At 63.2% G+C, this 57,499-nt stretch carries 48 protein-coding genes and 1 tRNA gene (2 of these 49 only partly in view); 24 read left to right on the top strand and 25 right to left on the bottom strand.

Going from position 1 to position 57,499, the window contains the following annotated elements:
* Positions 1-513: the 5' portion of a hypothetical protein gene (locus FJ977_RS01750; protein ID WP_140767999.1), read on the bottom strand. Its footprint begins 111 nt before the window's first position; only the first 513 of its 624 coding nucleotides appear in the window; its start codon is at positions 511-513; the stop codon falls past the left edge of the window.
* Positions 464-1,966, bottom strand: coding sequence for an IMP dehydrogenase (guaB, locus tag FJ977_RS01755; protein WP_056562604.1), 1,503 nt, complete (start codon positions 1,964-1,966; stop codon positions 464-466). Before guaB ends, FJ977_RS01750 begins: the two co-directional genes overlap by 50 nt.
* 304 nt (positions 1,967-2,270) lie before the next feature.
* Between guaB and FJ977_RS01760 the strand changes: the two genes are divergently transcribed.
* Positions 2,271-3,692, top strand: coding sequence for an MFS transporter (locus FJ977_RS01760; RefSeq protein ID WP_140768001.1), 1,422 nt, complete (start codon positions 2,271-2,273; stop codon positions 3,690-3,692).
* Between the two features lie 66 nt (positions 3,693-3,758).
* Here the strand turns inward: FJ977_RS01760 and FJ977_RS01765 are convergent, their stop codons facing one another.
* Complete coding sequence (locus FJ977_RS01765) at positions 3,759-4,481, bottom strand: RlmE family RNA methyltransferase (RefSeq protein WP_140768003.1); 723 nt, start codon at positions 4,479-4,481, stop codon at positions 3,759-3,761.
* The gene (locus tag FJ977_RS01770) at positions 4,478-5,842 is read right to left on the bottom strand and encodes a Ppx/GppA phosphatase family protein (protein WP_140769659.1); all 1,365 of its coding nucleotides are present in this window, start codon (positions 5,840-5,842) and stop codon (positions 4,478-4,480) included. The genes FJ977_RS01765 and FJ977_RS01770 overlap by 4 nt, the downstream gene beginning before the upstream one ends.
* 418 nt (positions 5,843-6,260) lie before the next feature.
* On the opposite strand from FJ977_RS01770, the gene FJ977_RS01775 reads away from it, so the two are divergent.
* Positions 6,261-7,193, top strand: coding sequence for a lysylphosphatidylglycerol synthase domain-containing protein (locus FJ977_RS01775; RefSeq protein WP_140768005.1), 933 nt, complete (start codon positions 6,261-6,263; stop codon positions 7,191-7,193).
* 242 nt (positions 7,194-7,435) lie between these two features.
* Positions 7,436-7,509: transfer RNA gene (locus FJ977_RS01780), tRNA-Gln, on the top strand.
* Between the two features lie 891 nt (positions 7,510-8,400).
* Here the strand turns inward: FJ977_RS01780 and FJ977_RS01790 are convergent.
* Entirely contained in the window at positions 8,401-8,823 is a 423-nt protein-coding gene (locus tag FJ977_RS01790) for a hypothetical protein (protein ID WP_246682797.1), read from the bottom strand.
* A 246-nt stretch (positions 8,824-9,069) separates the two neighbouring features.
* Between FJ977_RS01790 and FJ977_RS01795 the strand changes: the two genes are divergently transcribed.
* Complete coding sequence (locus tag FJ977_RS01795; RefSeq protein WP_140768008.1) at positions 9,070-9,690, top strand: hypothetical protein; 621 nt, start codon at positions 9,070-9,072, stop codon at positions 9,688-9,690.
* Positions 9,691-9,820: 130 nt separating this feature from the next.
* A complete protein-coding gene (locus FJ977_RS01800) occupies positions 9,821-11,506 on the top strand; it encodes a hypothetical protein (protein ID WP_140769663.1) in 1,686 nt (561 codons plus the stop codon).
* 665 nt (positions 11,507-12,171) lie between these two features.
* Here the strand turns inward: FJ977_RS01800 and FJ977_RS01810 are convergent.
* Positions 12,172-12,858, bottom strand: a complete 687-nt coding sequence (locus tag FJ977_RS01810) for a D-lyxose/D-mannose family sugar isomerase (protein WP_140768012.1) — start codon at positions 12,856-12,858, stop codon at positions 12,172-12,174.
* 244 nt (positions 12,859-13,102) lie between these two features.
* Between FJ977_RS01810 and FJ977_RS01815 the strand changes: the two genes are divergently transcribed.
* Positions 13,103-14,161 carry a D-TA family PLP-dependent enzyme gene (locus FJ977_RS01815; RefSeq protein ID WP_140768014.1) on the top strand — a complete coding sequence of 353 codons (1,059 nt, stop codon included), beginning with the start codon at positions 13,103-13,105 and terminating at the stop codon, positions 14,159-14,161.
* Positions 14,162-14,186: 25 nt separating this feature from the next.
* Here the strand turns inward: FJ977_RS01815 and FJ977_RS01820 are convergent, their stop codons facing one another.
* The 8 genes from FJ977_RS01820 to hutI all read right to left on the bottom strand — a co-directional run bounded on the left by FJ977_RS01820 (position 14,187) and on the right by hutI (position 32,076).
* Positions 14,187-14,951, bottom strand: a complete 765-nt coding sequence (locus tag FJ977_RS01820; RefSeq protein ID WP_140768016.1) for a heme ABC transporter permease — start codon at positions 14,949-14,951, stop codon at positions 14,187-14,189.
* A 235-nt stretch (positions 14,952-15,186) separates the two neighbouring features.
* Entirely contained in the window at positions 15,187-16,959 is a 1,773-nt protein-coding gene (locus FJ977_RS01825) for a glucan ABC transporter ATP-binding protein/ permease (RefSeq protein ID WP_140768018.1), read from the bottom strand.
* Between the two features lie 372 nt (positions 16,960-17,331).
* The gene (locus FJ977_RS01830) at positions 17,332-25,914 is read right to left on the bottom strand and encodes a glucoamylase family protein (protein ID WP_140768020.1); all 8,583 of its coding nucleotides are present in this window, start codon (positions 25,912-25,914) and stop codon (positions 17,332-17,334) included.
* Positions 25,915-26,201: 287 nt separating this feature from the next.
* Positions 26,202-26,780 (bottom strand): HutD family protein, encoded by a 579-nt coding sequence (locus FJ977_RS01835; RefSeq protein WP_140768022.1) that lies wholly within the window; start codon positions 26,778-26,780, stop codon positions 26,202-26,204.
* Positions 26,781-26,784: 4 nt separating this feature from the next.
* On the bottom strand, positions 26,785-28,455 hold the full coding sequence (hutU, locus tag FJ977_RS01840; protein ID WP_140769665.1) for a urocanate hydratase: 1,671 nt from the start codon (positions 28,453-28,455) through the stop codon (positions 26,785-26,787).
* A 32-nt stretch (positions 28,456-28,487) separates the two neighbouring features.
* Positions 28,488-29,306: an N-formylglutamate deformylase gene (gene hutG, locus FJ977_RS01845; protein WP_140768024.1), complete on the bottom strand. Its 819-nt coding sequence runs from the start codon at positions 29,304-29,306 to the stop codon at positions 28,488-28,490.
* On the bottom strand, positions 29,306-30,847 hold the full coding sequence (gene hutH, locus FJ977_RS01850) for a histidine ammonia-lyase (protein ID WP_140768026.1): 1,542 nt from the start codon (positions 30,845-30,847) through the stop codon (positions 29,306-29,308). Before hutH ends, hutG begins: the two co-directional genes overlap by 1 nt.
* Complete coding sequence (gene hutI, locus FJ977_RS01855) at positions 30,844-32,076, bottom strand: imidazolonepropionase (RefSeq protein WP_140768028.1); 1,233 nt, start codon at positions 32,074-32,076, stop codon at positions 30,844-30,846. Before hutI ends, hutH begins: the two co-directional genes overlap by 4 nt.
* A gap of 98 nt (positions 32,077-32,174) precedes the next feature.
* Between hutI and FJ977_RS01860 the strand changes: the two genes are divergently transcribed.
* Entirely contained in the window at positions 32,175-33,530 is a 1,356-nt protein-coding gene (locus FJ977_RS01860; protein ID WP_140768030.1) for a formimidoylglutamate deiminase, read from the top strand.
* A 6-nt stretch (positions 33,531-33,536) separates the two neighbouring features.
* A complete protein-coding gene (gene hutC / locus FJ977_RS01865) occupies positions 33,537-34,283 on the top strand; it encodes a histidine utilization repressor (protein ID WP_181179494.1) in 747 nt (248 codons plus the stop codon).
* A 127-nt stretch (positions 34,284-34,410) separates the two neighbouring features.
* Here the strand turns inward: hutC and FJ977_RS01870 are convergent, their stop codons facing one another.
* Positions 34,411-34,755: a RidA family protein gene (locus FJ977_RS01870; RefSeq protein WP_140768032.1), complete on the bottom strand. Its 345-nt coding sequence runs from the start codon at positions 34,753-34,755 to the stop codon at positions 34,411-34,413.
* 217 nt (positions 34,756-34,972) lie between these two features.
* Here FJ977_RS01870 and aztA point away from each other — a divergent pair, with 217 nt between their 5' ends.
* The 6 genes from aztA (at position 34,973) to FJ977_RS01900 (ending at position 39,721) form a co-directional block, all read left to right on the top strand.
* Positions 34,973-35,794, top strand: a complete 822-nt coding sequence (gene aztA / locus FJ977_RS01875; RefSeq protein WP_140768034.1) for a zinc ABC transporter ATP-binding protein AztA — start codon at positions 34,973-34,975, stop codon at positions 35,792-35,794.
* Positions 35,794-36,669 carry a zinc ABC transporter permease AztB gene (aztB, locus tag FJ977_RS01880; RefSeq protein ID WP_140768036.1) on the top strand — a complete coding sequence of 292 codons (876 nt, stop codon included), beginning with the start codon at positions 35,794-35,796 and terminating at the stop codon, positions 36,667-36,669. The genes aztA and aztB overlap by 1 nt, the downstream gene beginning before the upstream one ends.
* Before the next feature lie 28 nt (positions 36,670-36,697).
* Positions 36,698-37,639, top strand: a complete 942-nt coding sequence (gene aztC / locus FJ977_RS01885) for a zinc ABC transporter substrate-binding protein AztC (RefSeq protein WP_140768038.1) — start codon at positions 36,698-36,700, stop codon at positions 37,637-37,639.
* A gap of 102 nt (positions 37,640-37,741) precedes the next feature.
* Positions 37,742-38,950, top strand: a complete 1,209-nt coding sequence (gene zigA / locus FJ977_RS01890; RefSeq protein ID WP_246682798.1) for a zinc metallochaperone GTPase ZigA — start codon at positions 37,742-37,744, stop codon at positions 38,948-38,950.
* A gap of 117 nt (positions 38,951-39,067) precedes the next feature.
* The gene (locus FJ977_RS01895; RefSeq protein WP_056562770.1) at positions 39,068-39,406 is read left to right on the top strand and encodes a TIGR01244 family sulfur transferase; all 339 of its coding nucleotides are present in this window, start codon (positions 39,068-39,070) and stop codon (positions 39,404-39,406) included.
* Between the two features lie 21 nt (positions 39,407-39,427).
* Positions 39,428-39,721 carry a hypothetical protein gene (locus FJ977_RS01900; protein ID WP_140768040.1) on the top strand — a complete coding sequence of 98 codons (294 nt, stop codon included), beginning with the start codon at positions 39,428-39,430 and terminating at the stop codon, positions 39,719-39,721.
* A 34-nt stretch (positions 39,722-39,755) separates the two neighbouring features.
* On the opposite strand, the gene FJ977_RS01905 is transcribed toward FJ977_RS01900, so the two are convergent.
* Entirely contained in the window at positions 39,756-40,223 is a 468-nt protein-coding gene (locus FJ977_RS01905) for an Lrp/AsnC family transcriptional regulator (protein WP_140769670.1), read from the bottom strand.
* Positions 40,224-40,361: 138 nt separating this feature from the next.
* Here FJ977_RS01905 and hppD point away from each other — a divergent pair, with 138 nt between their 5' ends.
* Together hppD and FJ977_RS01915 are read left to right on the top strand one after the other, a co-directional pair.
* A complete protein-coding gene (gene hppD, locus FJ977_RS01910) occupies positions 40,362-41,477 on the top strand; it encodes a 4-hydroxyphenylpyruvate dioxygenase (protein ID WP_140768042.1) in 1,116 nt (371 codons plus the stop codon).
* A gap of 63 nt (positions 41,478-41,540) precedes the next feature.
* The gene (locus FJ977_RS01915; RefSeq protein WP_140768044.1) at positions 41,541-41,726 is read left to right on the top strand and encodes a type II toxin-antitoxin system prevent-host-death family antitoxin; all 186 of its coding nucleotides are present in this window, start codon (positions 41,541-41,543) and stop codon (positions 41,724-41,726) included.
* Positions 41,727-41,741: 15 nt separating this feature from the next.
* Here the strand turns inward: FJ977_RS01915 and FJ977_RS01920 are convergent, their stop codons facing one another.
* Genes FJ977_RS01920 through hmgA form a run of 5 tightly spaced genes read right to left on the bottom strand, consistent with a single transcriptional unit; the run spans position 41,742 to position 45,809 of the window.
* Positions 41,742-42,278 (bottom strand): DinB family protein, encoded by a 537-nt coding sequence (locus FJ977_RS01920; RefSeq protein ID WP_140768048.1) that lies wholly within the window; start codon positions 42,276-42,278, stop codon positions 41,742-41,744.
* A 4-nt stretch (positions 42,279-42,282) separates the two neighbouring features.
* Positions 42,283-42,576: a hypothetical protein gene (locus tag FJ977_RS01925; RefSeq protein ID WP_140768050.1), complete on the bottom strand. Its 294-nt coding sequence runs from the start codon at positions 42,574-42,576 to the stop codon at positions 42,283-42,285.
* Between the two features lie 10 nt (positions 42,577-42,586).
* Positions 42,587-43,600 (bottom strand): fumarylacetoacetate hydrolase family protein, encoded by a 1,014-nt coding sequence (locus tag FJ977_RS01930; protein ID WP_140768052.1) that lies wholly within the window; start codon positions 43,598-43,600, stop codon positions 42,587-42,589.
* Positions 43,597-44,484, bottom strand: coding sequence for an MBL fold metallo-hydrolase (locus FJ977_RS01935; protein ID WP_181179643.1), 888 nt, complete (start codon positions 44,482-44,484; stop codon positions 43,597-43,599). The genes FJ977_RS01930 and FJ977_RS01935 overlap by 4 nt, the downstream gene beginning before the upstream one ends.
* A gap of 11 nt (positions 44,485-44,495) precedes the next feature.
* A complete protein-coding gene (gene hmgA / locus FJ977_RS01940; protein WP_140768056.1) occupies positions 44,496-45,809 on the bottom strand; it encodes a homogentisate 1,2-dioxygenase in 1,314 nt (437 codons plus the stop codon).
* A gap of 115 nt (positions 45,810-45,924) precedes the next feature.
* Between hmgA and FJ977_RS01945 the strand changes: the two genes are divergently transcribed.
* The 4 genes from FJ977_RS01945 (at position 45,925) to FJ977_RS01960 (ending at position 48,772) form a co-directional block, all read left to right on the top strand.
* Complete coding sequence (locus FJ977_RS01945) at positions 45,925-46,368, top strand: MarR family transcriptional regulator (RefSeq protein WP_140768058.1); 444 nt, start codon at positions 45,925-45,927, stop codon at positions 46,366-46,368.
* A 151-nt stretch (positions 46,369-46,519) separates the two neighbouring features.
* A complete protein-coding gene (locus FJ977_RS01950) occupies positions 46,520-47,173 on the top strand; it encodes a lysophospholipid acyltransferase family protein (protein ID WP_140768060.1) in 654 nt (217 codons plus the stop codon).
* Complete coding sequence (locus FJ977_RS01955; protein WP_140768062.1) at positions 47,170-48,120, top strand: phosphatidate cytidylyltransferase; 951 nt, start codon at positions 47,170-47,172, stop codon at positions 48,118-48,120. Before FJ977_RS01950 ends, FJ977_RS01955 begins: the two co-directional genes overlap by 4 nt.
* Before the next feature lie 7 nt (positions 48,121-48,127).
* Positions 48,128-48,772, top strand: a complete 645-nt coding sequence (locus tag FJ977_RS01960) for a CDP-alcohol phosphatidyltransferase family protein (protein WP_140768064.1) — start codon at positions 48,128-48,130, stop codon at positions 48,770-48,772.
* A 32-nt stretch (positions 48,773-48,804) separates the two neighbouring features.
* Here the strand turns inward: FJ977_RS01960 and tdh are convergent, their stop codons facing one another.
* Positions 48,805-49,839, bottom strand: a complete 1,035-nt coding sequence (tdh, locus tag FJ977_RS01965) for an L-threonine 3-dehydrogenase (protein ID WP_140768066.1) — start codon at positions 49,837-49,839, stop codon at positions 48,805-48,807.
* A 52-nt stretch (positions 49,840-49,891) separates the two neighbouring features.
* A complete protein-coding gene (locus FJ977_RS01970; protein WP_140768068.1) occupies positions 49,892-51,079 on the bottom strand; it encodes a glycine C-acetyltransferase in 1,188 nt (395 codons plus the stop codon).
* Between the two features lie 308 nt (positions 51,080-51,387).
* Between FJ977_RS01970 and FJ977_RS01975 the strand changes: the two genes are divergently transcribed.
* Both FJ977_RS01975 and FJ977_RS01980 read left to right on the top strand, forming a co-directional pair.
* Positions 51,388-53,457 (top strand): EAL domain-containing protein, encoded by a 2,070-nt coding sequence (locus FJ977_RS01975; protein ID WP_140768070.1) that lies wholly within the window; start codon positions 51,388-51,390, stop codon positions 53,455-53,457.
* Between the two features lie 75 nt (positions 53,458-53,532).
* Positions 53,533-54,270, top strand: a complete 738-nt coding sequence (locus FJ977_RS01980; protein ID WP_140768072.1) for a polysaccharide deacetylase family protein — start codon at positions 53,533-53,535, stop codon at positions 54,268-54,270.
* 8 nt (positions 54,271-54,278) lie between these two features.
* On the opposite strand, the gene FJ977_RS01985 is transcribed toward FJ977_RS01980, so the two are convergent.
* Complete coding sequence (locus FJ977_RS01985) at positions 54,279-54,797, bottom strand: MarR family winged helix-turn-helix transcriptional regulator (protein ID WP_140768074.1); 519 nt, start codon at positions 54,795-54,797, stop codon at positions 54,279-54,281.
* A 172-nt stretch (positions 54,798-54,969) separates the two neighbouring features.
* Between FJ977_RS01985 and FJ977_RS01990 the strand changes: the two genes are divergently transcribed.
* On the top strand, positions 54,970-55,377 hold the full coding sequence (locus tag FJ977_RS01990) for a hypothetical protein (RefSeq protein WP_140768076.1): 408 nt from the start codon (positions 54,970-54,972) through the stop codon (positions 55,375-55,377).
* Between the two features lie 148 nt (positions 55,378-55,525).
* On the opposite strand, the gene FJ977_RS01995 is transcribed toward FJ977_RS01990, so the two are convergent.
* A complete protein-coding gene (locus FJ977_RS01995) occupies positions 55,526-56,719 on the bottom strand; it encodes a phytanoyl-CoA dioxygenase family protein (RefSeq protein ID WP_140769672.1) in 1,194 nt (397 codons plus the stop codon).
* A 113-nt stretch (positions 56,720-56,832) separates the two neighbouring features.
* Here FJ977_RS01995 and FJ977_RS02000 point away from each other — a divergent pair, with 113 nt between their 5' ends.
* Positions 56,833-57,499, top strand: partial view of a LacI family DNA-binding transcriptional regulator gene (locus tag FJ977_RS02000; protein ID WP_140768078.1) — the 5' portion only. Its footprint extends 353 nt past the window's final position; the window shows 667 of its 1,020 coding nt (coding positions 1-667); it begins with the start codon at positions 56,833-56,835; the stop codon falls past the right edge of the window.

The raw sequence follows: 57,499 nt of genomic DNA on the forward strand, positions 1-57,499 counted from the left end.
CGGGTTGGCCGACAGGAAATCGGACAGAAGGCGGGCCACGGCGATATTCTGGGCATAGTCGGCAAGCGTATAGGGCAGCACCAGCACCAGCGCGAAGATCGACTGCACCTGCGGCGGTAGCACGCGGAAATTCTTCAGGCGCCGGCCGGAGGCCAGGATCAGACTCACCAAGGTCAGCGACAGCAGCGCCGGGAACAGGAGATCGAAGGTGAGGTAGTGCCAGACGAGAATGATCTCGCCGCCGCGCCGGCCGAGCGCCGTCAGCCAGGCCATGCCTTCGTCGGGCGTGAAGCCGAAATAACGCATGTCTAGCGACGGCAGCCCGCCGCTCAACTGACGGAAATAGAAGAATTCCATCAGCGTCATGGCGATGAAAACCGACGCCGACAGGAAACAAAGCGCTGCCGCGTGACGAGACAGCCGCAGGATCGTCGCTGTCAGGCTTCGCCCGAGCCCGTATTGCTCAGGCTCCGCCGGGATAGTTCGGGCTTTCGCGGGTAATCGTGACGTCATGGGCGTGGCTTTCACGAAGTCCGGCGTTGGATATGCGCACAAAGGTGGCGCGCTCGCGGAAATCGGCAAGGTCGCGGCCACCAACATAACCCATAGCGGCTTTTAGCCCGCCTGCAAGCTGATGCAGCACGCCAGACACAGGTCCTTTGTAAGGGACCTGGCCTTCAATGCCTTCCGGCACCAGTTTCAGCGTGTCGCGGACCTCGGCCTGGAAGTAGCGATCGGCCGAGCCGCGCGCCATGGCGCCGACCGAACCCATGCCGCGATAGGCCTTGAAGGAGCGGCCCTGGTGCAGATAGACCTCGCCCGGGCTTTCGTCGGTACCGGCCAGCAGCGAACCGATCATGGCGGCGCTGGCGCCCGCGGCGAGCGCCTTGGCAAGGTCGCCGGAATATTTGATGCCGCCATCGGCAATCACCGACACACCTGATTTGTGCGCCGTCTCGACGGCCGACATGATGGCTGAAAGTTGCGGCACGCCGACGCCGGCAACAATGCGGGTGGTGCAGATGGAGCCCGGGCCGATGCCAACCTTGACGGCGTCGGCGCCGGCGTCGATCAGCGCCTGCGTGCCTTCGGCGGTGGCGACGTTGCCGGCCAGGATGCGAACCGAATTGGAGAGCTTCTTGGCACGCGTCACCGCGTCCAGCACGCGCTGCGAGTGGCCGTGCGCGGTATCGATGACCAAAAGGTCGACGCCGGCCTCGATCAGGCGCTCGGCACGCTCGAAGCCGTCGTCGCCAACGCTGGTGGCGGCAGCCGCGCGCAGGCGTCCCTGCGCATCCTTGGTGGCGTGCGGGTTGAGCTGCGACTTCTCGATGTCCTTGACGGTGATCAGGCCAACGCAGTTGCCCTTCTTGTCGACGACGACGAGCTTTTCGATGCGGTGCTGATGCAGGAGCCGCTTGGCCTCGTCCTGGTCGACATTCTCCTTGACCGTGATCAGGTTCTCACGGGTCATCAATTCGTAGACCTTCTGCGCCGGATCGGAGGCGAAGCGCACGTCGCGATTGGTCAGGATGCCGACCAGCCGGCCGGTCTTGTGGCCGCCGGTGCCGCCGTTCTCGACCACCGGAATGCCCGAGATCGAATAGGTGCGCATCAGGGACAGCGCGTCGGCCAGCGTGGCGTCGGGGCCAATGGTGACCGGGTTGACCACCATGCCCGATTCGAATTTCTTCACCTGCCGCACCTGTTCGGCCTGTTCGGCCGGCGAGAAATTGCGGTGGATGACGCCGATGCCGCCGGCCTGGGCCATGGCGATGGCAAGACGCGCCTCGGTGACGGTATCCATCGCGGCGGAGAGGATCGGCACGTTGAGGTCGATGTCGCCGGCAATGCGGGTGCGGACATCGGTTTCGCCGGGCATGACCTCGGAATGACCCGGCTGCAAAAGCACGTCGTCAAAGGTCAGCGCCAGTGCGCCGGTGGACGTTTCGATGATTTTTGCCATGGCCAGCCCTTTAGAATGCGGAAAAAGCGCTGGACCGGGATGGACAGCGCCGACTCGTTCTTCCCTTTCAGGATTGGCGCTGGCTGGTAACACGTCGCGGCGCGGATGAAAAGCCGATCGTTGCATCGCACAACAGCGTTATCGCGTGACCTGGGGCCACCACTGGTTGCGGTCGCACAAAAGTGACAGCAAATTAACACGACATTGGTGTCCAGCCGTGATAACCGCGCCCCTGTGTCGGCTCCCTCCCTTTTCTTTCTTAACGAGAATTGGGCCGAAAAGAAAATTTGAAACGGTCACGCTCGTGAATCGCACCATTCCGCTCATCCTGGCGGTCGCACTTTTCATGGAGAACATGGATTCGACCGTCATCGCGACATCGTTGCCGGCGATCGCCATCGACATCCATACCAGCCCTATTGCCCTTAAGCTGGCGCTGACGGCCTATCTGGTGTCGCTGGCCATCTTCATTCCGATCAGCGGCTGGATGGCCGACCGTTTCGGCGCCAAGAATATTTTTCGCGCCGCGATCGCGGTGTTTATCGTCGGTTCGGTCGCCTGCGCCTTGTCAGGTTCGCTGCCGGCCTTCGTGGTGTCGCGCTTCCTGCAAGGCATCGGCGGCGCCATGATGACGCCGGTCGGGCGCCTGGTGCTGGTGCGGGCCACGCCCAAGAGCGACCTGGTCGCCGCCATGTCCTGGCTGACAGTTCCGGCATTGGTCGGACCGCTGGTCGGTCCACCGATCGGTGGCTTCATCACCACCTACTTCACCTGGCACTGGATTTTTCTGATCAATGTGCCGATCGGCCTGATCGGCATCTGGCTGGCCACACGCTTCCTGCCGGAGACCGAATCGATGGAGACGCCGCCGCTCGATTTCGTCGGCTTCGTGCTGAGCGGGGTGGCTGCCTCCGGTGTGGTGTTCGGCCTGTCGGTGGTCAGCCTGCCCTATCTGCCGCCGGCGACCGGCTTCATCACCGTGACCGTCGGGCTGCTGTCTGGCGCGCTTTACCTGATGCACGCGCGCCACGCCAGGAATCCACTGCTGGCACTCGAACTGTTCCGCAACCAGGTGTTCCGCTCGTCGGTGCTTGGCGGCTCGCTGTTCCGCATCGGCATCGGGGCGGTGCCGTTCCTGCTGCCGCTGATGTTCCAGATCGGCTTCGGGCTGACGCCGTTCCAATCCGGCATGATCACCTTCGTCTCGGCGATTGGTGCCATCGGCATGAAATTCGTCACCGCGCTGATTTTTCGCGTTGCGGGCTTCCGCCGCGTGCTCATCGTCGGCTCACTGGTCGCCGCCGCATCGATCGCCATCTACGGCCTCTTCACCCCCGAAACGCCTTACGTGCTGATGCTGGCCATATTGCTGGTTGGCGGCTTCATCCGCTCGATGTTCTTCACCGGCGTCAACGCGCTCTCCTATGCCGAGGTGTCGGCCGAGGACACCAGCAAGGCAACTCCGATCACGGCGGTGTTCCAGCAGCTGTCGATCGCGCTCGGCGTGGCGCTCGCCGGCGGCATTCTGGAGGTCTCGACCTCGATCCATGGCGGCCCGCTGACGCTGGGCGATTTCCATATCGCCTTCTTCATCGTGGCGGCGGTGTCCGCGACGGCATCGCTGTCGTTCATGCGGCTGGCGCCCGATGCGGGCAACGCCGTCTCCGGCCATGGCCGGCTGACAACGCCCAAGACGCTGGAACCGGTGAGATCGCCTGGGGAATGAGCGGCGCCGAGCGCCCCGCCTCACTTCATCATCCTAGGGCGAAGCGACGCAAAGCGTCGCGAAGACCTAGGATGACGAAGTCACTGGTGGCTCTCGCCCCTTGAAGTCTTTCGCCAGCAGATAAAGTTCGACCGATTCATCACGCGAGGCCGGCGGCTTCACGTGATGCACGGAGCGGAAATTCTTCTTGAGCATCGAAAGCAGCTCGTTTTCAGCGCCGCCCTGGAAGGTCTTGGCCAGGAAATGCCCGCCCGGCTTCAGCACGGACAGCGCAAAATCGGCCGCCACCTCGCAAAGATGCATGGTGCGGATGTGGTCGGTCCGCTTGTGGCCGGTGGTGGGCGCGGCCATATCGGACAGCACGACATCGGGATCGCCGCCCAGCGCCTCGGACAGCTTGCGCGGCGCATCCGGATCGAGAAAATCCATCAACAGCACCGGCGCGCCGGGCACGGCATCCATCTCCAGGTAGTCGATGCCGACGACATGCGGATTTTCCGCCGTCGACTTCGTGCGCGCGGCCGCGACCTGGCACCAGCCGCCGGGGGCAGCGCCGAGATCGATCACCTTCATGCCGGGCTTCAGGAGATGGTGCTTGTCGTCGATTTCGATCAGCTTGTAGGCGGCGCGCGAGCGGTAGCCGTCGGCCTTCGACCGCTGGACATAGGGATCGTTGATGTGGCGCTGCAGCCAGCGGCGCGACGATTCCTTCAGGCCGCTCTTTTTCTTGATCCGCGTCCTCAGCACACGAATGCCGGCGGACCCTGGGTTTTCCGGTTTCTTGGTCATTGCCGGCCACCACGCCCATCGTTGCGCCAGACGCCGTCATCGGCCATCAGCTCGCTCAATATACCTTCGCGCAGGCCACGGTCGGCGACGCGCAGCCGTTCCGACGGCCAGACGGCGCGTATCGCCTCCAGGATAGCACAGCCGGCCAGCACCAGATCGGCGCGGTCCGCACCGATACAAGGGTTGGCGCAGCGTTGCTGGAAATCCCAGCCCACCAGTCTCTCCACCATGCGGTCGACGCTGTCTCGGTCCATCCACAACCCGTCGACCCGACGCCGGTCGTAACGCTCGAGATCGAGGTGAACACCGGCCAGCGTCGTGACCGTGCCAGAGGTGCCGAGCAGGTGGAAGTTGGGGCTGGCCTTGAGATGGCTCAGCCGGTCGCGGCCATCGAAAGTGGCCAGCCGGCCGGCGACGTCGTCGACCATGGCGGTGAAGATTTCGCGCGTCACGGTGCGGCCGCCAAAGCGCTCCGCCAGGGAGACGACGCCGACCGGCAGCGACGTCCACGAGACGATGTGGTTGGCCAGACGTGGGGAACGGCGGCCGGTGAGATCGATCAGCGCGATTTCGGAAGAGCCGCCGCCGATGTCGAACAGGACGACGCCCTGCGTGTCACGCTCGACCAGCGAGCCGCAGCCGGAAACCGCCAACCGCGCTTCGGTCTGGCGGTCGATGATCTCGAGCTTCAACCCGGCCTCGCGCTCGACGCGTTCAAGAAACTCGACGCCGTTCTCGGCCGAGCGGCAGGCTTCCGTGGCGATCAGCCTGGCCTTCCTGATCTTGCGGCTGCGCAATTTGTCGCCGCAGACCTTCAGCGCCTCGACGGCGCGGTCCATCGCCGGCTTGCCGAGCCGGCCATTGGCGGTGAGCCCCTCGCCCAGCCTGACAATGCGCGAGAAGGCATCGATGACGCGGAACTGGCCATGCCGCGTGGGAACAGCGACCAGCAGCCGGCAATTGTTGGTGCCGAGGTCGAGGGCGGCGAATACGGGAAGCTCGTGCAGCGGCGGCCGGCGAGTGCCCTGCTCGTGGCGCGGTGCTTGGAGAACGGGCGAGATCGCTGGGCCGGCCGGCTGCTGCCTCGACTCCACGGCCGAAGCGGCAGCCTTGCCTGGCACCGGCGATCGATTGTCCTGCGCTTCGTCGCGCGCGAAAACCTTGCGCCCGCGCCTTCGCTTGCGCCGCTTCTTGGGTTTGCCCTTCTGGTGATGGGTCGCATCGCCCGTCTGCCCGTCGGCGGAGCGCGGCTCCGTCGGGCGGCGTTGCTGCCAACCGGCTGTCCCCGAGCCCGATGGCCCTGGGGAAGCGCTGGACGCGCCCACCTCCGACGCACCTGCGCCGGTGTCGCGGTCTTCCACTGTCGTTCCTTCCGGCGCCGCGCGAACCGGTGACGGACGCAGCAGGCGCTTTGGCATGTTTCAAGTTGCCGCCAGACTAACAGTGCCGTGCCCGATCACCAAGAGCCGCACGCCGAATTTTGCCGGCTGGACGCGAACCGCCTTTCGCTCCGCCGCCAAATGTGCCCGCGAGGCCGCGGTTGGCACGCGATGCCGGCGAAGACAATCTCCTGTCAAAGCCGATGTTGTCACCGCATGCCGGCGCCTTCGCGCCATCTTCGCCGCGGGCGAATCTTTGCCGGCTGCGGCGCGACAAGTGTTCGCGGTTGAATAGCCGGCTTCAATGAGGCATTTCTGAAATGTACGGAAGTCGCCGGGCAACCGGCCTTCCACCACCAAGCGAAAAGGAAGCGGACACGCAGCGCATGGCAGTCAGGCAATGAACTGGAGACGTTATTTCTGGCCGGTCGTCGGCATCGCCGCGGTGATCTTCTCGCTGCTACTGCTCTGGCACGAACTGCGCGGCATTTCGCTCGACGATGTCTGGGACGGGCTCGCCGCCATTCCAACCCGCGGCTGGATCCTGGCAGCGCTGAGTTCGGTCATCGCCTATGCCGCGCTCGCCGGCTACGACCACATCGCGCTGCTGCATATCGGCAAACGGGTGTCGTGGCTGTTCGTGACGCTATGCTCCTTCACCACCTACGCGCTGTCGCACAATATCGGCGGCTCGGTGTTCTCCGGCGCCGTCATCCGCTACCGCGCCTATGGCACAAGGGGCCTGACCGGCCAGGATGTCGGCGTGCTGGTGGCGATCTGCTGGATCACCTTCGTGCTGTCGACGATTCTGGCCTCCGGCCTCGTGCTGGTGTTCGAACCTCAGATCATCGACCGCTTTTCGGGCATCGCCCATCACGGCCTGTCGGAAGCGGCTGGCATCGCCATGCTGCTTCTGGTCGCCGCCTACATATTCGGCAGTTGGCTGCACCTGCGCCCGCTGAAGATCGCCAGCTTCCAGTTGCACTACCCAGCGCTGCCGATCGTCGCCAGGCAATTGCTGATCGGCCCGATTGAATTGCTTGCCGCGGCCGCCATCATCTTCTTCGCCCTGCCCGAGGCCCACAATCCCGGCTATTTCGTCGTGCTCGGCGTCTTCCTCGTCTCCTTCTCGGTCGCCCAGATCTCGCACGCGCCGGGCGGGCTGGGCGTGTTCGAGGTGGTGTTCCTGGCCGGGCTTTCGGACATGGACCCGGTCGGCGTGCTGGCGGCGCTGCTGGTATTCCGGCTGTTTTATCTCATCATCCCGCTGTTTCTGGGCCTGGGCATTGTGCTGTTCTTCGAGCGCTCGCAGTTCAGCCGGACGGAGAGTTGACGCACGGCCAGAAGACGTAGCCCCGTTCACGGGGAGTTGAGACGTGGTCGGCACAGCGGACGGAAAGCCAACTGCTAGGCTTTCGAACGACGAACGCCGGCAGGCTGATGAGGGGCAGCGCAAACTTGTGCCAATGCCGAAATTGAAGCGCAAAGCAGGCTTGACTATTTTCCGCTGGCGGCTACAAGGCAGCGCTCAAGCGGCTAAGCCGTTCGGCCCGCGCGGTTCATGACCACGCCTGCTGGGGAATAGGTTAACGGTAGACCCACGGACTCTGACTCCGTTAGTCCTGGTTCGAATCCAGGTTCCCCAGCCAAACAATTTCAAGTACTTAGCGTAAACCGAATAGACCTACCGACCCTCCATGTCGCGTTCAGCTTCCGAGCAGCGGACTGGCTTGACCACTATCGAGCAGCCAAGGGGCTCTGAATACCGTTCCTAACCAAGGTTTGGCCCGCTGCTTCGGTGGGGGACCTTTCTTATTTGGCAGTCGACTGAACGAGCACTGTGACTTGCTTTCGTGCATCAACCCTCACGAGACAATGCTCGGGGATGTCCGGCCAAGTCGCCTTGGAGCATTCCTCATCAGTGGCGACTGGGGCAACGGGTGTCACTACCAGTTGTTGCGGGCTTGCTGCCTGGGTGGGCGAGGAAGCAAAAAGCAGCGTCTGAGTAATGAGACCCGACACTACGGCGATTTGGACGAGGAAGGCAGCAAAGGCTATGTTCTTGACCATGTCCGACAACGCAGCGATCTGCAGCGGGTTCCTGGTGCCCTAAAATTTCGCGGTGGCAGCCCGCTGCCTCACGGTGGCGGGCCTTTTGCATTACTCGTCGACCTCTGGCGCATAGTCGTCAGGCCATCAACTTCGGCGAGGAAAACCACAGATCCTTGAAAGCGAGCATCGGCGGCGTCCAGTGGTTATCCCACTTATTAGTCCTGGTTCGAATCCAGGTTCCCCAGCCACTCTTTGTTTTTCGTGTGAAATCAGCCATTTACGCAAGATTCAATGTCCTGATTCAGACCATCCCGGGCCACCCGTTTGGAACGCCGAGCAATACGCCAAGCCGGTGTAGGCAGGCTGCAGACCTGCCGGCTAGAAGCTTCGCTTCGGGCGGCGAGGCTGCTGCCGCGACATGAATATACAGTCCACAACCGCCGCGCACATCAGCGCGATGACATTGTTGCGGTTGCGTGCCGGTCGCCTCATCCCTTCCACATCGTCGATCGAAGAACGGCCTGCATATGCTCCGGGAGGTCGAGTTCGCCGCGCGCCTCGATATCCAAAAGATACCGGGCCTTGGCCAGGCGATCGCCTTCCTCGACCGCAGCATAGCCACAGATGGCGAGCAGCGCCCTCTCCTCTTCCCGGCTGGCTCTGTCGGAGTCGCCGCCTATGCCGTGCAGCGCCTTGCCGAACGCCGCATATGCCGTCCTGTGCGCCTCAATCAGCTCTCGCAGTCTATCGGACGGTTCCTGGTCTCGGCCCGGCGCCTCTGTGCCCCGTGCTGTTGCCGCAACCGTCGAGGCGACGGCTGCGCTGCCGGAATGGAAAAGCAAGGCGCGGCGGTTGATCCCGGACGTGGCGAACTCTCCCATTTGATTCGATGGCCATCCGATCGATGACATGACACCATCGGACGGTAACACGACGGTTTGCACATTCGTGTCAGGATGGAAGGCCTGAGGCAGCCGACAGCAAGCGCGGCTGGGCGATGCGCTGAACCTGAATCAAGCTTCCCGCCCCCCGAGAACAGGCACGGTGTGTCACTTTGAGCGGCTTGAGGCAGTGCGATTTGCAAGGCAAAAAAGATCGATGGCCGCTGGCGCTCCAATGGCTAAGTTGCGTAGAAACTTTGTGCAAGAGGCGGCGTGGTGTCCACCGATAGCCAGTTCATTCTTGAAAGCATCAGCCAAGGCTGCGTGATGCTTGCCGATGGCGAATTCGTCATCGACAGGCTGGTGAAGTATGTCGGCAACGGAAGGATTCGGTGGCATGTCGAGTTTCGTGGGCACCGTGTCGAGTTCACGACCGGCCAGTTGAAGAAGCAGCCTACCTTCCGAAGGAAGATGCTCGAACAGGCCGGTGTGCTGCCGCCGCAGCGTGCCGGTGCCGACTACAGGCGATGGGCTCTTGATCTGAGAAAGAACGCCATCGAGCTTCCCTGGCGGGATAGACCGGTCGATGCCGGTTTTACCATCGACAGCCTGGTCAGTCTTGGAGGCGACCGTTGGACGGTTGACTATCAAGGCAAGGTCATCAAGTTCACGACGACCAAACTCCGCCGGCAGACCAGCTTCCGCAAGCGGATGCTGCTGAAGGCCAAGGTGCTGCCGCCCCAACTGGATGCGGTTGCCTATCGGAAGTGGATGGACTGGCTCATTCAAAACGCCACGGAGGCTGCACCACAGGCCAGCGATGCCTTGATGAGTGAGAAAAGTTGGCTTGACGACCTGCCCGAGCTGGCCGGCTGGCAAAACGAAGGAACCAATTAAGGCGGCTGGTGTGCCGGCGGTGCGGCTCATGGCGTTTGCCATGGCTGGAGATTTCGGCACACATTGATGGCCAAGGAATCTGGCCCGACCCTAGCTTGGCTCGCGGCCGACAAGACTTTGAATGGAACGCATGGACCGCTTCGACCTCGGCACCTATCGCCGCCCCATCTCCACCCGCTCCACCGAGACCCAGCGCTGGTTCGATATCGGCCTCAACTGGTGCTACGGCTTCAACCATGAGGAAGGCGTCAAGTGCTTCGAGAAGGCGCTGGAGACTGACCCTGATTGTCCCATGGTTCATTGGGGCATCGCCTATGCGGCTGGGCCTTTCTACAACCTGACCTGGAAGGAGCATGGCGAGGCCGAGGCCAACAGCGCGACGAAGCGGTGCTTCGAGCATGTCCAGCTGGCGCGCGCCAATGCGGCTGGCGCCAGCGAGGTCGAACGGCGGTTGATCGAGGCGCTTGCCAGCCGCTTTCAGAAGCCGCACCGGGTGAGTTCTCAGGAATTCGAACAATGGGATGACGCCTACGCCGCCGCGATGCGGCGGGTCTATGAAAAGTTTCCCGACGACCATGATGTGATGGCGCTGCTGGTCGAGGCGCTGATGATGCGAACGGTGCGGCGGCTATGGAACCTCAAGACCGGTGAACCGGCGCCGAATTCCGATGTCGTCGAGGCGCTTGAGGTTTGCGAGCGGTCAATCCGGCTCGCCGACGAGGCCGGCGCGGCACAGCACCCGGCGATCCTGCACCTGCATATCCATCTCCTGGAAATGTCGACCATGCCGGAACGCGGCATGCGCTCGGCCGACCGGCTCGGCGAGATGTGCCCCGATGCCGGGCACATGAACCACATGCCGGGACATATCTATGTGCTGTGCGGCGACTATGAGAAGGCTAGGATCGCCAGCGAAAAGGCGGTCCGCGCCAACGACCTCTATCTCGCCTATGCCGAAGAGCCGACCTACTATCTGCTCGGCTGCTGCCACGACCTGCATCTGATGATGTTCACCTGCATGTTCCTGGGCCAGTACCGGCCGGCCCTGTGGGCCGCCGACAAGGTGCGCAGCCTGGTGACACGAGACGTGGTCGCCATCCAGGACCGGCCCAAGCTCACGCAGACAGTGGAAGGCTATCATGCGATGAAATCGCATGTGCAGGTGCGCTTCGGTCGCTGGCAGGAGATCATCGACGAACCGGTGGTTGAAGAGCCTGGCCTCTACGTACTGACGGCGGCCATGCAGCACTACGCCAAGGGTGTCGCGCATGCGACGCTCAGGCAATTCACGGAGGCCGAGCGCGAGCGGGAACGGTTCCACCGGCATGTGGAGAACATACCGGCCGAGCGGCGTTTCCTCAGCAACCCGACCCGCGCCTCGCTGGCCGTCGGTGCCGCCTTGCTGGATGGCGAGCTCGCCTACCATCAAGGCCGGCACGAGGAAGCCTACGCCCAGTTGCGGCAGGCGGTCGAGCTGGACGACAACCTTTCCTACACCGAGCCATGGGCGTGGATGCACCCGCCGCGTCATGCGCTGGCGGCGCTGCTGCTCGACCAGGGCCATGCGCAAGAGGCCGAGCAGGTCTATCGCGACGATCTCGGCCTGAGCGCCAAGGTGCAGCGGTGCGCCCAGCATCCGGACAATGTCTGGGCGCTGCACGGGCTGGTCGAATGCTTGAGGCGCCGCGGCGAAAGCGAAGAACTGCCGGCCCTGCAGGCAAGGCTCGCCGTGGCGATGGCCAAGGCGGATGTGGCGATCAGCTCGTCATGCCTGTGCCGGACGGGCGTGCAATCGGCGGCAAGCTGCTGCCATTGAGGCTACGGCAGGCGTGCCCCCCCCTCGCCTCGCCACGTCTCATGGCCGACCACCGGTAGGTGTACCGAAGCGACGTCGTCGTCGACATTGGAAAAACGGCCCATCGGCTCGCGAAACGCGCTGTTGTTGATCAGGCCAGACCTGACCGGTTTTCCTCAATTAGCACGGAGCAGTCTATCTCATCATGAAGTTGAGCGTGTGGGTCAGGCGCCAGCCAGGAAGCGTAAGAGCGAAGCCGCTTGAGCCTGGCTGTTTTCTCGAGCCGCGCCTGACGCTCATCTTCTGGCTGAGCACGAGGCAGCCTTTTGTTCCACTCGCCAGGATACTGCATTCTCTGCTCTCCTCGGTCGGAGCGCGCAAAGAGGCCCACTCAATGAGGGAGTTGGCCCCTTACCGGAGGACCACCTGTCGCTCCGGGTCTCCGCTCTCCACCTGGGCTGGATGCCACCACAGGCGTCGACGAGAGTCGCCATCCATTTTGATGAGGCTGCCGCAATTACCCTCGGGCCTCGGCAAAGTTATCCTTCACACCTCAAGCCTCGGCTTCATCGAGCGCCGTGGCTCAAACTGACGACCAGCCTTGGTCATACCCGTGCCGGACGAGCGCGCTGCTGGCGCCAGGCTGCCATTAAAGCTGCCGATAGGCGACCGCCGCCGCCCTACCCTCAGCCCAGCCATTTCTCATAGTCGGCCACCAGCAGATGCACTGGAGCAACATCCTCGTCGATGTTGGAGAAGCGGCCGATCGGCTCGCGGAACACGTTGTCGGTCAGATCGTCGTTGACGGTCGACACCTCACCGATCAGCACGTCCTTGCCCTCGGCCCAGAAGGCGTGCCAGACGCCGGGCAGCAAAGTGACGCTCTGACCCGGGTCGAGCTTCAGGAGGCCGCCCGCTGGCAGCCTGTGGATGGTTCCGTCGACCGGCACCGACACCTCCGCCTTGGGGTCGATACCGCCGTCGCGATCGTGCATGAACAGTTCCAGCACCAGCTTGCCGCCGCCGCGGTTGATGATGTCCTCGGCCTTGATGTTGTGGCGGTGCATGGGCGACAGCTGGTCCTTGCGCGAGATCATGATCTTCTCGGCATAGAGCATGCCCATGCCCTTCTTCATGTCCTCGTAGCGGCCATTGCGCACGGTGAACAGGAACAGGCCGAGTTCCTTGAATTTCTCCTGGCCGTAATCGGTGATGTCCCAGCCGAGCCGCGAGGTGAATATGGCGGAGGAGTCGACCTGGCGCGTCTTCATCTCCTCGGGCGACCAATAAGCGAAGGGCGGCATGATGTAGCCGAACGAGCGGATGAAAGCGTCGGCTTCGCGGATGATGTCATTGATGGCGGAGCGTTTCATGATCGTAACCCTTCGTGTCGACACGCTTTAGGTTGTTGCATGTCGTCATCCCAAAACCGCTGGGCACTTTTGGGCGACATGCATTGCAAATCGCATAGCCGAACGCCGATGCGGTGTCGATCCATCTCGCGCGTGCCCGGCGCTGCGCCAGGCGCGGATGGCCCACCGATCCGGTTCGCTGGCAGCGTGACATCGCCCGCTTTCAGGCTCATAACCCCTGCGAATTCTCACAGAGTGATAGACTATGCCGACCGTTCACGACCTCGATACGCCGTCGATCCTGATCGACGCGGCGCGCGCCGAAGCCAACATTGCCCGCGCACAGGCCCATGCCGACAGAAACGGGCTGAAGCTCAGGCCGCATATCAAGACGCATAAGCTTCCTTACTGGGCGAAAAAGCAGGTAGCGGCGGGTGCTGTCGGCATCACCTGCCAGAAGATCGGCGAGGCCGAGGTCATGGCCGATGCCGGGCTGTCCGACATTTTTCTTCCCTACAACATCCTCGGCCGCGCCAAGCTGGAGCGACTGAAGGCGCTGCACGGTCGCGTCACCCTGTCGGTCACGGCGGACAGCATGGAAACGCTGGAAGGACTGGCCGCCACTTTCACCGATGCCGGCCATCGTCTCGCGGTGCTGGTCGAATGCGACACCGGCATGGGCCGCTGCGGCGTGCAGACGGCCGATGAGGCGGTTGCGCTGGCAAGGCTGATCGACAAGGCCGGCGGCCTCACCTTTGGCGGGCTGATGACCTATCCGGCGGCTGGCCGCGCGGCGGAGGCCGAAGCGTGGCTCGCCGACGCCAGGCAGGCGCTGACCGCTTCGGGTCTCGCCTGCGAACGCATCTCCAGCGGCGGCACGCCGGACATGTGGCGCTCCAGCGATACATCTGTCGTCACCGAATATCGGCCCGGCACTTACATCTATCTCGACCGCTATCAGGTCGCCAAAGGTGTCGGTACCTTGGACGATTGCGCGCTGACGGTGCTGTCGACGGTGGTCAGCCACCCGACGCCGACGCGTGCCATACTCGATGCGGGCAGCAAGGCGCTGTCCAGCGACACGCTCGGGTTAAAGGATTTTGGCGAGTTGCTTGGTGCCGCCGACGCAAGGGTGACCGGGCTTAGCGAAGAGCATGGCACGGTCACGCTTTCCGGTGACGTGAAACTGCGCATCGGCGATCGCGTGCGCGTGGTGCCCGATCATTGCTGTGTCGTCACCAATCTGTTCAACCAGGTCAACCTGATCGACGGCGAGAATGTGCTGGAAACGCTGCCGGTGGCGGCACGCGGGCTGATGGGGTGAGCTCTTTCGGCGGGCAACGGGTAAACTAGGCCGGTTGCCGTTCCGCCTGCCGTGCGGCGACCCTGCGCATGGCGATGACCCTGCGGCGGCGTATTTCCGTACGCATTGCCATCAAGTGCAGCGCGAAGAACAGCACCGTGAAGCCGATAGCCATGACCAGCAGCGGCCAGAGCAGGCTGGGATCGATGGTCGGGCCGTCCATCCGGAACACCGAGGCCGGCTGGTGCAGCGTATTCCACCAATCGACCGAGAATTTGATGATCGGGATGTTGATAAAGCCGACCAGCGTGATGATGGCGGCGGCCCAGGCTGCGCGGCTGGCATCGTCGAGCGCGCGGGTCAGCGCGATGATGCCGAGATACATCAGGAACAGCACGAAGACCGAGGTCAGGCGGGCATCCCACACCCACCAGGTGCCCCACATCGGCTTGCCCCAGATCGAACCGGTGATCAGCGCAAGTGCCGTGAAGACCGCGCCGATGGGTGCCGCCGATTTAAGCGCGACATCGGCCAGCGGATGGCGCCAGACCAGCGTGCCGAGGGCGGAAACCGCCATCAGCGTGTAGCACATCATGGCGAGCCAGGCGAAAGGCACGTGGATGTACATGATGCGGACGGTGATGCCTTGCTGGAAATCCTCGGGCGCGGTGAAGCTCATGTAGACGCCGGCAGCAAGGATGAGTGTGGCGATCGCCGCCAGCCACGGCACGACCCTGTCCACCAGCGCGACGAAGCGCGTCGGGTTGGCAAGGTCCATCCAGCCGCTCAGGCGTGAAGTCGTGTCGCTCATGTGACTTTACATAGACCGCCGCCGCGATTGGGGCAATCGAGCGGTGGTGTCGCAGGCGTGGAAGCGCCTTCCTTCTCCCCTTGCGGGAGAAGGTGGATCGGCGCGTCAGCGCCGAGACGGTTGAGGGGTGTTCCAGCGGAGTCAGAGGTTGGCGTTCCCTGGAACACCCCTCATCCGACCTCGCTTCGCGAGGCCACCTTCTCCCACAAGGGGAGAAGGAGGAAGCGTCATCCGCTCAGGCGGCCTCGCCCTGCACGGAGCGGCTGAGGCGGCGGACTTCTTCGTCGTTGAGCAGGCCGCCGGCGCGCAGCAGGCTGGCGAAGCGGCCGTTGCGCAGCGACAGTTCGGCGAAGCCGCCCATTTCGACCACCCTGCCCTTGTCCATGAACACGACCAGATCGGCGTCGCGAACGGTGGTCAGGCGGTGCGCGATGATGAAGGTGGTGCGGTCGCGCCGCAGTTCGTCGATCGCTTCCTTGACCCGGTCCTCGGTCTCCACGTCAAGCGCACTGGTCGCCTCGTCGAGCACCAGGATCGGAGCATCCTTCAGCACGGCACGGGCAATGGCGATGCGCTGGCGCTCGCCACCGGAGAGCTGGCCGCCACGCTCGCCGACCACCGTGTCGTAGCCATTGCTCTTGGCCAGGATGAAGTCCTGCGCGGCAGCCGCGACGGCGGCGGCATGGATCTCGTCATTGCTCGCATCGGCGCGGCCGACACGGATATTGTCCTCGATCGAGCGGTTGAGAAGCCCGGCGTCCTGGAACACGGTGGCGATCGAATGACGCAGCGACTTGCGGGTCACGGTGCGGGTATCGATGCCATCGATCAGGATACGGCCGCTGGACGGCGAGAAGACGCGCTGCAGCAGATTGATCAGCGTGGTCTTGCCGGCACCCGTCGGTCCGACGATGGCGACCGTCTGGCCGGCCTGGACCTCGAAGGACACGTCGCTGACGCCTTGCCCCGAATTGGCGAATTCGAAGCTGACATCCTCGAAACGGACATGGCCGGTGACGTTGGTGAGATCGCGCAGGCCATCGGGCTCCGCGGCATCGGCGGCCGAATCCTCGAGCTTGTAGAAGTCCTCAAGCTTGGCGCGGGCCTCGGAGATCTGGTTGGCGAAAGCCGACATCTGGTCGAGCCGCGAGATCAGCAGCGTGGCGAAGCCGGTGAAGGCGATCACGTCGCCGACGCGCAACTGGCCATGCGTGACCAGATATGCGCCAATCAGAAGCACCACCATCATCGAGATCGTCGACGACAGGCGATTGAGCGCATTGGCGATGGCCCACCAGTCGAGCACTGGGTTTTGCGCGTCGAGCAGGTTCTTGACGTAGCGGCGCAGCGTCTCGGCCTCATGGCCCAGACGGTTGTAGCTCTGCAGAACGGCGACATTGCTCACCGAGTCCGTCACATGCGCGAACACCTTGTGGTAGTGACGCTCGACGGCGGCCTGGCCTGCCTTGGTGCGCTTCATGACCAGCCGGCCGATGCAGACATAGAGCACGCCGAGCCCGAGCAGCACCATCGACATGCGCACATCCATGCTGAGCGCCGTGGGCACCAGCAGCACGAGTGCAACGGCGGTGGACAGATGCTGGCGCATGAATTCGAGCCACAGGCTGAACAGCGTCTCGACGGCGCGCAATAACGTGTGCAGCGCGTTGGAAGTGCCACGCTGATGATGCCAGGCGAGCGGCATGGTGATAACGCGTTCGAAGGACTGGCACAGCACTTCGCTACGCCGGGCGTGGGCAAAGCGGTCGGCGCCGCGCGCCACTAGGACGAAAGCGATGACATTGAAGGCGCCCAGGCCGGCCCATACTGCAAGCGTGGAGAATACCGAGCCGTGCTCGGAAATCGCATCGATGACCCGGCCAAACATGATCGGCTCGAGAATGGCGATGGCGGCAAGGGCGACGTTGGCCGAACAGATCAGCGCCACACGCTTCTTGTCGGCGGCCAGATAGCCCAGCGCTCTCCAATAGATCTGCAGAAGTGACACTTCAGCTACTCCGCCAACTCTCTATTGTGCCCAATACCAGTATTGTGCACTGCACCATTCCCTGACACGTAACGGTTGATGCGTCGCAAAACAATGCCCGTCTATCGCTTCCGTTCCCATTTAGCGAACAAAAGATGACGACGATACGAAATCTGACGTGATCACCTAACGGTTTGAGATAAAAGGTGAAATGCCAGCCTTGCGGCAAAATCATGGCAGCGGCGGAGCACTGCCACATTTTTAATCACAACAGGCTCGCATGGCTTGGTTCGGGAGCGTCTGGCGGACGCCTTCACGGGTCGTGTGCAAGTAACGAGGGACCGCGTCGCGCGTCCCGAAGGACGCGCGATCTGTCGATTTAAGCTACTGATTTTACGCCGGTATCTTGACCACGACCTCGGTCCGAGTGCCGGCTTTGGGCTCGAACGAAGCGGACTTTGTTTTCGAACCATCGACTTCAAGCGAGATCGTCTTGGTCTTTTTGTCGCGAATGACATCAACCTTGATCTCGGCGCCAAGCATCTTGAGCGTGGCCTGATAGCCATCCCAATGGCTGGGCAGTTTCGGCCGGAACGTGATCTGCTTCCCGCGCCGTTCGATGCCGAGGATGCCCTCAACCGCCGCCCGGTAGAGCCAGCCCGCCGAGCCGGTGTACCAGGTCCAGCCGCCGCGGCCGCCCTTGTCCTCTCCGGCATAGATATCGGCCGCGACCACATAGGGTTCGACGCGATAGTGTTCGGTCGAGGCCTCGTCGATTGCGTGGTTGACAGGGTTCAGCATCGAGAAGCAGCGATAGGCTTCGTCGGTCTGTCCCATCTCGGCGAGCGCGATGACGAACCACGTCGCAGCGTGGGTGTACTGGCCGCCATTCTCGCGGACCCCCGGCGGATAGCTCTTGATGTAGCCGGGGTCTTTCTGTGTCTTCGAGAAGGGCGGCGTGAACAGTTTGACGATCTTGAGCTTGTCGTCCACGAGCAGGCTGGTTGCCTGCCGCATTGCCGTCGTCGACCGCGCCGGGTCGCCCTCACCCGAAAGCACACTCCAGGATTGGGCGATAGAGTCGATCCGGCACTCTTCGGATGTGCGTGAGCCCAAGGGCGTGCCGTCATCGAAGCTGCCGCGCCGGTACCATTCGCCATCCCATGCCGTGCTTTCAAGCGCCCGCTTCAGCGCATCGGCATGCTTTGCCCAGGCCTGCGCGCGCTTGCTGTCGCCCTCGACCTTGGCGACGGTGGCGAAGTCGCCCAGCGTCTTCAGCAGGAACCAGCCCAGCCACACGCTCTCGCCCTTGCCGTGTTCACCGACACGGTTCATGCCGTCGTTCCAGTCGCCGCCAAGGATCAGCGGCAGGCCGGCAGGACTGCTGCGCTTGATGGCGAGGTCGAGCGCCCGCGCGCAATGGTCGTAGAGCGATACCGTCTTCTTCGAGATTTCCGGGGTGAAGAAGGCATCGTGCTCGCCCTCGCCCAGCGCCTGCCCATCGATGAATGGCAGCTGCTCCTTCAGGATCGCGGCGTCGCCGGTCACCGTCAGGTAGCGCGCCGTCGCATGGGCCAGCCACACCACATCGTCGGAGATCATCGTGCGCACACCGGCTCCGGTGCGCGGCAGCCACCAATGCTGCACATCGCCCTCCGGGAACTGACGCCGCGCGGCGTTGAGGATCTGGTCGCGCGCCAGCGTCGGATCATGCGCCAGCAGCGCCAGCGTGTCCTGCAACTGGTCGCGGAAGCCGAAGGCGCCGCTCGCCTGATAAAAGGCCGAGCGGGCGCGGATGCGGCAGGCAAGGCTCTGATAGGGCAGCCAGTGATTGACCATGGCGTCGAGCCCCTTGTCCGGCGTCTCGACCTGGATGGTGTCGAGGAAGCCGCGCCACTCGCGCTCGTTGTCGGCCAAGCGCTGGTCGAAATCCTTGTCCCGATGCCTTTGCACCAGCGCGCTCGCCTGCGCCGCAGAATCGGCATCGCCGAGCAGCCAGAGCAGCGTGACGTCGCCGCCGGCCGGGATCTCGATGTCGCGGGCGAGCGCCGCGCAGGGATCGTCTCCGGCCTCGACGCGACCCGACAGCGCCGCGCCGCTCAGCACCGCCTGCGGCAGCTCGCTGGACCCGTGCCGGCCGAGGAACTCGGAACGATCCGCCGTCACCGAATGAACAGCGGCATCAGCGGCGAGGAAGGCCACGCGCTCGCTGAAATCGAGCCCGTAGGGGTTTTGCGCCAGCAACGCGCCGGTCGCGCTGTCGCGGGAGGGAACGATGGTCGCCGCGGTGCGTGACCGGTGCCCGCCAAGCACCCATTCGGCATAGGCATAGACGCGCAGCCGCGCCGGTACCGAGCCGGAATTCTGGATGCGCAGCCGCGTGATCTTCACCGGATCAATGGGGTCCACGACATGGGTCAGGTCCATCGACAACGGCCCGCGCTTCGAGCGGAACGTCGAGAAGCCCTGCCCGTGCCAGGCCTCGTAGGTCATCGAGGGATCGCGCACCATGGCGGCGAGTGGCGAGAACGCCCTGCCGCTGGCCTGATCGTAGATATAAATGCCCTCGCCCGGTCGGTTCGAGACAGGATCATTCGACCACGGCGTCAACTGGTAGTCGCGGCTGTTGCGGCTCCAGGTGAAGGCGGCACCCTCGGCTGAGGTGTGGAAGCCGAACGAGGCGTTGGAGACGACGTTGATCCAGGGCTGCGGCGTGCTGCGCCGGCCAGCCAGGCGCACCACATAGTGCCGTCCGTCGCCGTCGAAGCCGCCAAAGCCGTTCCATTGATTGAGGCCAGTGCCATCGGCGCTGACATCCGCCACGGCCTGCGAGGCGAATGCATGCGCCGCTGGCGCCGGAATCTCGCGCAGCGTCGGCAACCCGGCCGGCACAAGCGCGTCGCGCGCCTGCAAGGCGGCCGCCTCGGCCCGCTCTATCTGATCGAAGATGGTGCCGTTGCGCGTATGCAGCACCACCCGGGCGACGGCGAGCAGCGTCTTGTAGGTGGTCTCTTCCATCAGGTCGCGGCGCACCGCGAAAATGTGCTGGCGGGGGCCTAGTTCCTTGCCGCGCAGACGGCTGTTTTCGCACAGCGTCTCGACTGCCCGCTGCAGGTCCTGGACATAGGACGAGGCCTGCTCGTTGACGACGACGAAGTCGATCATCATGCCGCGGGTGCGCATATATTCCTGGAAGCGCAGCGCCTGGGCTACGATTTCCAGGTCGGCTACGTCGCCGATCCTGACCAGGAAGATCGGAAAATCGCCCGAAATGCTGGTCGGCCACAGGCTCGACTGCTTGCCCAGGCCCGAAGCGATGGATTCGGCCGGCAGTCGCAGGAACGCATCGGGATAGATCAGATAGCGTGCCAGTTTCTGCACATTGGCGGCATCGGTCAGGCTGAGGCCCATATGGCGGGTCTGCACCTGGCTCCGCGTCCAGGCAAGCATCGCCTGGCGGGCAAAGCTCTCCTGATGGTCGAGCCGATTGATGGCCTCGTCCAGCTCGGCGCGATTGGCCCCGACCACGGTCCAGAAGGTCAGCGATATCTTCTTGTTGGCGGGCACGCGCACCTGGCGGCGGAGCGAGGCGATGGGATCGAGCGTGAAGCCGGAATGGCCGCCGAGTCTCGCGCCTGGATCGAAAGCGGCGGCATCGACGATGGAGCGGCCACGGCCGATGAAGGCACGCCTGTCGGTCTCGGCCTCCGCATCGCGCGCCGGTCCGGACGGATCGGTGACGAAATGCGCCAGGGTGATATCAGGCTCGCTGGTTTCGCGCTTGCGGCGCGTGGCGAAGATCGCGCCGTTGTTGGCCGCGATTTCGGTCTCCACGAACATCTTCGAGAAGGCCGGATGGGCGTTGTCGGAAGCCTCCGAACCCAGGACCAATTCGGCGAAGGACGTCACCTCGATGTGACGATCGGATGTGCTTTCATTGTAGAGCGTTATGCGACGGCCTTCGCCATTGCCTTCGGAAACGACGATGCATTCGACTTCGGAGCGCAACGTGCCGACCGATTTGACGAAGCTCGCCTTGTCGTCGGAAAACAGGGTCTGCACCTTCTCCTCGGCCGCGCGCTTGGGCTCCGCCGTTGCGGACCACCAGTCTCCGGTGCTGACGTCACGCAGGAAGATGTAGGAGCCCAGACGGTCCTCGACCGGATCCGGCTGCCAGCGGGTCACGGACAGATCGCCCCAGCGGCTGTAGCCGGAACCGGTCGCGGTCACCATCACCGAATAACGGCCATTCGACATCACATTGGTCGATCGCAACGCCCGTAACGGATCGAGCACGATGCGGGTGTCGGGGCTCTCGGTCTCGGTCTCGTCCTTGGCTCGCTCGTCCGCTTCGGTCCTGACGGTGGCGGTCGGGATGTCGCGCGGCGCCCTTTCCTGCAGCAGCAATTCAGCCGATTCAATAACCGGATCGCTGTGGAAACGGTCGCGCAGGCGACCCTCGAAGATCGCGTCGGCGACCGCCGCGATCGACATGCCCGAATGGTGCGCATAGTAATTCAGCACGACCGCGTGGTTGGTCCCTTCAGGCACGCGCTGCGGCGTGAAATCGACCGCATCGTAATAGCCATGAGGGCCAAGCGCACCGATCTCGCGCAGCCGGGACAGATTCTGCACGGCTTCGCGCGGGTTGAACTGCGCCGCCAGGATGGTCGCGTAGGGCGCGATCACCGTGTTCTGGCCAAGGCCGCGCTTCAGCCCAAGCCCGGGCACGCCGAAATTGGTGTACTGATAGGTCAGTTCCCGGTCGCGGGCATTGTAGGCCGCTTCCGAAATGCCCCACGGCACGTTCTTCTGGCGGCCGTACTGCATCTGGCGCTTGATGATCAGCTTGCTGGTCTGGTTGAGGATCGAACCTTGCGGCTCCTTCATCACCAGCGGCGGCATCAGATACTCGAACATCGAGCCCGACCAGGACATCAGCGCGCCCTGGAAGCCGATCTCGACGATTGGGCGGCCGAGCCGGAACCAATGCTCGGTAGGCAGGTCGCCCTTCGCGATGGCGAACAGGCTGGTCAGCCGCGCCTCTGAGGCGAGAAGGTCGTAGCAGCTCTCGTCGAGCTGGTGCTCCTCGACCCGGTAGCCAATCGACAGCAGCTTGCGTTCCGGCCGCATCAGGAAGGCGAATTCCATCTCGAAGGCGAAGCGACGCGTACGTTCGCGTAAGGTCAGGAGCTTGGCGCGCAGCGCCTCGACGGCGTTGTCGTCGCTGTGGGCGTCGTGGACATGCGCCTCGCAAGTCGCTTCCAGCCTTGCCGCCCAATCGACGATGACGTCGCTCTGTGCCGACACTGCCTCGGTGTGGATGGCGGTGGCCAGCTTGCGGATCTCGCCCGCCAGCACGGCAAGGTTGATGGTGCGGATCGAGGCCATTTCCGGCTGCGCCTTGATCGTCTCCACGGCACGCCGCATGCCGTCCAGGCGGTCAACGAGGCGCTGGCGCAAGGGCCGCAACTGGCGGCGATCGTCAGGCAACTCATCGAGGCTTTCGCTCAGAATGGTCACCGTGTCGAGAATGCCTTCGAAATCGCCCTGGAGGTGAACGGAAGGGGCTTCCGCCCACTCGGCACAGGCGGCTGCCACCGCCACCAGGTGGCCGGCGAGATTGCCGCTGTCGACAGCCGAGATATAAAGCGGGTAGAGCGGCTTCAGCGTCGTGGTGTCGTACCAGTTGAAGAGATGGCCGCGGTGGCGCGGCATGCTCTCGATGGTCGTCATCGTGGCGTCGATGCGGGTGATGGCATCGGACAGGCTGATCCAGCCGAAATCGCGCGCCGAGACGACCGACAGCAGGTAGACACCGACATTGGTGGGCGAAGTGCGCGGTGCCACGACCGGTGCCGGGCTTTCCTGGAAATTGTCCGGCGGCAGATTGTGGTGCTCCGCCGTGACGAAGCTTTCGAAATAATGCCAGGTGCGCCGCGCCACGGTGCGCAACGCATGGATGTCGGCCTGCGATATGCGCAGGCGATCCTCGGTTTCGGCCGAACGGCTGATCCAGCTGGCGATCGCCGGCGATCCGATCCAGAACAGGGCGAAGAAGAAGGCGACGAAGGCGCCGGTGGAATCAGCCAGCACCGGAATGGCGAGGCCGACGAAACCGATGATCACGGCGCCGTACATCATGCCGTAATAGGAACCGACATCATTGTCGCCGGCCTTGTGCGCCTGCGAGGCGGTGCGCCATTCCAGAAGGTTCTGGCGGCTGACGAACAGCCGGTAGAGCGTACGCACGATGGCATCGCCCATCATCCAGGCATTGTGCGCCATCAGCACGATCTTGAGCGCCACCATGGCGGTGCCAAAGGCGACGTCGCGCGCCAGCGCCGAGAAATGGCCGCGCGGCGTCTGGTCGCCGCTCTTGGGCAGGATGGCGTTGACGACGTCGAAGGTCGGCGCCATGAACAGGCTGAGGATGAGCAGCGCCTGCCACTGCGCGGCCTGCGTGAAGGGCAGCAGGGTCCAGCCGGCGATCGCAGCCATCACCCAGAAGATCGGCGTCAGCGAGCGGCGCAGGTTGTCGACCATCTTCCAGCGCGACAGGGCCGGAACGCCGGAGCGCGGATCGAGGATATAGCCCAGAAGCTGCCAGTCGCCGCGTGCCCAGCGATGGTGGCGCGAGGCGTCGACCGAGTAGCGGGTCGGATAGTCCTCGACCAGTTCGACGTCCGTGACGAGCGCCGCGCGCGCCAGCGCGCCTTCGAGCAGATCGTGGCTGAGGATGGTATTTTCCTCGATGCGGCCCTGCAGGGCCGCCTCGAAGGCATCGACGTGATAGAGGCCCTTGCCGGTGAAGGAGCCGTCACTGAACACGTCTTGATAAAGATCCGAGACGGCGAAGACATAGGGGTCAAGGCCGCGATTGGCCGAGAACACGCGCTGGAAAAACGAGGCCTCGTCGCCTGATGTCAGCGAAGCGGTGATGCGAGGCTGCAGGATCGTGTAGCCGGCGGTGACGACGCGCCTGGTGGCGTCGAAATGCGGTCGGTTGAGCGGATGACAGAGCTTGCCGACGAGGCTCGCCACGGCATCGCGGGTCGTGCGCGTATCGGCGTCGAGCGTCATCACATGGACGACTTTCTCCGGCAGCGGAACATCCAGCGGCAGGAAGGTGGTGTCGCTGTCACCACGCAGCAAGAGGTCAAGCTCATGCAGCTTGCCTCGCTTGCGCTCCCAGCCCATCCAGGACCCTTGAGCCGCGTTGAAAAGCCGGCGGCGGTGCAGGATGTAGAAGCGCGGCGCGCCTTCCGAGGGATAGCGGGCGTTGAGACGGGCGATCTCGGCGCGGGCGTATTCGAGGATCTCGGTATCGGCGGCATCGATCTCGATCTTGCTGTCGGGCCAGTCCGACAGCAGCGCGAAATGGATCTCGTCCACCAGATTGGCGAGGTAATGGACTTCGATGTTGCGGATGTTCTCCTCGACATCGTCACGCGAGCCGATCAGCGAGGGGACGACCACAAGGGTGCGCGCCTCGGGCGGCACGCCGTGCCTGTAGTCATAGCCGATCAGGCGTGTCGGCTTGAGGAACAGCGAGACCACGGTGTTGAAGAAGGCGAGCGCGCCCTCGCTCGCCGGCACGGCAAACAGCGCCAGCATCAGGACGATCGAGGTTACCGAGAGGCCGAGGTTAGCCAAGGCATTGCCGGTGAGGACAAGAAGCAGGGCGGTCAGCGCGAAGACCGGCAGGACGATACCAAGCCATCCGGTCTTGGCGAAGGCCCGCTTGACTGTCTGGCTGATCGTCGGCCGATAGCCGATCGCCTTTTCCAACTCCAGACGGCGCGGACCGACGAGATAGAAACCGACATCGGTGTGAGTGGATGCCGGCGGCGTATCACCCTCTTCAGTGCTGCCCGATCCTGTCTCGCCGGTGGCGTGGCCGGCCAGTTCGATCGCCTTTTCGGCAACGCGGTATTCCGACAGGTTGGAGCGGCGCGCCAGTTCCTCGATCGCGGTCCGGTATTGGTCGCGGGAGAAGAAGTCGAGCGCGGCGAAATCGGTGCGTTCGCGCAACACGGTATCGATGCGGCTGACGCCCTCGAACCATACTGTCCAGTCGACGTCGTTGATGAGGCGCAGGCCGCGGATGATGTTGCCGGTCGTCACATTGCCGCTGGACAGCGTGTGATGCTCGGAGATGATGATCTCCTCGGCATCGGAGCCGGTCTTTTCAAGCTCGCCTTCCAGCCATTCCAGGGCCTTGCCGGCGTTCTGCGACCCGTCGCGCAGGCGATAGAGAAGCTGGGTGGCAAAGGTGGTGTCCTGCGCGTGGGCGCTGAAATTGGCCAGGATCGCCTGCCGGTCGGCGCTGTCGTCGGTCGCCAGCACCTTGTCGGCCACATCGTTGGCGATCTGGCGCATCTGGCGGGTGCGATTGACCCTCACCGCCAGCCGGCGGAGATTCTCGATCAGCACGAAGCGCAGAAGCGACGGCAGCGCCCAGAGTTCACCGATCTTCAGCGGCTCGACCGACTGAAAGCCTTGGACGATGGACTTGAACATGGTCGCGGAGACGGAACTGTCCGAATGCGCGACATAGGTCCAGGCCAACGCCAGCGCACGCGGCACGGTGCCGCCATCAGGTAGTTTCAGAGTCGGTAATTGCCGGTAGAAGCGGCGCGGCAGGTCGCGCTTGACCTGGAAAATGGTTTCTTCGACGAGGTAATTGTTGTCGAGCAGCCATTGCGCGGCCGGGGTGATCGTTTCGCCCTTGGCCTGCGCCGCATTGGTCGAGCGATAGACTTCGAGGATCTTCTTGGCGCTGTCGCGGATACGCGCCTGGAAGTCGAACGGAATAAGCCCGAACAAGTCGGTAAGATCGCCTTTTGCCAGGCTTTCGCCGAGCAGCCGGAGCCGCTCCTCCGGCAGGAATGTCGACCTTATCGGCTCTTCCGTGATGGCCGGGAAGCTGGCGCTGGTCTTCTCGATCTGGGCTGGGTTCGTCTGAATATTCATTGAAAATTCCGTAAGCGGGCACTCAGCGGCGTCACCGCCACGGCAATGGCCCTAAAACCGGTTCAAATGCAATTGGTTGCATAATCCCACTTGCCGAAAGTTTGTTTCCGCACCGCGACAGGGCGTCATCTCTCGGCAAAATTCCAAGACGAGCGCCCCTCTTCCCGTCGAGATCGATCGGCGGAGAGGATTCGGGCTTTTTCGTGATGCCGGCAAGAGCTTACGCTATATTTCACCGGCAGCACGATCATGTTTGGAAACAGGCGGTAACCGTTGGCGCGAAGGCGTCAGGCAGCGATCGTTATACGGATCACGAACACCGTCGTATCCCGAGCAGCCTCAATCCGCAGCGCGGAGGCATCCGGCCCGAGCAGCAGCGTGTCGAGCGGCCCGAGGCGAATTGACCCAGCCTCGGGGAAAGCGGCTTCGCCCTTGTGACAAAGGATGAGAGTCGAAGCGGCTTGGGTCGCGATTTCCGCAGGCCGCGAAATCACCAGACGCTCAACCGAATGCAGCTTGCGGCCACGGCGGGTCATGACGTTGAGATCGGTGATCGGGCCGGCGATCAGGGCGGCGCTGGTCGGCTGGTCGGCTGGAAAGGAAAAAGGCCGGGAAGCCGGTGTCAGCCGCGCCGCCGGCAGGCCGGCGATATCAAGCACGATGCCCTCGCCCTCCAGCACCGACAGTGTGCGGTCGATGCCGGCAAAGGTGGAGAATGGCCCGCTGCCCTCGACACGGGCCATCGAGACGCGCCAGTCGAAGTCATCGAGGCCCGCCCCGTCGGGTGAAACGGCGATCTCGGTCGTCGTGCCGCCGCCGTTCTTCCACGGCATGACGCGGTAGTCGGCGGCACGAAGAATGCGCATGATCTCAGCCGAGAATGCCGGGCAAGTTGAGCTGATGCTCCTTGGCGCACTCGATGGCGATGTCGTAGCCGGCATCGGCATGCCGCATGACGCCGGTCGCCGGGTCGTTCCACAGTACGCGCTCCAGGCGCCTGGCGGCATCGGGCGTGCCGTCGGCGACGATGACCATGCCGGCATGCTGCGAAAAACCCATGCCGACGCCGCCGCCATGGTGCAGCGACACCCAGGTGGCGCCGGACGCGGTGTTGAGCAGTGCGTTGAGCAGCGGCCAGTCGGACACGGCATCGGTGCCGTCCTTCATCGCTTCGGTCTCGCGGTTCGGCGAAGCGACCGAGCCGGAATCGAGGTGATCGCGGCCGATGACGACCGGCGCCTTGAGTTCGCCCTTGGCGACCATCTCGTTGAAGGCGAGGCCGAGCCGGTGGCGGTCACCCAGGCCAACCCAGCAGATGCGGGCCGGCAGGCCCTGGAAGGAAATGCGCTCGCGCGCCATGTCCAGCCAGTTGTGCAGATGGGTGTTGCCAGGCGTCAGTTCGCGCACCTTGGCGTCGGTCTTGTAGATATCTTCCGGATCGCCGGAGAGTGCCGCCCAACGGAACGGGCCGATGCCGCGGCAGAAGAGCGGGCGGATATAGGCCGGCACGAAGCCGGGAAAGGCGAAGGCGTTCTCGAAACCTTCGTCCTTGGCGACCTGCCGGATGTTGTTGCCGTAGTCCAGCGTCGGCACGCCGGCGTTCCAGAACGCCACCATCGCCTCGACATGTTCGCGCATGGAAGCGCGCGCCGCCTTCTCGACCGCCCTCGGGTCGCTGACGCGCTTCTCGCGCCACTCGGCCATCGTCCAGCCCTTGGGCAGATAACCATTGATCGGGTCGTGGGCCGAGGTCTGGTCGGTGACCATATCGGGGCGGATGCCGCGCCTGAACATTTCCGGCACGATCTCTGCGGCATTGCCGAGCAGTCCAACCGACTTCGCCTCGCCGGCCTTGGTCCAGCGCTCGATCATTTCCATCGCTTCATCGAGCGTCTCGGCCTTTTCGTCGACATATCGTGTGCGCAGGCGGAAATCGATCGAGTCCGGATTGCATTCGATCGCCAGGCAGCAGGCGCCAGCCATGACGGCGGCGAGCGGCTGGGCGCCACCCATGCCACCAAGGCCGCCGGTCAGGATCCATCTGCCCTTGAGATTGCCGCCATAATGCTGGCGGCCGGCTTCCACGAAGGTCTCGTAGGTGCCCTGCACAATGCCCTGCGTGCCGATGTAGATCCAGGAGCCGGCCGTCATCTGGCCGTACATCATCAGACCTTTCTTATCGAGCTCGTTGAATTTCTCCCAGGTCGCCCAGTGCGGCACGAGGTTCGAGTTGGCGATCAGCACGCGGGGCGCATCGGCATGGGTGCGGAACACGCCGACCGGCTTGCCGGATTGCACCAAAAGTGTCTCGTCTTCACCAAGCGTCTTCAGCGAGGCAACGATGCGGTCGAAATCATTCCAGGTGCGCGCCGCCCGGCCGATGCCGCCATAGACGACCAACTCGTTGGGATTTTCGGCGACGTCGGGGTCGAGATTGTTCATCAGCATGCGCAGCGGCGCTTCGGTCGTCCAATACCTGGCGTTGAGCTTGTCGCCGCGCGGCGCACGGACTTCACGGATGTTGTGGCGGGGATTGTTCATCATTGTCCCTTTCAAGCAAGACGGGCGGCGCGTCAGCGCCTTGCCCAGTCGATCGCGGTTTCGAGGATGGTCTTCAGCGTCGCGCGGATCGGCGCCGCATAGGTGGCGTCGTAAGGGACCGGCCAGTTCTCCGGCGACCCCTTCTGCGACGGCTCGCGCATATAGCCACGGTTGGAGAGCTCCATCTGCAGCGCATGAACACCGTTATGCGGCTGGCCGAAGCCGCGGGTGATCGAGCCACCCTTGAAGCGACCGTTGACCACCCAGGTCTCGCCGGTCGCAGCGAGGATGGCGGCGACCTTATCCTGAAGAATGGGGTCGGTGCTCTTGCCGTCATTGGTGCCGAGATTGAAGACCGGCAGCGTGCCTTCGAACAGCCGCGGCAGCACCGAGCGGATCGAATGGCAGTCGTAGAGTACGATCTTTTCATGCATGCCGCGCAGCCGGCCGATCTCGGCCTGCAACGCGGCATGATAGGGCTTGAAATAGGTTTCGCGGCGCTGATCAATCTCGGACGGGGTCGGCTCCTCGCCCATGCGATAAAGCGGATCGCCGTCAAATGTGTCGGTCGGGCAAAGTGTGGTCGTGGTCTGTCCGGGATAAAGCGAAACGCCTGAGGGGTCGCGGTTGACGTCGATCACGGTGCGCGAAATGGCGGTGTGCACGACGGTCGCACCGAGGTCGTTGGCGAAGTCATAGAGCTTGTCGATCCACCAATCGCAGTCGCGGCGGCCGAGCCAGGGCGACACCAGCCGGCTTTCAATGCCGGCAAGGTCGATGCCGGTGTGCGGGATCGACACCAGCAGCGGCGCGGTGCCTTGGCTGACGGTTAGCCAGGGTGTGGCGGCCATCATGCCGCTCCCGCAATCGACGGCAGTGCCACCGCGCCGGCGGCCTTCACGGTCGCGCCACTGCGCACCATGGCGATTGCCTTCTCCATGTCAGGGTGGAAATGCCGGTCATTGTCGAGATGCGGAACTTCGGCCCGGACCAGTTTGCGCACCGCTTCGAGCGCGGCACTCGACGCCAGGGGCGCATGGAAATCGCAGCCTTGCGCGGCGGCCAGCAACTCGATGCCAATCACCGCCGTGGCATTCTCGACCATGCCGATCAGACGGCGCGCGCCGTGCGCGGCCATCGAGACATGGTCTTCCTGGTTGGCCGAAGTGGGGATGGAATCGACTGATGCCGGATAGGCCTTCTGCTTGTTTTCCGAAACGAGTGCGGCCGCCGTCACCTGCGGGATCATGAAGCCGGAGTTCAAGCCGGGCTTCGGTGTCAGGAAGGCCGGCATGCCGGACAGTGCCGGGTCGACCAGCATGGCGATACGGCGTTCCGACAACGAGCCGATCTCGCAAACGGCAAGCGCGATCATGTCGGCAGCAAAGGCCACCGGCTCGGCGTGGAAATTGCCGCCGGAGAGCGCGGTGTCGTCCTCGGCGAAGATCAGCGGGTTGTCGGTGACGCCGTTGGCCTCGGTTTCGAGCGTATCGGCGGCCTTGCGCAGCACGTCGAGCGCGGCACCCATCACCTGCGGCTGGCAGCGCAGGCAATAGGGATCCTGCACGCGCTCGTCGCCGACGCGGTGCGACTCGCGGATGGCACTGCCGGCCATCAGATTGCGCAGCGCGTCCGCCGTCTCGATCTGGCCACGGTGCTTTCTCAAGAGATGAATGCGCGGATCGAACGGCGCGTCGGACCCCTTGGCGGCATCAGTCGACAGCGCGCCGGCGACCAGCGCCGATTGGTAGAGAACCTCAGCGTCGAACAGAGCGGCCAGCGCATAGGCGGTGGAAAACTGCGTGCCGTTGAGCAGCGCCAGACCTTCCTTGGCGCCAAGCGTCACCGGCTCAAGGCCGTGCGAGACGAAGGCGACCTTGGCAGGGAAGCGGCCATGCGGAGTAAAGCATTCGCCGACGCCGATCATCACCGCCGTCATATGCGACAGCGGCGCGAGGTCGCCGGAAGCGCCGACGGAGCCTTGCGCCGGCACAACGGGGATGACGTCGTTGGCGAGCATCGCTTCCAGCAACTCGATGGTTTCGGGGCGAACGCCAGAGGCGCCCTGCGCCAGGCTGGCAAGTTTCAGCGCCATCATCAGGCGGGCAACAGCAACCGGCATCGGTTCGCCGACGCCGGCGGCATGCGACAGAACGATGTTGCGCTGCAAGGTCTCGAGATCGCCGGCGGGGATACGCACGCTGGCCAATTTGCCGAAGCCGGTGTTGATGCCATAGACCGGCTCGCCCTTCGCGACGATCCTGGCGACAGCCTCAGCGCTCGCCTTGATCTTCGGGCGGCACGCATCGTCCAGCCTCAATGCGGCGCCACGGTAGATGGCTCGCCAGTCGGCCAGCGTCGCATTGCCGGGCTTCAAGGTCAGTTCGGTCATTGTCCTCTCCAGATGCGGGCATGAAGCGGGTTGAAGCCCATGCGGTAAACGAGTTCGGCTGGGCGCTCGATGTCCCAGATCGCCAGGTCGGCGGATTTCCCCGCTTCCAGCGTGCCGGTTTCTCCCAACAGGCCCAGCGCGCGGGCTGCCTCGCGGGTAACGCCCGCCAGACATTCATCGACCGTCAATGCAAACAAGGTCGCCGCCATGTTCATGGTCAGAAGCAGCGAGGTCAGCGGCGAGGTGCCGGGATTGTTGTCGGTGGCGACAGCCATCCTGACACCATGCTGGCGGAACAGGCCGATCGGCGGCTTCTTCGTCTCGCGAATGAAGTAATAGGCGCCCGGCAGGATCGTGGCCACGGTCCCTGATCTGGCCATCGCCACGGCGCCGGCCTCATCGGTGTATTCGAGATGATCGGCCGACAGCGCGCCATAGCGCGCGGCGAGCTCAGCGCCATGCAGGTTGGACAGTTGGTCGGCGTGGAGTTTTACGGGAAGACCGGCTGCCTTGGCGGCGTCGAACACGCGTGCCATCTGTTCCGGCGAGAACGCTATGCCTTCACAAAAACCGTCAACCGCGTCGGCCAGACCTTCGGCGGCAACCGTCGGTACGATGGTTCCGGCAACAAGGTCGATGAAGGCGTCCTTGTCGCCCTTGGCTTCGGGCGGCAGCGCATGGGCGGCCAGACAGGTCGTGCGGATCGTCACCGCCCGTTCGCCGCCCAGCCGGCGGGCGGCGCGCAGCGACTTCTTCTCATTGTCGACATCGAGACCGTAGCCCGATTTGACCTCGACCGACGTGACCCCCTCGGCCATCAGCGCATCGAGGCGGGGCAGCGTCTGGGCGACCAGTTCGTCCTCGCTGGCGGCACGCAAGGACTTGACCGAGGACACGATGCCGCCGCCGGCCCTGGCGACTTCCTCATAGGTGGCGCCAGCCAGCCGCATCTCGAACTCGTTGGCACGATTGCCGGCATGGACCAGATGGGTGTGGCAGTCGATCAGGCCGGGCGTGATCCAGCGGCCCTCGCAATCGACCGTGTCGCCCCGGGCAAGCGCCGAGGGCATCTCGGATTCCGGCCCGGCGTAGACAATGCGGCCATCCCGCGCGGCGACGACGCCATGCTCGACAATACCGAGACCGGCGGAACTTTCGGCCAAGGTCGCCAGGCGCGCATTGCGCCAAACACGAAGATCCCCTGCCCGGCTTTTGCTCTCTGCAGCCATCATCTTTTCCGTTTCAATCGGTGGCGATTATGTATATACATATTGAAACGCACTGCAAGTGCCATCATCGCATGAGAGACGGGAAAGCGGAGAGAAAAGTGACTGACATCTTTGCGGAACAGGCGCTTCTTCCCAATGGCTGGCACAACAATGTGCGGATCACCTGCGCCAACGGACGCATCACGGCCGTTGCGTCCGGGGCCACCGCGTCAGCCGGAGACGAGCGCCATTCCGTCCTGTTGCCCGGCATGCCCAATCTGCACAGCCACGCATTCCAGCGCGGCATGGCTGGTCTTGCCGAGCTTCGCGGCCCCTCCGCCGACAGTTTCTGGAGCTGGCGCGAGGTGATGTACCGTTTCGCACTGTCAATGACGCCGGACCAAGTCGAGGCGGTTGCGGCCCAGCTTTATGTCGAGATGCTGGAAGCCGGTTTTTCACGCGTCGGCGAATTCCACTACCTGCACCACGACCGCGACGGAAACCCGTATGCCAATCTCGCCGAGATGGCCGAGCGCATCGCGGCCGCGGCTGGCGAAACCGGCATCGGCCTGACGCTGCTGCCGGTGTTTTACGCGCACTCCTCCTTCGGCGGCGCAGCGCCAAATGAAGGCCAGCGCCGATTCATCAACGATGTGAATCGGTTCTCCCGGCTTGTTGAGAAGGCTGGCGAATCGGTTCGCGCGTTGAATCAAGCCGTCGTCGGTGTCGCGCCGCACAGCCTGCGCGCCGCGACGCCGGAAGAACTGGCCCAGGTTGCTGCCTTGGCTCCAAATGGACCGATCCACATCCATGTCGCCGAACAGGTCAAGGAAGTCGAGGACTGCCTGGCCTGGTCCGGCGCGCGGCCAGTCGAATTCCTGCTTGGCCATGCCGATGTCGACCAGCGCTGGTGCCTGATCCATGCCACCCACATGACCGACACCGAAACCACAGGCATGGCCAGGAGCGGCGCCATCGCCGGTCTTTGCCCGATCACCGAGGCCAATCTCGGCGACGGGACGTTCGCGGCGCCGCTGTTCAGGGAGCATGGCGGCCGCTTCGGTGTCGGCTCCGATTCCAACGTGCTGATCGGCTTGCCCGACGAATTGCGCCAGCTCGAATATTCTCAGCGCCTGGCGCACCGCGCCCGCAACGTGCTGGCGGTGGCCGGCGGCTCGACCGGGCGGGCGCTGTTCGACGCGGCGCTTGAAGGCGGTGGCGTCGCGCTCGGTGCCGGTGCCTCGCGGATCGTCGTCGGCGCGGCCGCCGATCTCGTCTCGCTCGACGCCAAGGCCCCCTCGCTGGCCGGCAAGTCCGGCGACGCCATCCTCGACGCCTGGATCTTCGCCAATGGCAGCAAGGTCGACTGCGTCTGGGTGCATGGGCAGAAACAGGTCAGCGGCGGCAGGCACCTGAAGCGAGACGTGGTAGGCGAGCGATTCCGCAAAGTGATGACGGCGCTGTCCGAAGGCTGATCCCAGATGAGCATGGCCGAAACGACCGAGATCGAGGACAGCGAGACCGTCTCGCTGCACCAGCGCATCCTCTCCGATATCCGCGAAAAAATCCTGTCCGGGGCCTGGGCGCCCGGTCACCGCATCCCGTTCGAACACGAGCTGACCGCCGAATACAAATGCTCGCGCATGACGGTGAACAAGGCGCTGTCGCAGTTGGCGAAGGCCGGCCTGATCGAGCGCCGTCGCCGTTCCGGCAGTTTTGTACGCCAGCCGCAGTCGCAGGCGGCGGTGCTGGAACTTCACGACATCAGGATCGAGGTCGAAGCGCTCGGCCTGCCCTATCGCTACGAACGGCTGGAGCGCCTGAAACGGCGCGGCAGCGCGGAGGACAGAGCGCTGCTAGGGCTGTCCGCGGCAGGGCCATTGCTGTGGGTCGAAGGCCTGCATTTTGCCGGCGAGCGGCCGTTCGCACTCGAGCAGCGCCTGATCAATCTTTCGGCTGTTCCGGAAGCGGGGGACGAAGAGTTCCTGGAAATCGCCGCCGGGCCTTGGCTGATCGGCCGCGTGCCCTGGAGCGAGGCCGAACACCGCATCCGCGCCATGGCCGCGGATGAGAGCGTTGCCGACGCGCTCGACATCGATCCCGGCGCGCCCTGCCTTGTGGTCGAGCGCCGCACCTGGAGCGCGGAACATCCAGTCACCCATGTCCGGTTTGTCTATCCCGCGGAAAGCCACACGCTGGTGGCGAGGTTTACGCCGTCGCAGGGGTAGCGCCTCTTCACCCTCCCCCTCGTGGGGAGGGTCGCTGCGAAGCAGCGGGGTGGGGGCGGCGCCAGCCCCCCACCCGGACCTGCGGTCCGACCTCCCCACAAGGGGGGAGGTAGAAGGCGGCCGTGCCTTAAATCGCCGCCGTAATAATGATCTCGACCAGATATTCCGGGCCTGCGAGCTTGGCTTCGCCGGTGGCGCGGGCGGGAGTGTGGCCCTGCGGCACCCACTTGTCCCATTCCGAATTCATCTCGGCGAAGGTGCCCATGTCGGCCAGCCAGATGATCGCCTGAACGATCTTGGTCTTGTCGGTGCCGGCCTTGGCCAGCAATTCGTCGATGGCCGCCAGAATATCACGGGTCTGCGAGGCGACGTTGCCGCCGGGTTCGCCGACCTGGCCGGCCAGATAGACCGTGTTGCCGTGAATGACGATCTGGGTCATGCGCGGGCCAACATCGATGCGTCGAATGCTCATGGGAGGTTCCTTCCTGTTATGGGTGGCGACTGTTTAGAGTTGCGGTTCGCTTCGGGCAAGGCCGCCGGGGCCAAATCCCCTTGGACCAGCAAGGGTGAGATTCACGGCAAGTTGAGCCGCCGTTCGCAATTCCGCCCGATTGGCTTGTTGACTAATGTAATAACATCACATATCCAAACCGCCACCCCTGCCGGACATGGCATCGCCACGGAACGACATGACCCAGACCTGCCTGACATTCCGTGACCTGACGCTGGGCTACAACAGTCACCCGGCGATCCATCACCTCGACGGCGCGATCCGCAAGGGCTCGCTGACGGCCGTGGTCGGCGCCAACGGGTCCGGCAAATCGACGCTGATGAAGGGTATTGTCGGCGTGCTGAAGCCGATGGCCGGCGAGGTTGTTCGCGCACCCGGCGTGCGTGCCGCCTACCTTCCCCAGCAATCCGAACTCGACCGCTCCTTCCCGGCGCGCGTTGTCGACCTTGTCTCGCTGGGGCTCTGGCCGAAGCGCGGCATGCTCGGCCGCTACACATCGGAGGATCGCGCGGCGGTCAGTCAGGCGCTGATGGCGGTCGGCCTTGGCGGCTTCGAAAAGCGCCCGATCGACACGCTGTCGGGTGGCCAGTTGCAGCGCACGCTGTTCGCCCGTGTGCTGTTGCAGGATGCCGACCTCATCCTGCTCGACGAACCGTTCAACGCCGTCGATGCCAAGACTGTCGGTGACCTGATCGCCCTGATCAAGCGCTGGCATGGCGAAGAACGCACCATAATGGTCGTTGTCCATGATCTCGATCTGGTCCGTCAGAATTTCCCGGAAACCCTGCTTTTGGCCCGCCAGCCGATCGCCTGGGGCGAAACGCGCGAGACGCTGAAGCCGGAAAATCTGCTACGCGCGCGCCGCTTCCATGAAGCCTGGGAAGAAAACGCGCCCTGGTGCGAACCGAACGAGCACACCGACGATGATGCGCATGGCCACGATCATCATGGCCACGATCACGACCACCATCATCATGGCGCCGGACCGAGGGCTGCCTGATGGACACGCTCTATGGTCTTTTCATCGCGCCCTTCGCCGATTTCGCCTTCATGCAGCGGGCGCTGTTCGGCTCGCTGATGCTGTCGCTCGGCGCGTGTCCGATCGGCGTCTTCCTTATGCTGCGGCGCATGAGCCTGTCGGGTGACGCCATGGCGCACGCCATCCTGCCGGGTGCGGCCGCAGGCTTCCTGTTCTATGGCCTCGAAATCCTGCCGATGACCATTGGTGGCCTGATCGCAGGCGTCATCGTGGCGCTCGGCGCCGGCGCCGTCTCGCGCTTCACCATCCAGCGCGAGGACGCCTCGATGGCGGCCTTCTACCTGATCTCGCTCGCCATCGGCGTGCTGATGGTCTCGATCCGCGGCTCCAGCGTCGACCTCATGCATGTGCTGTTCGGCACCGTGCTGGCGCTCAACAACGAAGCGCTGACGCTGATCGGCGGCATCGTCGTGGTAACCCTGGTGAGCCTCGCCGTCTTCTGGCGGGCACTGGTCGCCGAATGCCTCGATCCGCTGTTCCTGCGTTCGGTCAGCCGCATGGGCAGCCCTGTGCATTTCATCTTCCTTGGCCTGGTCGTGCTCAACCTCGTCGGTGGCTTCCAGGCGCTGGGCACCTTGTTGTCCGTCGGGTTGATGATGCTGCCGGCGGCCGCCGCCCGCTTCTGGACGGTGCGCGTCGAGCCGATGTGCGTGCTGGCCGTGCTGATCGGCTTTGCCTCCTGCATCGCCGGGCTGCTTTTGTCCTATCACGCCTCGCTGCCGTCCGGCCCGGCCATCATCCTGTCGGCCGGCGTCGTCTATTTCGCCTCGATCCTGTTCGGCACGCGCGGCATTCTGCGCGCGCGCATCATCCATCACCGTCACAGAACGGCCTGATCCCCGCCCCTCGAAAGGAGACCCGCTTATGCTGAAATCAATCCGTGCCGCCCTGGCGATGAGCGTTATAACATTAACTGCCTTTGGCGCTTCCTCGGCCTTCGCGGCACCGCTGAAAGTGGTCGCCAGCTTCACCGTCATCGCCGATTTCGCCAGGAATGTCGGCGGCGACCGGGTCGACATCACCACCATCGTCGGGCCGGATGGTGACGCCCATGTCTATGAGCCGAGCCCGGCCGACGCGGTTGCCATGGCCAAGGCCGACATCGTGCTGGTCAACGGCCTGCACTTTGAAGGCTTCTTGCAGCGGCTGGTCGATGCCAGCGCCACCAAAGCCTCTATCGTCACCTTGACCAAGGGCGTGACGCCGATCGACTTCAAGCCCGAATTCGCCGACGCCGACGCGGCCGAAGGCGCCGGCACCGGCGGCGGCAAGACCGTCACCGATCCGCACGCCTTCCAGTCGATCGCCAATGCCAAGATCTATGTGAAGAACATCGCCGAGGCCTTCTGCGCGGCCGACAGCGAGGGCTGCGTCAGCTACCAGACCAATGCCGCCGCCTACACCAAGAAGCTCGATGCGCTGGAAGGCGAAGTGAAGGCGGCGATCCAGTCGATTCCCGAAGCCAAGCGCGTCGTCATCACCTCGCATGACGCCTTCGGCTATTTCGAACACGAATACGGCCTGACCTTCCTCGCCCCGCAAGGCATCTCGACCGACTCTGAACCGTCTGCCGCCGATGTCGCCAAACTGGTCGAGCAGGTGAAGCAGGACAAGGCCGCGGCCATCTTCGTCGAGAACATCACCAACCCGCGGCTGATCGAGCAGATCGCCAGCGAGACCGGCATCAAGGTGGGCGGCACGCTCTATTCGGATGCGCTGTCGCAGCCCGATGGCCCGGGCTCGACTTATATCGACATGATGCACAACAACATCCGCCAGATCAAAGGCGCCATCCTCGGCAGTTGAGGAGCGCCGTGCGCGGAAAGGCGGAGCCAGTCTCCGCCTTTTTTAGCATTCAACACGTAATAAAATAATATAACAGATCGACTAAAATCCCGGAACCCAATCATGAATAAGATGCCCGGTCTCAAACGCCTTCCCGTCACCGTGCTTTCCGGCTTCCTCGGCGCCGGCAAGACCACGCTGCTCAATCACATATTGTCGAACCGCGAGGGCCGCCGCGTCGCCGTCATCGTCAACGACATGAGCGAGATCAATATCGATGCCGAACTTGTGCGCGATGGCGCCGACCTGTCGCGCACCGACGAGAAACTGGTGGAGATGTCGAATGGATGCATCTGCTGCACGTTGCGCGACGACCTGTTGAAGGAGGTCCGCGCACTCGCCGAACAAGATCGCTTCGACTATCTGCTGATCGAATCGACCGGCATCTCCGAGCCCCTGCCCGTCGCCGCGACCTTCGATTTCCGCGACGAGCATGGGAACAGCCTGTCCGACGTCGCCCGCCTCGACACGATGGTGACCGTGGTCGACGCGCTCAATCTGCTCAAGGATTATTCTTCGTCGGATTTCCTCAAGCAGCGTGGCCAGTCGCTTGGCGAGCAGGACGGCCGGGCGCTCGTCGACCTTCTGGTCGAGCAGATCGAGTTCGCCGACATCGTGGTGCTGAACAAGATCGGCGTGGCGAGCCCGCACCAGCGCGACATGGCAAGGCTGATCGTGCGGGCGCTCAACCCCGGTGCCGAGATCGTCGAAGCCGATTTCGGCAAGGTGCCGCTCGACAAGGTGCTCGCCACAGGCCGCTTCGATTTCGACAAAGCGCAGCAGAATCCGCTCTGGTTCAAGGAACTCAACGGTTTTCGCGACCATGTTCCCGAGACCGAGGAATACGGCATCCGTTCCTTCGTCTACCGGGCGCGAAAACCGTTCGAGCCGGCGATGTTCCAGACCTTCATCGGCCGCGCATGGCCGGGCGTGGTGCGGGCCAAAGGCTTCTTCTGGCTGGCGACACGGCCGCGCCATGTCGGCGAAATGAGCCAGGCGGGCGCACTGGTGCGGACCGAAAAGCGCGGCCTGTGGTGGGCTGCCGTGCCGCAAAGCCGCTGGCCCGACCATGCCGAATGGCGTCAAAGCATGGCGCCCTATCTCGACCCTGTCTGGGGCGATCGCCGCCAGGAACTGGTCTTCATCGGCTGCGAACCGATGGATGAGGCGCAAATCCGCGCCGAACTGGACGATTGCCTGGTCGACGCCGAGGATTTTCGGCCTGAACAGTGGCGAGCGCTGCCCGATCCGTTCCCGGCTTGGGCAGCCTGAGTTGGATTCTCGGCGGGAAACGTCTATCTGCGCTGAATGATTTCTGTCGGCGCGGATTGCCGGCCACGTCGGGGAGTGGCAAGACTCCTCGACAAACCAGATTGCGAGGATGCTGCCATGGAATACCGCGAGATCAGCGAAGACTATTCGGTCTCGGGCCAGATCCAGCCCGAAGACGTCGCGGCCATCAAGGCCGCCGGCTTCAAGAGCGTCATCTGCAACCGGCCGGATGACGAACAGCCCGGCCAGCCTTCGGCCGACACGCTCAAGGCGGCGGTGGAAGCCGCGGGCCTCGCCTTCCGCTACATCCCGGTCATCAGCGGCCAGATCACAGCCGAGAATGTCGAGGATCAGGCCGAGGCGCTGGACGAATTGGAAGGGCCGGTCTTCGCCTATTGCCGCTCCGGCGCGCGCTGCACGAATTTGTATGGGTTGATCCAGCAGTCGAAGGGCTGATCCTTTGGCGCCAGCAGTGCAATGACCGATCGGATCTACGCCGCACTTACCTTAGCTGCGCTTTTTGCTGCAGTGCTCCCAATCCATTGGTTATCATACCAGCGCTACAGAATCGTGAAGCGGCATGGTGGCTTGGGGAAATTCGCCAGAGTTGGACACGCAGGGGTTGTTTCCGTCGACTGGGAAAGCAATCAACTGACCCGGGATTTCGTGATGGACTGGAAACTGCACATTCCGGGATACAGCATCATTGCCTATGGACTCGCCTTGGTGTTCGGAACCATCTTCGCGGCAATGGCCTATTACCGGCACTAGCCTAAGGAAATTACTTTCGGGGCTGGCCGCGACGTCACAAAGGTAGACTACTGGTCTCCTTGAGCGTCTCCAGCACGATCGCCGTCTTCACATGCTGGACCGATTCATGTGGCAAGAGCACACCGTTGACGAACTCCGACAATGATTTGAGGTCGGGCGTCACCACTTTCAGGATATAATCCATTTCGCCGGTCAGCGCGTGCGCCTCCTGCACTTCGGGCAGCCGCGCCACCAATTCACCGAAGCGCCGGGCGTTGTCGCGGTTGTGGGTGGCCAGGGTCACCGAGATGACATTGACCAGCGAGAAGCCGAGCTTGTCGCGGTCGAGCACGGCACGATAGCCCTTGATATAGCCATCTTCCTCGAGCCGCTGGCGGCGGCGCGAGCATTGCGATGCCGACAGGTTCACCCGCTCCGAGAGGTCGTTGTTGGTGAGCCGCGCATCGCCCTGCAGGAGCGCCATTATCTTGCGGTCAAACTGATCAATGCGCGTCTCATCCATGATTTTTTCTCTTAACATGCACACTTCGCGCATGAGATCATCATTTCAAGCGTTTGAATGCAAGCACCATGCGCCGGCTGCGCGCTATGATGGCGTCAGATGGCCGTTTCAGGCCGAGCCAGCTTCCGGAGGAATACCATGGGTCCCTTCCCGCACGACGCCCCGCCCGCCAAGATCAGCAAGGACAACCCCGCCGGCACCGATGGTTTCGAGTTCGTCGAATTCGCGCATCCGGAACCGCAGAAGCTGGCCGAACTGTTCACCCGCATGGGCTATGTGGCGGTGGCCAAGCATCGCACGAAAGACATCACCGTCTGGCGCCAGGGCGACATCAACTATGTCGTCAATGCCGAGCCAGGCTCGCATGCGATGAAATTCGCCGACAAGCATGGTCCGTGCGCCGCCTCGATGGCCTGGCGCGTGGTCGACGCCAAGCACGCTTTCGACCACGCCGTCTCGAAGGGCGCCACGCCCTATGAAGGCGACGACAAGGCGCTCGACGTTCCGGCGATCGTAGGCATCGGCGGCTCGCTGCTCTATTTCATCGATGCCTATGGCAAGAAGGGCTCGGCCTACGATGCCGAGTTTGAATGGCTCGGTGCGCGCGATCCGCGGCCGCAAGGCGTCGGCTTCTATTTCCTCGATCACCTGACCCACAATGTGTATCGCGGCCAGATGGATAAATGGTGGGATTTCTACCGTAATCTGTTCGGCTTCAAGCAGATCCATTTCTTCGACATTGACGGCAAGATCACCGGCCTGGTCAGCCGCGCGATTACCTCGCCCTGCGGCAAGATCCGCATTCCTCTCAACGAATCCAAGGACGAGACCAGCCAGATCGCCGAGTATCTGAAGAAGTACAATGGCGAAGGCATCCAGCACATCGCGGTCGGCACCGACGAGATCTACGCCGCCACCGACAAGCTCGCCGCCAACGGGCTGAAGTTCATGCCCGGCCCGCCGGAGACCTACTACGACATGTCGTACGACCGGGTGAACGGCCATGACGAGCCGATCGAGCGGATGAAGAAGCACGGTATCCTGATCGACGGCGAAGGTGTGGTCGACGGCGGCATGACCAAGATCCTGCTGCAGATATTCTCGAAAACCGTGATCGGCCCGATCTTCTTCGAGTTCATCCAGCGCAAGGGCGACGAAGGCTTCGGCGAAGGCAATTTCCGCGCGCTGTTCGAATCGATCGAGCAGGACCAGATCAAGCGCGGTGTGATCAGGGTGGACGGCAAGGCGGCCTGAAACTCAAGCTCGTTTGCGGCTCGATCGGCTTTGATCTAAGTTCCGATCACAAGAGGTCGAGCCGTGAACGTCTCCGTAACCGAAGCCAGAGCTAAACTGTCAGAACTCGTAAGGCGCGCGAAGGCCGGCGAGGAGATCGTGATCACCCGACGCGGCAAGCCGGTAGCGCGTCTCCTCCCGCCTCCGGTGAAGATTGGCCTTCTGCCGCGCATCGGCACCACCTCGGCCGTCGATGGGCCGGTTGTTTAAGATGAGAATTGGCAACTAAAGCCTCAGCCGCTCGACCTCAGCTCTCCTCAACTTCACATCATAATCGAGCAAAAACTCATCCAACTGCGGCGGCGCGACCGAAGTGCCGGAGAGCATGGCGTGCACCTGGCCGCGATGGTGGATGTCGTGCAGGAAGACGTGGGCGAGGATGTCGCCGATCTTTTCGGGGATCATGCCGTCCTCGCGCCGGTCGGTGATGACGCGGCGGTCGAGATCGGCCTCCGACAGGCCATCGCAGAAGGCGATCAGTCGCCGGTCGGCCGCGATCTGCGCGGCAAACAGCGCATGGGGCTCGTCGAAAGGCACAAAATCATCATGGGCTGCGGCGCCGATGCCGCCCTCTTCGAGAAAATCGAGATAGAGATAATCGACGGCGAGGATGTGGTTGAGCGTTGCCTTGATCGACGGGAAAAAGCTGGTGCGCTCGGCTTCGAACTCACCGGGCTTGAGCGCAAGCACGGCGCGATAGAGCCGGTCGTTCGACCAGAGATTGTTACCGGCCATGCGGCGCAGATGATCAAGCAGGGTCATGACGTCATCCTGCGGACCGAACCACATGCAAACCCGCCCCCATAACCACGAATCCGGCGAGCACAATCAGCAGCAACCCGTTCATGCGCCGCCGCATGGCTTGCGTTTCCTCGTCCCGCGCGACATTCATGTTGGTGATGGTGTGGAACATCATCGCCTTGCGCGGAAGGCCGCTGCGGTTGGTCAGGTCCGGCGAGCGCGCCTCGATGCGATAGCTCAGCCGGATCGCCAGGATGAAGACAGCCAGAATAGCCAGCGCCCAGACACCGGCCATCAGATAGAATATCTCTCCCGTCATTCCATCCCCGCTATCGTTCGTATTTCTCGACCTTCTGCTCGATGGCGCCGAAGATCGAATGTCCGGCCTTGTCCTTCATCTCGATGCGCACCGTGTCGCCGAAGCGCAGGAACGGCGTCTTGGGCTCGCCTGACGCAATGGTCTCGATCATGCGCAGTTCGGCGATGCAGGAATAGCCGGCGCCGCCGGCCGAGACAGGTTTTCCCGGGCCGCCATCGAGCTTGTTGGAAACCGTGCCCGAACCAATAATGGTGCCGGCGACAAGCGGTCGCGTCTTCGCGGCGTGCGCGATAAGGGCCGGGAAATCGAAGGTCATGTCAACGCCGGCATTGGCGCGGCCGAAAGGCTTGCCGTTGAGATCGGCAAGCAGCGGCAGGCTGACCTTGCCGCCATCCCAGGCATCGCCCAGTTCGTCCGGCGTCACCGCCACGGGTGAAAAGGCCGAGGACGGTTTCGACTGGAAGAAGCCGAAACCCTTGGCCAGTTCCGGCCCGGTGAGTGCGCGCAGGGTGACATCGTTGACCAGCAAGACCAGCCGGATCGCGGCGCGCGCTTCATCAAGGCTCGCCCCCATCGGCACGTCGTCAACGATAACGGCGACTTCCGCCTCCATGTCGATGCCGAAGGCTTCGTCGGTCATGTGGATCGGATCGCGCGGCCCGATGAAGGAGTCCGAGCCGCCCTGGTAAATCAGCGGATCGGTCCAGAAGCTTGCCGGCATCTCGACGCCACGCGCCTTCCGCACCAGTTCGACATGGTTCACATAGGCCGACCCGTCGGCCCATTGATAGGCGCGTGGCAGCGGCGAATGGGCGTCGTGCTCGTGAAAGCGCGCTGATGGCATCGCATTGTTCTCCAGCGATTCCGCTATGGTCGCGAGATGCGGCGAAATCCTGCGCCAGTCGTCCAGTGCCGCCTGCAGCGTGCGCGCCAGGAACGAAGCATCCGTGTACTGCGTCAGGTCGCGCGAGACGACGACGAGTTTTCCGTCGCGCGTCCCGTCCTTCAATGTGGCAAGCTTCATGCGATTTCCTCTCCTGATGCGGCTTTGACACCGCTTAGCTCCACAACAAGGCCGTCGCGGGCGATCGTCAAGTCGCCGGCCCATGTTTTCCTGACAGCAGCAAGCCAGTCGGCCTCGGTGATCTCGGGATCGTCGGCGGGGATGAGGTGGTTGAGCACCAGCCTCTTGACGCCGGCATCGCTGGCGATGCGCCCGGCTTCCTCGGCAAAGCTGTGGCTGGCGAGAAGATGTTCCTTGAGCCGCGCGCCATTGCCGGTTCTGGCGACCAACCGCTCGATGCCTTCCTCCAGCATGGCTTCATGGACGAGAAGGTCAGCACCCTCGGCGAAATCGGCAAGCGGTGGAAAGAAGGCCGTATCGGCGGAAAAGACCACGTTTTTCCCACCATGCTCGAAGCGCAGGGCAAAACAGTCGGTCACCGGCGGATGGTCGACACGCAGCGCCGTGACCTTCAGGCCGCCTTGCTCGACCATCTGGCCCTCGCCGAACTCATCGATCGAAACCAGCTCGCGAATGTCAGGCCGGCCCTCATCGACGATGCGGATCTCGATGTCGAATTCCATCGCCTGGCAAAAGCACCGCCAGTGGTGGCCGGTGCCGGGCGGACCAAACACGCGGACCGGCGTCGCCAGACCCGCCGTCCAGGCGGTGTGGATCAGCGGTCCCAGTTCCAACACATGGTCTGAATGCAGATGCGTGATGAAGATCAGGTCGAGCGCCTTCAGGCTGACGCCGGCATCGACCAGAGCGCGCGTCACGCCAAGCCCGCAATCGACGACGATGGTTCGCCCTCCGATTTCAAGCAGCGACGAACTCGGCCATGGCCCGCCAAGCCGCAGCGCCGGGCCGCCCTTTGAGCCCAGCAGCACCAACCGATCCGGCATTGGCTTGCGGCTCAAGACCAGTCGCCCTCTGGCGTGCCATTAAAACGCTTCTTCAGGTCTGCCCAGCAATCGATGTAGTTGTCCTGGCGGGTCTCCAGTTCGGCGCCGTAGCGGGTCAGCATCTGCGGGAAGCGGGTCTCGAACATGATGGCCATGGTGTTGTCGAGCTTGACCGGTTTCAGATCCGCGCGCGAGGCTTTTTCGAAGCCAGGGGCATCCGGGCCATGGGCCAGCATCAGATTGTGCAGGCTGATGCCACCGGGAACAAAGCCTTCTTCCTTGGCATCGTACTGGCCATGGATCAGGCCCATGAATTCGCTCATGATGTTGCGGTGGTACCATGGCGGCCGGAACGTATCCTCGGCCACCAGCCATCGCGGCGGGAAGATGACGAAGTCGATATTGGCCGTGCCTTCCTCGCCGCTCGGCGCGGTCAGCACGGTGAAGATCGACGGATCGGGGTGATCGAACAGGATGGCGCCGACCGGCGAAAACGTCGCCAGATCATATTTGTAAGGCGCGTAATTGCCATGCCAGGCGACGACGTCGAGCGGCGAATGACCGATCTCGGTGACATGGAAATTGCCGCACCATTTCACGATCAGCCGGCATGGCGTCTCCTTCTCTTCGAACCAGGCGCAAGGCGTCTTGAAATCGCGCGGGTTGGCCAGGCAATTGGCGCCGATCGGGCCGCGATCAGGCAAGGTCAGCTTGGCACCATAGTTCTCGCAGACGTAGCCGCGCACCTGCCTGTCGACCAATTCGACCTTGAAGACGAGGCCGCGCGGCAAAACGGCGATCTCGCCGGGCCGAAGCTCGATGACGCCCATCTCCGTCACCAGACGCAGGGCGCCGACCTGCGGCACGACCAGCAACTCCCCGTCGGCATTGAAGAAATGATCATCGACCATCGATGTGTTGGCGACATAGACATGCGCCGCCATGCCGGTCTGCCCAAGCACGTCGCCGGCCGTGGTTATGCTGCGCATGCCTTGAATAAAATTGGTCGGCTCCTTCGGCATCGGCACCGGGTTCCAGCGATACTGGCCAAGCGCCAGTTCGTGGTCACCGACATTGGGCGCGGTCTTCCACAGGGGATAGCTCGCCGCCTTGAAGCGGCCGGTGTGCTTGACGCTCGGCCGGATGCGATAGAGCCAGGACCGCTCATTGGTGCCGCGCGGCGCGGTGAAGGGCGAACCGGAAAGCTGTTCGGCGTAAAGGCCGTAGGCCGGCCGTTGCGGCGAGTTCCGCCCCTGCGGCAGCGAGCCGGGCAAGGTTTCGGTCTCGAAATCGTTGCCGAAGCCCGGCATGTAGGAAAAGGCCATCGCTTCCTCCCTTGCGCATCCGGCCAGACGCCAGCCAGATTGACCAAACTGGTTTCATTTGTAACCATCGAAAATGTAACTATCAATGCCACCATGGCGCGCAAGGAAATGAACCATGGACCCGGAGATCCTGGAGCTCGAAAGCTTCCTGCCCTACCGGCTGTATCGTCTTGCCGACGCCGTCAGCCGCGAATTCTCGCGGATATACAAGGACAGTCACGGGTTGACGCGGCCGGAATGGCGCACGCTTTCCGGACTTGGCCAGCGCGGGACGATGACCGCGACAGAGCTCGGCGAGCAGTCGGCCATGCACAAGACCAAGGTGTCGCGCGCGGTGGCGGAGCTTGAAAGGCGGCGCTGGCTCATCCGGACTCCCGATGACAACGATCGCCGTGTCGAGCATTTGAGACTTACCAAAGCGGGCCTTGCCGCCTATCGTGAGATGGTGCCGCTGGCGAAGGCGTTCGAGCAGGCGCTGCTGGCCAAATTGAGCGCCGACGAACGAACTTCCATCGTAAAGGGCGTCTTGTCGCTGGAAACCGCATTGGATAGGAGATAGCCGCCGTCGCCGGAGGGGATATAAGACGGTCGCCGCGAAGGGGTAGCGCGTTCAGGCAGCCACGGGTCTCGCGATCCCTGCTTGTCCGGTAGCGGATTTTCTGCGCCTGCATGTCAGCTGGCGGATGATCCATGAGCGAATTGGGGGATGGATGAAGTCGCTGATTGCCAAGCCGGTGGCGGTGATCGTCTTGCTGTTTGCGCGTGCCATCACCGCTGTGCGGCCGTTCTGGCACGAAGGCAGGCTGCCTCGCCGTCGCTCGATCTTCTTTGCCAACCACTCCAGCCATGGTGATTTCATCCTGATCTGGGCTGTTCTGCCGCCGCGCCTGCGTCGGCGGGTCCGTCCCGTAGCGGGCGCCGACTACTGGCTGAAATCAAAACTCCGAAGCTTCATCGGGCGCGACGTTTTCAATGCCGTCCTGATCGATCGCAATCGCGACGCACGCACGATGGATCCTGTCGAGAGCATGGGGGAAGCGATGAAGGAAGGCTCTTCGCTGATCCTCTTCCCGGAGGGCACGCGCAACCAGTCCGATGCGTCCTTGCAGCCATTCAAATCCGGCCTGTTCCATTTGGCGGCATTGCACCCGGACTTCGAGTTGGTGCCGGTATGGATCGCCAATCTCAACCGAGTGATGCCGAAGGGGGAGTTCGTGCCCATACCGCTGATCTGCACGGTGACGTTCGGCGAGCCAATGCATCTGGCTGATGGCGAGGACAAGGATATGTTTCTCGAGCGAGCACGGGAAGCGCTACTCGCGCTGGCGCCGAAAAAGGCAGCGGCCGAGAGGATAGAGGAATGAGCTCGACCCAATTCGACATGATGGTTCTCGTGCTCGGCGTCTGCGGGATCCTGCTTACGGCCTCCTTCGTGGGCCAGATCCTGGAGCGACGCTTGTCGCCAGACGGCTCGAACCCGGCCATCGAGAACCTCAACGCCCGCATCAATGCCTGGTGGGTGATGGCGATCCTCATCGCCATCGCATTCGTCGCCGGGCGAATCGGCGTTCTGCTCCTCTTCGGCTTCTGCTCCTTCGCCGCCCTTCGCGAGTTCGTGACGCTGACCAATACGCGGCGTGCCGACCACTGGGCGCTGGCCACCGCGTTTTTCGTCGTGCTGCCGTTGCAGTATGTCCTGCTCTGGATCGAGGACTACGAAATCTTTTCCGTTTTCATTCCGGTCTACGCCTTCCTGTTGATGCCCATCATCTCGGCGGTGCGAGGCGACACGCAGCACTTCCTGGTTCGAATCGCGGAGGTGCAATGGGCGCTGATGATCTGCGTCTTCTGCGCCTCGCACGTGCCGGCTCTCCTGACGTTGCACATTCCCGGCTACGAGGGCCGCAATGTGCTTTTGATAGCCTTCCTTGTCATCGTCGTTCAGTTGAGCGATGTGCTGCAATATATCTGGGGCAAGATGATCGGGCGCACGAAGATCGCACCAAGGCTTTCGCCGTCCAAGACTGTCGAAGGTTTCGTCGGCGGCATCGCCTGCGCCAGCCTCGTCGGCGCTGGTCTGTGGTGGATCACGCCGTTCTCTCCGCTTCAGGCCGGCGCAATGGCCTTCCTGATCACGTTGATGGGCTTTTTCGGCGGCCTCGTGATGTCCGCCATCAAACGCGACCGCGGCGTGAAGGATTGGGGCCATCTGATAGACGGCCATGGCGGCCTGATCGATCGGCTGGATTCAGTGGTGTTCTCCGCTCCGATCTTCTTCCACCTCACGCGTTACTTCTGGTCGCCGACATGAGGCAGTCATGAACACGGGCGATCGCAGACCCCTTGCAAGCCGCGACACGCGCTGGGCACAGGCGACGGCCAGACGTCTCGCCGCACTCTCGGTGACGCCCAACCAGATTTCGCAGGCCAGCATCCTCGCCGGCGCGCTGGCCGGCGCCGCCTTCTGGCTTGGCGGGCAGAGCGACGGCATGGCGCGTCTGCTGTTGTTGCCGGGAGCCGCGCTGTTCTGCCAACTGCGCCTGCTGTGCAACCTCTTCGATGGCATGGTCGCCGTCGAAGGCGGCAAGGCGTCGGCCGATGGGCCGTTCTGGAACGAGTTCCCGGACAGGATCGCCGACATCGCCATCTTGGTGGGAATAGGCTACGGCATCGCCATGCCTGGCCTGGGCTGGGCAGCCGCCTGTTTTTCGGTTCTCACCGCCTATGTGCGGGAACTAGGGCGGGCCAACGAAGCACCGAGCGATTTCTCCGGCCCGATGGCCAAACCGCATCGCATGGCGGTTGCAACCATTGCTGCGCTGCTGTCTTCAGTGGAATTCTTCTGGCATGGCCGCAATGAGGTCCTGACGCTCGCGCTTGCCATCATCGCGATCGGCTCCGCCGCAACCGCGCTGCGCCGCGCATGGCGACAAGTGCGATGGTTGAGAACCAGGAGCCCCTGAGGCCTTTTCCTCGCTACGCTCGCCGGACGCGTCTACCAGTCCATCACGACCTTGCCCGAACTGCCACTCCTCATCGCATCGAAGCCTGTCTGGAAATCGTCGATGCCAATGCGGTGCGTGATCAGTCCCGAGACATCGAGCGGACCCTGCACCAGCGCGATCATCTTGTACCAGGTCTCGAACATCTCGCGGCCATAGATGCCCTTGAGATGCAGCATCTTGAAGATGACCTTGTTCCAGTCGATCTCGAAGCCGGTGGGCGCAATACCCAGGATAGCGATCTTGCCGCCATTGTTCATGGTGTCGATCATGTCGCGGAAGGCGGGGGCGGCGCCAGACATTTCGAGGCCGACGTCAAAACCCTCGGTCATGCCGAGCGCCGGCATGACGTCGCGCAGCTTTTGCTTCGAGGCGTCGACGACATGCTGGACGCCGAGCTTCTTCGCCAGCGCCAGCCGCACCGGGTTGATGTCGGTGATGACCACTTTTCGCGCACCAACGCACTGGGCAACGAGTGCGCCCATGATGCCGATGGGCCCGGCGCCGGTGACCAGCACGTCCTCGCCGACCAGATCGAAGGACAATGCCGTGTGGACGGCATTGCCCAGTGGATCGAAGATCGCCGCGACTTCGTCCGGCACGTCGTCGGGGATCGGAACGACGTTGTGTTGCGGGATCGCCAGATACTCGCCGAAAGCGCCTGGCCGGTTGACGCCGACACCAAGCGTGTTGCGGCACAGATGTCCCCTGCCCGCACGGCAGTTGCGGCAATGGCCACAGACGATGTGGCCTTCGCCCGAGACGCGCTGGCCGACCTTGTATTCGGTGACGGCCGCGCCGAAATCTGCGACGGTGCCGACGAATTCATGGCCGGTCACCATCGGCACCGGCACCGTCTTCTGCGCCCACTGATCCCAATTGTAGATATGGACGTCGGTGCCGCAGATCGCCGTCTTCTTGACCTTGATCAGCACATCGTTGGGGCCGATCTCCGGCACCGGCACTTCTTCCATCCAGATGCCCGGTTCGGCCTTGGCCTTCACCAGCGCCTTCATCATGTTCGACATTCTCTTGTCCCTTGAATCTCTTGATCCGGAATCGCTTTTCGGCGCCGGCCGCTCAGGAAATCACGCCCAGTTCCCTGCCGACCGCGCCGAACGCCTCCACCGCGCGGTCGATGTCGGCGCTGGAATGCGCCGCCGACATCTGGGTGCGGATACGCGCCTGGCCCTTAGGCACCACCGGGAACGAGAAGCCTATGACATAGATGCCGCGCTTCAGCATGCGCGTCGCCATTTCCTGCGCCAGCGTCGCCTCGCCAAGCATCACGGGAATGATCGGATGATCGGCACCGGCCAGCGTGAAGCCGAGCTTGCCCATCTGCGACCTGAACCGCGCCGCGTTGGCATATAGGCGTTCGCGCAAGGCGTCGCCATTGCGGATCAGGTCGAACACCTTGATCGAGGCGCCGGCGATCGCCGGCATCAGCGTGTTGGAAAAGAGATAGGGCCGCGAGCGCTGGCGCAGCCAGTCGACCACTTGGCTCTTGCCGGAGGTGTAGCCACCGGAAGCGCCGCCAAGCGCCTTGCCCAGCGTGCCGGTGATGATGTCGACCCTGCCCTCGACGCCGCAATGTTCCGCCGAGCCGCGGCCATTTTTGCCGACGAAGCCGACCGCATGGCTGTCGTCGACCATGACCATGGCGTCATATTTGTCCGCAAGGTCGCAGACGCCCTTCAGGTTGGCGATGATGCCGTCCATCGAGAACACACCGTCGGTGGCGATCAGTCGGAAGCGGCAATCCTTCGCCTCCTTCAATCGCGCCTCCAGATCGGCCATGTCGTTGTTGGCGTAGCGGAAGCGCTTGGCCTTGGACAGCCTGACGCCGTCGATGATCGAGGCGTGGTTCAGCGCATCCGAAATGATCGCGTCTTCCTCGCCAAGCAGCGTCTCGAACAGTCCGCCATTGGCGTCGAAACAGGAGCCGTAGAGGATGGTGTCCTCCAGGCCGAGGAAGGAGGAAATCGTCGCCTCGAGCTGCTTGTGCTCCTCCTGCGTGCCGCAGATGAAGCGCACCGAGGCCATGCCGTAGCCGTAGCGATCGAGCGCTTGCGTAGCCGCCTTTCGCAGGTCGGCGCTGTCGGCGAGGCCGAGATAGTTGTTGGCGCAGAAGTTCAGCACTTTCTCACCGCCGACCTCGATCTGCGCCGACTGCATCGAGGAAATCACCCGCTCGGATTTGTAGAGCCCGGCCGATTTGAGCCCTGCAAGCTCGCTGTCGATATGGGAGAGAAATGCTGCGGTCATGATCGGGCCTCGTTTGACGTGGGCAGACTGTCGTCCCGCTTGCGCAAAAAATCCATCGCAAAAGCGACCGGATCGGGTGGCCGGACAGCATCAACCGAGACGCGACGGGCATCGCGCGAGCGGCCACTCGATAACGCACGCGACAAGCAATACTCAAATGCAGGCCGGCGGCGAAAGGAGCCGATAACCATTTAGCGATCTTTGCGGCTCTCCCCTTGCCGGCCGGCTGTCAATTTCCAGTCCTGTTAACGTTTGCGGCTCAATGGTGACCATACAGGAATCCGTTGGCGAGAGGGCCGCCCCCGAAAATGTCGCAGCAGCCGGTGCAAACCGTTTCAGGCAAGCTCATACTGCTGATCAAGGCTGGCTACTGGCTGGCGCTGCTGATCATTGCCACCATGGTGGCAGCCTCTTTCGTCCTGCTGCAGCAGACGATGGCCACGCAGCAGCACAACCACACCTTGCTCGATATCGTCGGCACGCAGAAGACACTGTCGCAGCGCATCGTCTTCCTTGCCAGCGCAACGGGTGCCGCGTCGCGCGACAAGCAGCCGGCGCTGGTCAGTGCGCTCAAGCAAGCCACGGCGGAGTTCGAGACCAATTACGATCTGCTGCTCAAGCAGACGGGCGCGGATCCGCAGTCGCCGGCCAAGCTCGATGCGAAATCGATCGAGAGCGTGCTTTTCGCCAAGCCCTTCCATCTCGACTATTTCTCGGTTGGGCTGATCGCCAATGGCGACCGTCTGATCTCGGCTCTTGAGTCGAAACTCAATCTCGACAATGACGGCTACAAGGGCGGCGCTGAACGCGTCAACCTCGATACGTCGGTCGCCAACGCAACCTTGTCGGGCTATGCGGCCCTTGGCCAGCGCATCAGCGCCGAGGCCGACGAGCGCTCCGAAAAGCTGCTCGCCCTCCACCGCACACTGTTCTACGCCACACTCGGCGTTATCCTGCTGGTGGCACTGTTCATCTTCAGGCCGATGTCCAATGCAATCCTGCGCAAGACGCGTGAACTGGTCGATGCTCGCAACTCAATGGCCTTCATCGCGGTTCACGACGGCCTGACCGGCCTGCACAACCGCACTTTCCTGACCGACCATTTCGACACGCTGATCAAGGGTGCGCACCGGCGGCGCGAACGCCTGGCCGTGGTCCAGCTGGACCTAGACCGATTCAAGCAGATCAACGACACGCTCGGCCACGCCGCAGGCGACTATGTCCTGGTTGTGACGGCGCAGCGTATGCGCGATTCGTGCCGGGCGTCGGATCTGTGCGCGCGGCTCGGTGGCGACGAATTCGTGATGATCCTCAATGGCGCGGGCACCACCGAGGACATCAACATGCTGGCACGGCGGATCCTGGCGCATATCAACGAGCCGATCATCTTCCAGGGCACCACGATTCTTCCGGGTGCCAGCGGCGGCATCGCCGTCTATCCGATCGATGCCGACAACGCTCAGGACCTGCTCGTCCATGCCGATCTGGCACTTTACTCCGCCAAGAAGATGGGCGGCGGCAATTTCTCGTTCTTCTCGGAGGAGCTGCGCCGCGAACTCGACTACCGCAAGCAGCTCGAGCACGACATCAAGGTCGCCATTTCAGAAAAAGCGTTTCAGGTCTATTTCCAGCCGCAGGTCTCCCTGACCAACGGCGCCATCAGCGGCATCGAAGCCCTGGTGCGATGGAACCATGCCGAGCGCGGCATGATCTCGCCGGGCGAATTCATTCCGGTCGCCGAGAAATGCGGTTTCATGCCGGAGATCGGCCGCATCGTGATCAGCAAGGCGATCAACGAAGCCGCCGAGTGGAACCGTGCCGGGATTGCCTTCGGCCGGCTTGCCGTCAACGTTTCGGGCACCGAACTGCGCGAGCACGATTTCGACGCGTTTTTGTTCGAGACATTGGAAAAGGCCGGGCTGCCGCCACAGAAACTGTCGCTGGAAATCGTCGAATCCGTCATTCTGGACGACGAGAAGACGGGCATCGCCGCCAAGCTGCGCCACATCAGGGCCGCGGGCGTGCATCTGGAACTCGATGATTTCGGCACCGGTTATGCGTCGCTCAGCCACGTCAATCCCAACGAGATAGATCGGCTCAAGATCGACCGCCGCTTCGTCCAGAACATCCATGAGAATGGCGACAACTCCAAGATCGTGCGCGCCATCACCGAGCTTGCCCGCGGGCTCGGCATCTCGATCGTCGCCGAGGGGGCTGAAACCGAGGCCGAACTCGACTCGCTGATGGCGATCGGCTGCGACCAGGTACAGGGCTATTCCATCGCCTTCCCGATGCCGCACGACAAGGCGCTCGAATGGCTGACAGCGCGCATGCCGAAGAAAGCCAGGCTGACGGTGCTGCAAGGCAGCCTGAAATAGGCGAAACCTGGCCCGCCTTGACAACCGGCCGCCGAGATGGCGGCCTGTGCTGATCGCAAACGGATACAGCGGCCCATGACATTCTTTCGGCTTGTGCTGGCGGCCATGTTGTTGTCCGCGCCGCCGGCTTATGGGGCGGATCGCACCATCTATCTCACCTTCGACGATGGTCCGCTGAACGGCACCAGCAACATCCTCGATGTGTTGGCGGCGGAACAGGTTCCGGCGACGCTGTTCATGGTCGGCATGCACGCCGAGGCCAGTGCGTCCAACAAGGCCTTGGTCCGGCGCGCCAAGGCGATGCCGCTGGTGACGATCGGCAACCACAGCTACAGCCACGCCTACAATCACTACCGGCACTTCTACAGCGACACGGAAGGGGTGGTTGCCGACATGCTCATGGCCAATGCCGTGCTGGGCCTTAAGCCCGCGGTGCACGCGCGACTGCCGGGGCGCGATGTATTCCGGCTGCCTTCAATGTCAAAGGACGACAACTCGCTTGGACCCGCGCAAGCCGGCCGCGAGGATCCCGACTACGAATTCGTCGCGGCTTCCGGCTTCTATCTCTACGGCTGGGACCACGAGTGGGTGCACAAGGACAATGGCGAGCCGGTCCAGAGCGTCGACCATCTGGTCAGCGAGATCGATCACCTGTTCGGCTATGGCCGCTTCGCCAAGCCGGGCAAGCTGATCCTCTTGATGCATGACGAGATGTTCCAGGACAGTTTCGACGGCAAGACGAAACTGACCAACCTGATCACCGCACTGAAACTGCGCCGCTACGCCTTTGGAACGATCCCGACCTATGACTGAGCGGGCCGTTATGATTTGATCTTGCGAGCCGGTTTGCGGGAACGAGGCGGTAAATCGTTCTTGTCACCGGGAAAAGCCGTCAGCAATTGTCCGAAGCTTGGCGCTTCGACATTGTCGCGCAATGCTGCCAATACCTGCGCGAACTCCGCCAGACGGTCGTCGGGCAGTCCTGTGCGGAGCCGCCTGTCGAAGACAAGCGCGGCCTGCCGCAATGTCTCGAACAGCGCTTCTCCCGCTTCTGTCAATTCGACCAGATGGACCCTCCGGTTGACGGGATCGCGGCGGCGCGTCAGCAGGCCCTGCGCCTCCATCGCGTTGAGATGGTGGGTCAGCGTCGCGCCCTGGATGCCGATCATGCCGGCGAGTTCGCGCTGATTGGCAAGCTTGCTCGACTTGACCGATAGCAGGGTGAGCCAGACCGGCAATGTGCCGCCCGCTTCAACCAAAGCGGCGTCGAAGGCCTGCGCAACGAGCTTGGCGGTGCGGCCGAGATTCATGCCGACTGGCGGGCGTTCAAAGGGCGTCATCGCGGGACACTAGAGCAATTCCAGGAAAAGTGTGAAGCGGTTTTCCGCCCGGAATTGCCTCCGACAAAGACGGTGTTTTCCGCGGATGGAACAGGTTCGCGTTTATACATTGACATCTAACTGTTAGATATCTAACTATTAGTGCGGTAGCGAGCGAGAGAGGAGAGCCGGCATGCAATATGTCTATATCGTGGTTATCGGTCTTCACGTGATGGCCGGCGTGTTCTGGGCTGGCACCACCATCACCCTCGCCCGCGATCCCGAGATCAAGGCGGAGCGATTCATCCAGCCGCAGATGGGCGCGGCCGGCATGGTTTTCCTGACCGGGGCGCTGCTGTGGTATTTCTTCCACGGCGCTTATTTCGGCTCGATGGAAATGGTGCTGGCGCTCGGCATCCTGGCCGCGTTTGCCGCGGCCGGCGTGCTCGGCGCCATGGTCAGGGCGCCGAGCAGGCGGCTTACCGGCGCCAATGCGGAAATCGAAACGCAGCTGCGCGCCAGAATGGCGATCGGCGAACGCATTGCCGCATGGCTTCTGGTGGTCACCGTGCTTTGCATGGCAATCGCCAGGATGGTCTGAGCGTCGTCCGCACCGCAGCTCACAAGATCGCACGTTATCAGGCGATGAGCCAACGGCGTGCGGGCGCGCGGCCAGGCCGGCATACATGGGCTCTCGTATGCAGGTCTGACCGCGCGCCACCAACCCCGACAGCCGCGGCAGCCGCTTCTCAGGTCAGTTTTTTACGCGCCTGTTTCTCGAGTTCGCCCACGAAGACGGCCGGGCTCCATCCTGCATCCAGAGCACGATGGACAAGCGCCTGTTGTGTCTCCGGCGCGAGCCCGCCGAGCGGCGGGTCGCGATCGAGATTGGTCGGAAAGGAATAACCTTCCGCCGACGACGCGATGGCATTGCCAGCCGCCTGCCTGGTCAGGCTGCCATCGCCCAGCATACGCTGCAGAATGGGGTAGAGGGCCGCGCTCATGCGGGTCCGGTCCACACTCTCCATGGCGCGGCCATAGGCCGATGAGACCTGCAAGAGATTCGCCATGCGCTGGATGTCGGCTGACCGGTTGGTGCCGGCGGCGTGGAACAGCGCCGGATTGAAGAAGGCCGCATCGCCCTTTTTCAGGGGCAGCTGAACATGATGCTCGGCGAAATAGGCCTGGAATTCGGGGCGGTTCATCGCCAGGTACCCAGGCAGGTAGGTCTGCGAATAGGGCAAATAGAGCGTGGGGCCGCTTTCCACCGGCATGTCGCAGTGAGCGACAGCGCCCTGCAGCGTCAGCACCGGCGATATCCGATGGACGTGCACCGGATAGCGTTCGATGATGGACGAGGTCTGGAAACCGAGATGATAGTCCCGGTGCGCCGACTGCGACGCGCCACCCGGCCTGACATTGTTCACCTGCGACGTCACCTGATAGGCCGGGCCTAGCCAGGCTTCCGATATCAGCGCGATGATATCGTTGCCGTAATAGGCGGCGAAGGTCGCGGGATCGCGCAGGCACAGCTTCTCCAGCGCATTCCACACCCGGTCGTTGGCGCCGGGCTTGGCAAAATGATCGCCGCCGCCTGCTCCGGCCGCACGCTCCTCGGCGATGATGGCATTGAACGCTTCAGTGGCTGCGTCGACTGGCGCCACATCCTCGAAGGCACCGCGAAACACGACGACACCGGGACCGTCGGTCATCGCCTCGACCCATTCGGCAAGAAGCGCCTTACGCCGAGCCGGATCGCCGGCGGCCGCGCGAACCGGCGCACCATCGTAGATCAGGATGTTCTTCTGGACCTCGGACGCGAACGGATAGTCTGCTGGATTTGTCGTCCTTCGCGTCGACGCGGCAAAATCGTCGATGCTGCACACATCGGCGGTAAGCCAGACACGATCGGATCTGAGCTTGGCATAATTGTCGGCCTTCACGGCATCCTCCCCTTGGTCTTGTTTCGACTGGATAGCGGAAGTATAGCTCTGGTTGAGAGGTGGCCTACAGCTGAAACACCTCAAAAACACCTCAAGATTGATCGAGGCGGCCGATGTCGCATCCGTTCCTGGTGAAGGACATCGCCCTGCAGGCCGGCGTCAGCATCGCCACGGTCGACCGCGTCCTGCATGGGCGCGGCGGCGTGCGTCAGCACACCATACGCCGCATAGAGCAGGCGATCCGGGAACTGGAAACGCAACGCTCCCAACTCGGCCTGTCGGGCCGCAAGTTCATTCTCGATCTCGTCATGGAAGCTCCTTTGCGCTTCACCGAGGCGGTACGCGCCGCGCTGGAGGCCGAGATGCCGGGCCTCCATCCGGCGGTGTTCCGCGCGCGCCACCACCTTGCCGAAGTGCGCGTGGCGGCGAACACCGTCGCGCTGCTCGACGCGATCGCCCGTCGCGGCAGCAACGGGATTTTCCTCAAGGCGCCTGATATTCCGGAGATAGCGGCCGCGGTGGACCGGGTCGTCAGGTCGGGAATACCGGTCGTGACGCTGGTCACCGATCTGCCGAACAGCCGGAGGCTGGCCTATGTCGGCATCGACAACCGCGCCGCCGGCGAAACGGCTGCCTATCTGATCGGCGCATGGCTTGGCGGACGTCGTGCCGATGTCCTGGTCACCTTGAGCAGCAACCGGTTCCGGGGCGAGGAGGAGCGCGAAATCGGCTTTCGCCGCGCCTTGCGCGAAAACTTCCCCGACCTTGGGATCGTCGACA

The organism is Mesorhizobium sp. B2-1-3A (assembly GCF_006442655.1).
Lineage (GTDB): Bacteria > Pseudomonadota > Alphaproteobacteria > Rhizobiales > Rhizobiaceae > Mesorhizobium.

Excerpts from the sequence above, each read along its gene's own strand:
- FJ977_RS01970 (WP_140768068.1), bottom strand. The coding sequence starts at position 51,079 with ATGACCGCAGCATTTCTCTCCCATATCGACAGCGAGCTTGCAGGGCTC.
- guaB (WP_056562604.1), bottom strand. The coding sequence starts at position 1,966 with ATGGCAAAAATCATCGAAACGTCCACCGGCGCACTGGCGCTGACCTTT.
- FJ977_RS01835 (WP_140768022.1), bottom strand. The coding sequence starts at position 26,780 with ATGCGCATTCTTCGTGCCGCCGACTACCGCGTCATGCCGTGGAAGAAC.
- aztC (WP_140768038.1), top strand. The coding sequence starts at position 36,698 with ATGCTGAAATCAATCCGTGCCGCCCTGGCGATGAGCGTTATAACATTA.
- FJ977_RS01830 (WP_140768020.1), bottom strand. The coding sequence starts at position 25,914 with ATGAATATTCAGACGAACCCAGCCCAGATCGAGAAGACCAGCGCCAGC.
- FJ977_RS01955 (WP_140768062.1), top strand. The coding sequence starts at position 47,170 with ATGAGCTCGACCCAATTCGACATGATGGTTCTCGTGCTCGGCGTCTGC.
- FJ977_RS01815 (WP_140768014.1), top strand. The coding sequence starts at position 13,103 with ATGCCGACCGTTCACGACCTCGATACGCCGTCGATCCTGATCGACGCG.
- FJ977_RS01810 (WP_140768012.1), bottom strand. The coding sequence starts at position 12,858 with ATGAAACGCTCCGCCATCAATGACATCATCCGCGAAGCCGACGCTTTC.
- FJ977_RS01905 (WP_140769670.1), bottom strand. The coding sequence starts at position 40,223 with ATGGATGAGACGCGCATTGATCAGTTTGACCGCAAGATAATGGCGCTC.
- aztB (WP_140768036.1), top strand. The coding sequence starts at position 35,794 with ATGGACACGCTCTATGGTCTTTTCATCGCGCCCTTCGCCGATTTCGCC.
- tdh (WP_140768066.1), bottom strand. The coding sequence starts at position 49,839 with ATGTCGAACATGATGAAGGCGCTGGTGAAGGCCAAGGCCGAACCGGGC.
- FJ977_RS01920 (WP_140768048.1), bottom strand. The coding sequence starts at position 42,278 with ATGACCCTGCTTGATCATCTGCGCCGCATGGCCGGTAACAATCTCTGG.
- FJ977_RS01985 (WP_140768074.1), bottom strand. The coding sequence starts at position 54,797 with ATGACGCCCTTTGAACGCCCGCCAGTCGGCATGAATCTCGGCCGCACC.
- FJ977_RS01960 (WP_140768064.1), top strand. The coding sequence starts at position 48,128 with ATGAACACGGGCGATCGCAGACCCCTTGCAAGCCGCGACACGCGCTGG.
- FJ977_RS01895 (WP_056562770.1), top strand. The coding sequence starts at position 39,068 with ATGGAATACCGCGAGATCAGCGAAGACTATTCGGTCTCGGGCCAGATC.
- FJ977_RS01775 (WP_140768005.1), top strand. The coding sequence starts at position 6,261 with ATGAACTGGAGACGTTATTTCTGGCCGGTCGTCGGCATCGCCGCGGTG.
- zigA (WP_246682798.1), top strand. The coding sequence starts at position 37,742 with ATGAATAAGATGCCCGGTCTCAAACGCCTTCCCGTCACCGTGCTTTCC.
- hmgA (WP_140768056.1), bottom strand. The coding sequence starts at position 45,809 with ATGGCCTTTTCCTACATGCCGGGCTTCGGCAACGATTTCGAGACCGAA.
- FJ977_RS01800 (WP_140769663.1), top strand. The coding sequence starts at position 9,821 with ATGGACCGCTTCGACCTCGGCACCTATCGCCGCCCCATCTCCACCCGC.
- FJ977_RS01945 (WP_140768058.1), top strand. The coding sequence starts at position 45,925 with ATGGACCCGGAGATCCTGGAGCTCGAAAGCTTCCTGCCCTACCGGCTG.
- FJ977_RS01870 (WP_140768032.1), bottom strand. The coding sequence starts at position 34,755 with ATGAGCATTCGACGCATCGATGTTGGCCCGCGCATGACCCAGATCGTC.
- FJ977_RS01930 (WP_140768052.1), bottom strand. The coding sequence starts at position 43,600 with ATGAAGCTTGCCACATTGAAGGACGGGACGCGCGACGGAAAACTCGTC.
- hutG (WP_140768024.1), bottom strand. The coding sequence starts at position 29,306 with ATGGCCGCCACACCCTGGCTAACCGTCAGCCAAGGCACCGCGCCGCTG.
- FJ977_RS01980 (WP_140768072.1), top strand. The coding sequence starts at position 53,533 with ATGACATTCTTTCGGCTTGTGCTGGCGGCCATGTTGTTGTCCGCGCCG.
- FJ977_RS01975 (WP_140768070.1), top strand. The coding sequence starts at position 51,388 with ATGTCGCAGCAGCCGGTGCAAACCGTTTCAGGCAAGCTCATACTGCTG.
- hutU (WP_140769665.1), bottom strand. The coding sequence starts at position 28,455 with ATGAACAATCCCCGCCACAACATCCGTGAAGTCCGTGCGCCGCGCGGC.
- aztA (WP_140768034.1), top strand. The coding sequence starts at position 34,973 with ATGACCCAGACCTGCCTGACATTCCGTGACCTGACGCTGGGCTACAAC.
- hutH (WP_140768026.1), bottom strand. The coding sequence starts at position 30,847 with ATGACCGAACTGACCTTGAAGCCCGGCAATGCGACGCTGGCCGACTGG.
- FJ977_RS01900 (WP_140768040.1), top strand. The coding sequence starts at position 39,428 with ATGACCGATCGGATCTACGCCGCACTTACCTTAGCTGCGCTTTTTGCT.
- FJ977_RS01820 (WP_140768016.1), bottom strand. The coding sequence starts at position 14,951 with ATGAGCGACACGACTTCACGCCTGAGCGGCTGGATGGACCTTGCCAAC.
- hutC (WP_181179494.1), top strand. The coding sequence starts at position 33,537 with ATGAGCATGGCCGAAACGACCGAGATCGAGGACAGCGAGACCGTCTCG.
- FJ977_RS01925 (WP_140768050.1), bottom strand. The coding sequence starts at position 42,576 with ATGACGGGAGAGATATTCTATCTGATGGCCGGTGTCTGGGCGCTGGCT.
- FJ977_RS01790 (WP_246682797.1), bottom strand. The coding sequence starts at position 8,823 with ATGTCATCGATCGGATGGCCATCGAATCAAATGGGAGAGTTCGCCACG.
- hutI (WP_140768028.1), bottom strand. The coding sequence starts at position 32,076 with ATGGCTGCAGAGAGCAAAAGCCGGGCAGGGGATCTTCGTGTTTGGCGC.
- FJ977_RS01950 (WP_140768060.1), top strand. The coding sequence starts at position 46,520 with ATGAAGTCGCTGATTGCCAAGCCGGTGGCGGTGATCGTCTTGCTGTTT.
- FJ977_RS01990 (WP_140768076.1), top strand. The coding sequence starts at position 54,970 with ATGCAATATGTCTATATCGTGGTTATCGGTCTTCACGTGATGGCCGGC.
- hppD (WP_140768042.1), top strand. The coding sequence starts at position 40,362 with ATGGGTCCCTTCCCGCACGACGCCCCGCCCGCCAAGATCAGCAAGGAC.
- FJ977_RS01935 (WP_181179643.1), bottom strand. The coding sequence starts at position 44,484 with ATGCCGGATCGGTTGGTGCTGCTGGGCTCAAAGGGCGGCCCGGCGCTG.
- FJ977_RS01765 (WP_140768003.1), bottom strand. The coding sequence starts at position 4,481 with ATGACCAAGAAACCGGAAAACCCAGGGTCCGCCGGCATTCGTGTGCTG.